General features: G+C 54.2%; 53 protein-coding genes, 3 tRNA genes and 1 rRNA gene (2 of these 57 cut by a window edge). 25 read left to right on the forward strand and 32 right to left on the reverse strand.

All coding sequences use genetic code 11. The features are described 5' to 3' along the window. From hflK to nnr, 8 genes are all read right to left on the reverse strand, one after another. Window positions 1–1198 carry the 5' portion of an FtsH protease activity modulator HflK gene (gene hflK / locus HA50_RS18480; RefSeq protein WP_084877155.1) on the reverse strand. It extends 41 nt beyond the left edge of the window, so 1198 of the gene's 1239 nt are visible here — the first part of the coding sequence; it begins with the start codon at window positions 1196–1198; its stop codon lies off the left edge, out of view. A gap of 79 nt (window positions 1199–1277) precedes the next feature. Continuing rightward, on the reverse strand, window positions 1278–2558 hold the full coding sequence (hflX, locus tag HA50_RS18485) for a ribosome rescue GTPase HflX (RefSeq protein ID WP_084877157.1): 1281 nt from the start codon (window positions 2556–2558) through the stop codon (window positions 1278–1280). Window positions 2559–2640: 82 nt separating this feature from the next. Then, complete coding sequence (gene hfq / locus HA50_RS18490) at window positions 2641–2952, reverse strand: RNA chaperone Hfq (RefSeq protein WP_084877160.1); 312 nt, start codon at window positions 2950–2952, stop codon at window positions 2641–2643. Between the two features lie 101 nt (window positions 2953–3053). Beyond that, window positions 3054–4004: a tRNA (adenosine(37)-N6)-dimethylallyltransferase MiaA gene (gene miaA, locus HA50_RS18495; protein ID WP_084877163.1), complete on the reverse strand. Its 951-nt coding sequence runs from the start codon at window positions 4002–4004 to the stop codon at window positions 3054–3056. Further along, a complete protein-coding gene (gene mutL, locus HA50_RS18500; RefSeq protein WP_084877166.1) occupies window positions 3997–5826 on the reverse strand; it encodes a DNA mismatch repair endonuclease MutL in 1830 nt (609 codons plus the stop codon). Before mutL ends, miaA begins: the two co-directional genes overlap by 8 nt. Window positions 5827–5868: 42 nt before the next feature. Continuing rightward, window positions 5869–7518: an N-acetylmuramoyl-L-alanine amidase AmiB gene (gene amiB / locus HA50_RS18505; protein ID WP_084877169.1), complete on the reverse strand. Its 1650-nt coding sequence runs from the start codon at window positions 7516–7518 to the stop codon at window positions 5869–5871. Further along, on the reverse strand, window positions 7515–7991 hold the full coding sequence (gene tsaE / locus HA50_RS18510) for a tRNA (adenosine(37)-N6)-threonylcarbamoyltransferase complex ATPase subunit type 1 TsaE (protein ID WP_084877172.1): 477 nt from the start codon (window positions 7989–7991) through the stop codon (window positions 7515–7517). Before tsaE ends, amiB begins: the two co-directional genes overlap by 4 nt. Window positions 7992–7994: 3 nt before the next feature. Further along, the gene (gene nnr / locus HA50_RS18515; RefSeq protein WP_084877176.1) at window positions 7995–9512 is read right to left on the reverse strand and encodes a bifunctional ADP-dependent NAD(P)H-hydrate dehydratase/NAD(P)H-hydrate epimerase; all 1518 of its coding nucleotides are present in this window, start codon (window positions 9510–9512) and stop codon (window positions 7995–7997) included. Here nnr and queG point away from each other — a divergent pair. Next, window positions 9511–10650, forward strand: a complete 1140-nt coding sequence (queG, locus tag HA50_RS18520; RefSeq protein ID WP_084877179.1) for a tRNA epoxyqueuosine(34) reductase QueG — start codon at window positions 9511–9513, stop codon at window positions 10648–10650. The genes nnr and queG overlap by 2 nt on opposite strands. 404 nt (window positions 10651–11054) lie before the next feature. Here the strand turns inward: queG and HA50_RS18525 are convergent. The 4 genes from HA50_RS18525 to orn all read right to left on the reverse strand — a co-directional run bounded on the left by HA50_RS18525 (window position 11055) and on the right by orn (window position 12079). Continuing rightward, window positions 11055–11130 (reverse strand) — tRNA-Gly (locus tag HA50_RS18525). 25 nt (window positions 11131–11155) lie between these two features. Then, window positions 11156–11231, reverse strand: a tRNA-Gly gene (locus HA50_RS18530). A gap of 25 nt (window positions 11232–11256) precedes the next feature. Further along, window positions 11257–11332: transfer RNA gene (locus HA50_RS18535), tRNA-Gly, on the reverse strand. 198 nt (window positions 11333–11530) lie between these two features. Beyond that, a complete protein-coding gene (gene orn, locus HA50_RS18540; RefSeq protein WP_084877182.1) occupies window positions 11531–12079 on the reverse strand; it encodes an oligoribonuclease in 549 nt (182 codons plus the stop codon). A gap of 102 nt (window positions 12080–12181) precedes the next feature. Here orn and rsgA point away from each other — a divergent pair, with 102 nt between their 5' ends. The 3 genes from rsgA to mscM all read left to right on the forward strand — a co-directional run bounded on the left by rsgA (window position 12182) and on the right by mscM (window position 17555). Next, window positions 12182–13231 (forward strand): small ribosomal subunit biogenesis GTPase RsgA, encoded by a 1050-nt coding sequence (gene rsgA / locus HA50_RS18545; RefSeq protein ID WP_084877184.1) that lies wholly within the window; start codon window positions 12182–12184, stop codon window positions 13229–13231. A gap of 80 nt (window positions 13232–13311) precedes the next feature. Beyond that, complete coding sequence (gene asd / locus HA50_RS18550; protein WP_084877187.1) at window positions 13312–14208, forward strand: archaetidylserine decarboxylase; 897 nt, start codon at window positions 13312–13314, stop codon at window positions 14206–14208. A 14-nt stretch (window positions 14209–14222) separates the two neighbouring features. Beyond that, window positions 14223–17555, forward strand: coding sequence for a miniconductance mechanosensitive channel MscM (mscM, locus tag HA50_RS18555; RefSeq protein ID WP_084877190.1), 3333 nt, complete (start codon window positions 14223–14225; stop codon window positions 17553–17555). Window positions 17556–17588: 33 nt separating this feature from the next. On the opposite strand, the gene mdh is transcribed toward mscM, so the two are convergent. Then, the gene (mdh, locus tag HA50_RS18560; RefSeq protein WP_084877192.1) at window positions 17589–18524 is read right to left on the reverse strand and encodes a malate dehydrogenase; all 936 of its coding nucleotides are present in this window, start codon (window positions 18522–18524) and stop codon (window positions 17589–17591) included. Between the two features lie 430 nt (window positions 18525–18954). Between mdh and argR the strand changes: the two genes are divergently transcribed. The 3 genes from argR (at window position 18955) to HA50_RS18575 (ending at window position 20539) form a co-directional block, all read left to right on the forward strand. Then, entirely contained in the window at window positions 18955–19425 is a 471-nt protein-coding gene (gene argR / locus HA50_RS18565; protein WP_084877198.1) for a transcriptional regulator ArgR, read from the forward strand. A 489-nt stretch (window positions 19426–19914) separates the two neighbouring features. Then, complete coding sequence (gene yhcN / locus HA50_RS18570; protein ID WP_084877200.1) at window positions 19915–20178, forward strand: peroxide/acid stress response protein YhcN; 264 nt, start codon at window positions 19915–19917, stop codon at window positions 20176–20178. Between the two features lie 88 nt (window positions 20179–20266). Next, entirely contained in the window at window positions 20267–20539 is a 273-nt protein-coding gene (locus HA50_RS18575; RefSeq protein ID WP_084877202.1) for a YdgH/BhsA/McbA-like domain containing protein, read from the forward strand. 59 nt (window positions 20540–20598) lie between these two features. Here the strand turns inward: HA50_RS18575 and HA50_RS18580 are convergent, their stop codons facing one another. From HA50_RS18580 to aaeX, 4 genes are all read right to left on the reverse strand, one after another. Continuing rightward, entirely contained in the window at window positions 20599–20868 is a 270-nt protein-coding gene (locus HA50_RS18580) for a barstar family protein (protein ID WP_084877204.1), read from the reverse strand. 174 nt (window positions 20869–21042) lie between these two features. Further along, window positions 21043–22995, reverse strand: a complete 1953-nt coding sequence (gene aaeB / locus HA50_RS18585) for a p-hydroxybenzoic acid efflux pump subunit AaeB (protein WP_084877207.1) — start codon at window positions 22993–22995, stop codon at window positions 21043–21045. Between the two features lie 9 nt (window positions 22996–23004). Then, on the reverse strand, window positions 23005–23934 hold the full coding sequence (gene aaeA / locus HA50_RS18590; protein ID WP_084877209.1) for a p-hydroxybenzoic acid efflux pump subunit AaeA: 930 nt from the start codon (window positions 23932–23934) through the stop codon (window positions 23005–23007). 8 nt (window positions 23935–23942) lie between these two features. After that, entirely contained in the window at window positions 23943–24146 is a 204-nt protein-coding gene (gene aaeX / locus HA50_RS18595; protein WP_013510717.1) for a p-hydroxybenzoic acid efflux pump operon protein AaeX, read from the reverse strand. Between the two features lie 269 nt (window positions 24147–24415). Here aaeX and aaeR point away from each other — a divergent pair, with 269 nt between their 5' ends. After that, window positions 24416–25336 carry an HTH-type transcriptional activator AaeR gene (gene aaeR / locus HA50_RS18600; RefSeq protein WP_084877212.1) on the forward strand — a complete coding sequence of 307 codons (921 nt, stop codon included), beginning with the start codon at window positions 24416–24418 and terminating at the stop codon, window positions 25334–25336. Window positions 25337–25418: 82 nt separating this feature from the next. Here the strand turns inward: aaeR and tldD are convergent, their stop codons facing one another. From tldD to csrD, 8 genes are all read right to left on the reverse strand, one after another. Next, on the reverse strand, window positions 25419–26864 hold the full coding sequence (gene tldD, locus HA50_RS18605; RefSeq protein ID WP_084877214.1) for a metalloprotease TldD: 1446 nt from the start codon (window positions 26862–26864) through the stop codon (window positions 25419–25421). A gap of 65 nt (window positions 26865–26929) precedes the next feature. Next, window positions 26930–30745 carry an AsmA2 domain-containing protein YhdP gene (yhdP, locus tag HA50_RS18610; RefSeq protein ID WP_084877217.1) on the reverse strand — a complete coding sequence of 1272 codons (3816 nt, stop codon included), beginning with the start codon at window positions 30743–30745 and terminating at the stop codon, window positions 26930–26932. Window positions 30746–30912: 167 nt separating this feature from the next. Then, window positions 30913–32382, reverse strand: coding sequence for a ribonuclease G (rng, locus tag HA50_RS18615; RefSeq protein ID WP_084877219.1), 1470 nt, complete (start codon window positions 32380–32382; stop codon window positions 30913–30915). Further along, window positions 32372–32965 carry a Maf family protein gene (locus HA50_RS18620; protein ID WP_084877222.1) on the reverse strand — a complete coding sequence of 198 codons (594 nt, stop codon included), beginning with the start codon at window positions 32963–32965 and terminating at the stop codon, window positions 32372–32374. Before HA50_RS18620 ends, rng begins: the two co-directional genes overlap by 11 nt. Window positions 32966–32973: 8 nt before the next feature. Further along, a complete protein-coding gene (gene mreD, locus HA50_RS18625) occupies window positions 32974–33462 on the reverse strand; it encodes a rod shape-determining protein MreD (protein ID WP_084877224.1) in 489 nt (162 codons plus the stop codon). Continuing rightward, on the reverse strand, window positions 33459–34484 hold the full coding sequence (mreC, locus tag HA50_RS18630; protein WP_084877227.1) for a rod shape-determining protein MreC: 1026 nt from the start codon (window positions 34482–34484) through the stop codon (window positions 33459–33461). Before mreC ends, mreD begins: the two co-directional genes overlap by 4 nt. A 148-nt stretch (window positions 34485–34632) precedes the next feature. Continuing rightward, window positions 34633–35676 (reverse strand): rod shape-determining protein MreB, encoded by a 1044-nt coding sequence (mreB, locus tag HA50_RS18635; protein ID WP_003855260.1) that lies wholly within the window; start codon window positions 35674–35676, stop codon window positions 34633–34635. 310 nt (window positions 35677–35986) lie between these two features. After that, window positions 35987–37933 (reverse strand): RNase E specificity factor CsrD, encoded by a 1947-nt coding sequence (gene csrD / locus HA50_RS18640; protein WP_084877230.1) that lies wholly within the window; start codon window positions 37931–37933, stop codon window positions 35987–35989. A gap of 294 nt (window positions 37934–38227) precedes the next feature. Between csrD and msrP the strand changes: the two genes are divergently transcribed. The 14 genes from msrP (at window position 38228) to HA50_RS18715 (ending at window position 51296) form a co-directional block, all read left to right on the forward strand. Beyond that, window positions 38228–39232, forward strand: a complete 1005-nt coding sequence (msrP, locus tag HA50_RS18645; protein WP_084877232.1) for a protein-methionine-sulfoxide reductase catalytic subunit MsrP — start codon at window positions 38228–38230, stop codon at window positions 39230–39232. Then, on the forward strand, window positions 39233–39835 hold the full coding sequence (gene msrQ, locus HA50_RS18650; RefSeq protein WP_084877235.1) for a protein-methionine-sulfoxide reductase heme-binding subunit MsrQ: 603 nt from the start codon (window positions 39233–39235) through the stop codon (window positions 39833–39835). It abuts the gene before it with no gap. A gap of 232 nt (window positions 39836–40067) precedes the next feature. Continuing rightward, entirely contained in the window at window positions 40068–40520 is a 453-nt protein-coding gene (aroQ, locus tag HA50_RS18655; RefSeq protein WP_084877238.1) for a type II 3-dehydroquinate dehydratase, read from the forward strand. Between the two features lie 21 nt (window positions 40521–40541). Next, window positions 40542–41012 carry an acetyl-CoA carboxylase biotin carboxyl carrier protein gene (gene accB / locus HA50_RS18660; protein ID WP_084877241.1) on the forward strand — a complete coding sequence of 157 codons (471 nt, stop codon included), beginning with the start codon at window positions 40542–40544 and terminating at the stop codon, window positions 41010–41012. An 11-nt stretch (window positions 41013–41023) separates the two neighbouring features. After that, window positions 41024–42370 carry an acetyl-CoA carboxylase biotin carboxylase subunit gene (accC, locus tag HA50_RS18665; protein ID WP_084877243.1) on the forward strand — a complete coding sequence of 449 codons (1347 nt, stop codon included), beginning with the start codon at window positions 41024–41026 and terminating at the stop codon, window positions 42368–42370. A gap of 74 nt (window positions 42371–42444) precedes the next feature. Further along, on the forward strand, window positions 42445–42687 hold the full coding sequence (locus HA50_RS18670) for a YhdT family protein (RefSeq protein WP_084877246.1): 243 nt from the start codon (window positions 42445–42447) through the stop codon (window positions 42685–42687). After that, entirely contained in the window at window positions 42677–44122 is a 1446-nt protein-coding gene (gene panF / locus HA50_RS18675; RefSeq protein ID WP_084877249.1) for a sodium/pantothenate symporter, read from the forward strand. Before HA50_RS18670 ends, panF begins: the two co-directional genes overlap by 11 nt. Before the next feature lie 11 nt (window positions 44123–44133). After that, on the forward strand, window positions 44134–45015 hold the full coding sequence (gene prmA / locus HA50_RS18680; RefSeq protein WP_084877252.1) for a 50S ribosomal protein L11 methyltransferase: 882 nt from the start codon (window positions 44134–44136) through the stop codon (window positions 45013–45015). 293 nt (window positions 45016–45308) lie between these two features. Next, the gene (dusB, locus tag HA50_RS18685) at window positions 45309–46274 is read left to right on the forward strand and encodes a tRNA dihydrouridine synthase DusB (RefSeq protein ID WP_084877254.1); all 966 of its coding nucleotides are present in this window, start codon (window positions 45309–45311) and stop codon (window positions 46272–46274) included. 24 nt (window positions 46275–46298) lie between these two features. Beyond that, a complete protein-coding gene (fis, locus tag HA50_RS18690; RefSeq protein ID WP_003855228.1) occupies window positions 46299–46595 on the forward strand; it encodes a DNA-binding transcriptional regulator Fis in 297 nt (98 codons plus the stop codon). A gap of 544 nt (window positions 46596–47139) precedes the next feature. Continuing rightward, a complete protein-coding gene (locus HA50_RS18700; protein WP_084877260.1) occupies window positions 47140–48165 on the forward strand; it encodes an amino acid ABC transporter substrate-binding protein in 1026 nt (341 codons plus the stop codon). 66 nt (window positions 48166–48231) lie between these two features. Then, window positions 48232–49410: an amino acid ABC transporter permease gene (locus tag HA50_RS18705; RefSeq protein ID WP_084877263.1), complete on the forward strand. Its 1179-nt coding sequence runs from the start codon at window positions 48232–48234 to the stop codon at window positions 49408–49410. Between the two features lie 15 nt (window positions 49411–49425). Continuing rightward, complete coding sequence (locus HA50_RS18710) at window positions 49426–50526, forward strand: amino acid ABC transporter permease (protein ID WP_084877266.1); 1101 nt, start codon at window positions 49426–49428, stop codon at window positions 50524–50526. Window positions 50527–50534: 8 nt separating this feature from the next. Continuing rightward, a complete protein-coding gene (locus HA50_RS18715; RefSeq protein WP_084877269.1) occupies window positions 50535–51296 on the forward strand; it encodes an amino acid ABC transporter ATP-binding protein in 762 nt (253 codons plus the stop codon). 207 nt (window positions 51297–51503) lie between these two features. On the opposite strand, the gene rrf is transcribed toward HA50_RS18715, so the two are convergent. Further along, window positions 51504–51619: ribosomal RNA gene (gene rrf, locus HA50_RS18720) — 5S ribosomal RNA — on the reverse strand. 752 nt (window positions 51620–52371) lie between these two features. Here rrf and HA50_RS18725 point away from each other — a divergent pair. Continuing rightward, the gene (locus HA50_RS18725; protein ID WP_084877274.1) at window positions 52372–52926 is read left to right on the forward strand and encodes a gamma carbonic anhydrase family protein; all 555 of its coding nucleotides are present in this window, start codon (window positions 52372–52374) and stop codon (window positions 52924–52926) included. Here the strand turns inward: HA50_RS18725 and HA50_RS18730 are convergent. The 6 genes from HA50_RS18730 to dprA are packed head-to-tail and all read right to left on the reverse strand — an operon-like array spanning window position 52902 to window position 56689. Then, entirely contained in the window at window positions 52902–53150 is a 249-nt protein-coding gene (locus HA50_RS18730; RefSeq protein WP_084877277.1) for a DUF1488 family protein, read from the reverse strand. The genes HA50_RS18725 and HA50_RS18730 overlap by 25 nt on opposite strands. Next, complete coding sequence (aroE, locus tag HA50_RS18735) at window positions 53147–53965, reverse strand: shikimate dehydrogenase (protein ID WP_084877280.1); 819 nt, start codon at window positions 53963–53965, stop codon at window positions 53147–53149. Before aroE ends, HA50_RS18730 begins: the two co-directional genes overlap by 4 nt. A 3-nt stretch (window positions 53966–53968) precedes the next feature. After that, on the reverse strand, window positions 53969–54544 hold the full coding sequence (tsaC, locus tag HA50_RS18740) for an L-threonylcarbamoyladenylate synthase type 1 TsaC (protein ID WP_084877282.1): 576 nt from the start codon (window positions 54542–54544) through the stop codon (window positions 53969–53971). Continuing rightward, window positions 54541–55095 carry a DNA topoisomerase family protein gene (locus HA50_RS18745; protein ID WP_084877285.1) on the reverse strand — a complete coding sequence of 185 codons (555 nt, stop codon included), beginning with the start codon at window positions 55093–55095 and terminating at the stop codon, window positions 54541–54543. Before HA50_RS18745 ends, tsaC begins: the two co-directional genes overlap by 4 nt. 24 nt (window positions 55096–55119) lie before the next feature. After that, window positions 55120–55593: a DUF494 family protein Smg gene (smg, locus tag HA50_RS18750; protein WP_084877288.1), complete on the reverse strand. Its 474-nt coding sequence runs from the start codon at window positions 55591–55593 to the stop codon at window positions 55120–55122. Continuing rightward, window positions 55565–56689: a DNA-protecting protein DprA gene (gene dprA, locus HA50_RS18755; RefSeq protein WP_084877290.1), complete on the reverse strand. Its 1125-nt coding sequence runs from the start codon at window positions 56687–56689 to the stop codon at window positions 55565–55567. The genes smg and dprA overlap by 29 nt, the downstream gene beginning before the upstream one ends. Window positions 56690–56805: 116 nt before the next feature. On the opposite strand from dprA, the gene def reads away from it, so the two are divergent. Beyond that, window positions 56806–57318, forward strand: coding sequence for a peptide deformylase (def, locus tag HA50_RS18760; protein ID WP_084877293.1), 513 nt, complete (start codon window positions 56806–56808; stop codon window positions 57316–57318). 21 nt (window positions 57319–57339) lie between these two features. Continuing rightward, a protein-coding gene (gene fmt, locus HA50_RS18765; protein ID WP_084877295.1) for a methionyl-tRNA formyltransferase crosses the window boundary here: on the forward strand, window positions 57340–57671 show its start. Its footprint extends 613 nt past the window's final position; 332 of the gene's 945 nt are visible here — the first part of the coding sequence; it begins with the start codon at window positions 57340–57342; its stop codon lies off the right edge, out of view.

Genomic DNA, 57671 nt, shown 5'->3' on the forward strand with positions numbered 1-57671 from the left:
TGGCGCGACGTTGATCCATGATGCTGCTCGGACTGTACGATGAAGTGTCGCTATTGCTGGCGTTGCTGTCCGAAGCCGGCGGTAACTTCATCAGATTGGCATTTTTCTGGCCGTTTTGACCCGCAGCAGATTGAGCGCCACGCATCAGTTGATCCAGCGGCAGCATCATCAGGTTATTGCTACGGTCGCTAACCAGCACTTTGCGGGTATGGCTGAGCACGCGTTCCATGCTTTCGATGTACAGACGTTCTTTAGTGATCTGCGGTGCGGCTTTGTATTCCGGCAGCATGAGGGCAAAGCGCGCCACTTCACCCTGTGCTTCCAGCACGGTGCGTTCTTTGTAAGCACGCGCCTCTTCCAGGATACGTTGTGCCTGACCATTGGCACGTGGCTGTACTTCGTTGGCGTAGGCTTCTGCTTCACGCACGTACTGCTCACGGTTTTCACGCGCGGCAATCGCATCGTCAAACGACGCTTTGACCTCTTCCGGTGGACGCGCCGCCTGGAAGTTAACATCCAGCAGCGTGATGCCCATATTGTACGGACGAATGGTTTCATCGATTTCGCGCTGAGTTTCGCTACGCACCACGGTACGACCTTCGGTCAGAATGCGGTCCATCGTCGAACGACCAATCACGCCACGCAGCGCACTGTCAGTCGCCTGACGCAAGCTGTCATCCGCGCTGGTCACAGCATAGAGGTAACGCTCAGGATCGGTCACACGGTACTGCACGTTCATTTCTACGCGCACTACGTTTTCGTCTGATGTCAGCATCACGCCAGACGCGGCGAGTTCACGCACCGCTTCCACGTTCACGGCACGGACCTGATCGATAAAAGTGGGTTTCCAGTTGAGGCCTGGTTCCACCAGATGGCTGAATTTGCCGAAGCGGGTGACGACGCCACGTTCCGCTTCTTTAATGGTGTAGAAACCGCTGGCTGCCCAGATGATGACTGCCGCTGCGGCAACAATGCCGACCAGTTTGCCACCGCTACCGCCACTGCGCTGGCCATTGTCGCTCTGTTTGCCACCGCCCAGTCCACCGAGTTTTTTACTCAGCTTACGGAAGATATCATCCAGATCAGGAGGTCCCTGATCGCGACCTCCTTTATTCCCCCCAGAGTTGCCGCCTTGATTATTGCTGCTTCCCCACGGGTCGCGGTCCTGTCCGTTATTACCGGGCTGATTCCACGCCATGTCTCTACTCCATTTATTGTATTTACGTTTTACCTTGCGGCCGATGTCCTGGCTTTGGGGTAAATGAGTTGGGCAACGGTCAAACAATATAACTGGCGAGCGACGGCTCCTGTTTACATAAACGACGCCAATCAACAATCGGCATACGCACATGTAAACCTACACAGCCATCATCTTCATTCCATTCTTTCTCAATCGCCTGTAACTGATAAAAACGACTGCGCAAACGTCCAGCTTCCGGCGGCAAACGCAGGTCGTACTGCGCAATTTCACCGGCAAGGCGTTCTGATAATGCCTGCCACAGTAAAGGCAGGCCGACCCCCGTCTGGGCTGACAGCCAGACGCGAATCGGCTTATTTTCTTCATCACGGTCGATACGCGGTACAAAATCCTCCAGCATATCGATTTTGTTCATCACCAGCAGGGCTGGAATTTCATCGGCCTCAATTTCTTCCAGCACGACGTTGACCGCCTCAATATTGTCATTGAGACGCACATCAGCCGCATCAATCACATGCAACAGTAAAGTCGCCTGGCGCGTCTCCTGCAAGGTTGCCTTAAACGCGGCAACTAAATCGTGAGGCAGGTGGCGAATAAAACCTACCGTGTCTGCCAGCACCACTTCTCCCACATCCGCGACGTTAAGGCGACGCAGGGTAGGATCCAGGGTGGCAAACAACTGATCCGCAGCATAGACATCCGCTGATGTAATAGCGTTAAACAGGGTGGATTTACCGGCGTTGGTGTAGCCCACCAGCGAAACGGTTGGTACATCCGCTTTGGCACGCGCCTGTCGGCCCTGCTCGCGCTGTTTTTCCACGCGTTCAAGACGGGACAGGATCAGGCTGATGCGATTGCGCAGCAAACGACGGTCCGTTTCCAACTGGGTTTCACCCGGACCACGCAAGCCAATGCCGCCTTTCTGACGTTCAAGGTGCGTCCATCCACGTACCAGGCGGGTTGCCAGATGGCGTAGCTGTGCCAGCTCGACCTGCAATTTACCCTCATGGGTGCGGGCGCGCTGGGCAAAAATATCAAGAATTAAGCCGGTGCGGTCGACAACGCGACATTCGCACAGCCGCTCAAGATTTCGTTCCTGGGCAGGGGATAAGGCATGATCGAATAACACGACCGATGCTCCACTCGCTTTTACCGCATCGGCAATTTCAACTGCCTTTCCTTCACCGACAAAATATTTGGGATGTGGCGCTTTACGGCTGCCAGTAATAACCTGCAGCGCTTCGACGCCCGCAGAAGAGACAAGAGTTTCAAACTCCTGCAAATCTTCCAGCTCTTTGTCTTGGGAGAACCAGATGTGTACCAGTACGGCCTGCTCACCGGCATCATAACGGTCAAACAAGCTATAACCTCGCTAAAATAAAATAACCAGGACGGGAAAACGCATTCGCTCTCCAGCCCTGGCTTCACGGCAACACAAAAAATTATTCTGCGTTATCGCCGTCTTGTTGTGGCTGCGACTGAGCGGTTTGGTTGCTTCCGCCGTGGTGGTAGTTACTGCTTCCGCCGCTCGCATTGTTGCTATGGTGCGACACCGGACGAGAAGGAACCACTGTAGAGATGGCGTGCTTGTACACCATCTGGCTAACCGTGTTTTTCAACAAAATCACGAACTGATCAAAGGATTCAATCTGCCCTTGCAGCTTAATACCATTCACCAAATAGATCGAAACCGGTACACGTTCACGACGCAGTGCGTTCAAAAACGGGTCTTGTAAAGATTGCCCCTTAGCCATTCTATCTTTTCCTTATATGCTTGTTGTTTATTACTTTTTGAACCGTGGTTCAGAAAAACTGCGTAAAAATTTGCGCACGATAACGGACCAATTGTACACAATCATCCCTGCTTAGCACTAACAACCTGAAGCACCGCATTACGCGCTAAATCTGGCTCATCACTGTCTAACCAGTGCACGTCGGGCCAGCCACGTAACCAGGTCATCTGGCGCTTCGCGAGCTGCCGGGTTGCGCAAATTCCCCGATAAACCATTTCGTTGTAATCGATTTCGCCAGTGAGGTAAGACCACATTTGACGATAACCGACACAGCGAATGGAAGGCATATCCGTATGCAAATCACCTCGTGCAAACAGAGCACGAGCCTCCGCTTCAAATCCTGACGCCAGCATCTGGTTGTAACGCAACGCAATGCGTTGATGTAACAGCTCGCGGCTCGCCGGAGCGATTGCGAATTGGTACACGTCGTAGGGTAACGCTTCACCGGATGTTTTTGTCAGTTCCGTTAAAGTTTTACCCGAAATAAAAAAAACTTCCAGTGCTCGCGAAAGTCTCTGCGGATCATTCGGATGAATACGACTGCCGGCGACCGGATCGATTTCACACAGTTGGCGGTGAAGGTCATCCCAACCCTTTTCTGCCGCCATTTGCTCTATCCGCTGACGCACGTCCGGATCGGCCGAGGGCAGCGGCGACAATCCTTCAAGCAACGCCTTGAAGTAGAGCATAGTTCCACCAACAAGCAACGGAATCTTACCCCTTTGGGTGATCTCCGCCATTTCTGCCAGCGCATCGCGACGAAACTCAGCAGCGGAATAAGCTTCCGCCGGGTCGCGAATGTCCAGCAAACGATGAGGTGCCTGCGCTAACTCCTCAGCAGACGGCTTCGCCGTGCCAATATCCATCCCGCGATAGATTAAGGCAGAGTCAACGCTAATAAGTTCCACCGGAAGATGCTGACGCAACGAAATTGCCAGTGCCGTCTTACCGGAGGCGGTAGGCCCCATCAAAAAAATTGCCTTAGGCCGGCCAGCCTGGTTCTGTTCACTCATGCTTCAATGCGTTAATCGCACTCTCAATCTCAATGGCCTGCAACAGGCCAGAAGGCGGCGACTTCAGCAATTGCGGACAGAGCCGTTCCAGCTCCGCCAGCAGCGTAATCGCCTGCGAGTGATTCCAGTGCGCTGCCTCTGCATCGTCACGACGTGCCAGCCATTGGGCCAGCGAGGATGCAGAGACCTCTTGCTGCCGGGCGAGATAGCCTAACAGGTCTGGAATCAAGATTTGTAAATTTTGTGTTCGTAACGGTAAAGGCACCGCGCGCAGCGTCACGTGCTGGCCTTCCCTTTGTAAATCAATGCCCATCGCGGTTAACAGCGCAGATTGCTGACCAATAACCGCCAACTCTTCCAGCGCAATTTTTAACCTGACGGGGATGAGTAGCGGCTGCGGTTTTAATCCCTCTTCTCCAGGTTGTAACTGGGCCTGTTTCAGCCAGCGCGCCGCCACGGGCAACGAGAGTAATAATAGCTTATCGCCGCGCTCCAGCAGGGCATAGCTCTCGCGCACCACACTTAACACCCGGCCAAAACTCTGCGCATGGGCAGCAAGCGGCGTTTCGCGTTCAGGTTTAGGCGCGGGCTGCGGCTGCGGTGCCGCGACAGTAGCTGGCGTTTTCAGGAGTTGCTGATAAGCCGCCCCTTCCCGCGCGCGATAAGTCGGCTCCTTTTGCTGCCAGCCGCCACTGGGGGTTGCGCCTGGCTGACGCGGTGCTGCCGCTGGCTGCGCAAAGTGGTTACCGCCCGCCGCCTGACGATTCTCGGGCTGCCACTGCGGCGCAGGTTCTTCCGCATGAGCGATCGGCAGTTCTGCCGCACGGCTGGCCTGCAACGCGCTCATTACGCCCTGCCAGATAAAATCGTGCACCAGGCGCGACTGATGAAAACGCACCTCATGCTTGGCTGGATGGACATTCACATCAACCTGATGCGGATCGATTTCCAGGTACAGCACATAAGCCGGTTGCTGCTCATCCCCCAGTTGGGTTTGGTACGCCTGGCGGATGGCATGATTGATCAGTTTGTCACGCATCATACGACCATTGACATAGCAATATTGCAGGTCCGTTACCTGGCGGGAACCCGCCGGATCGGCCACCCAGCCACGCAACGCCAAATCGTCATGCTGCCAGTCAATTCTCAATGCATGCTGCATAAAGGTGGTGCCGCAAATCGATCCCAGCCGCCGCTCACGCTGCGCATCCTGGCTCACGCCGCGGTACTGACGCATCAGCTTGCCATTATGGCTGAGTGAAATTGCCACATCGAAGCGTGCCAGCGCAATGCGGCGAATCACTTCATCGATATGGGTAAACTCGGTTTTTTCCGTGCGCATAAACTTGCGTCGGGCGGGGGTGTTGTAGAACAGATCGAGCACTTCCAGCGTCGTCCCTACCGGATGCGCAGCCGGTTTAACCGTCACCGCCATATCTCGCCCCTCAGCGTAGGCTTGCCAGGCTTCGCTTTGATCTTCGGTACGTGAGGTGAGCGTCAGGCGGGAAACTGAGCTGATACTGGCGAGCGCTTCCCCGCGAAATCCGAGGCTGACAATGGCTTCGAGATCATCAAGCGAGGCGATTTTACTGGTCGCGTGACGTGCCAGCGCCATCGCCAGTTCATCTTTGGCGATACCACAACCGTTATCACGGATGCGGATCAGCTTCGCGCCGCCTTTTTCAATATCGACATCAATACGTGTCGCACCGGCATCGAGGCTGTTTTCCACCAGCTCTTTCACCACCGACGCCGGACGCTCCACCACTTCGCCCGCCGCGATCTGGTTTGCCAGCTGCGGCGGTAAGATTTGTATAGGCATGGTGGTGTCCTTTTAACCGGCTGGCCCACCAGGGGCCAGCAATCAGGATTGCGGAATTTTCAGGGTCTGACCCAGCATCACATTAGAGGACTTCATATTATTGGCCTGAATGATGGCATTGGGGCTGACACCGTAGCGGGCAGCAATGGCCGTCAAAGAGTCGCCACGCACCACTTTGTGACGCACCGGGCCACGAGAGGCTGTCGAGGTGACACCTGATTTAGCCGGAACTTTCAGACGCTGACCGACCCAAACCACATCACGTTTCAGGCTGTTCATGTCACGCAATGTCGCCATGCTGACACCGTATTTTGCCGCAATGCCTGACAGGGTTTCACCGCGTGTCACCGTATGACGCTGCGTCACGCCAGTATATTGCACTGTTCCCGTCGCCGGATTGCTGGCGACGCTAACCGCTGGTGCGTTGTCCAGCGGCCGGTTTTCTTCCTTTGGGACCGATTGCAGCGGATGCGCCAGGAAGTAATTGCGCAGGCCTTTATAAATCGACTGAGCAATCTTCTCCTGATATGCGCTACTGCCAAGCAGTCGCTCCTCCGCGGCATTACTGATAAAGCCGGTTTCAACCAGCAAAGAAGGAATATCCGGTGAACGCAATACACCGAGGCTGGCGTGCTCTGGCAGGCGTTTATGCAATGGCGTGACGCTACGCAGCTGTTGCAGCACTTTCACCGCCACATCATAACCAACACGCTGTGAATGGCCGAATTGCAGATCCAGCACGGCCTGGCTCAGGTAAGGATCGGCCTGGCTGTTCGCCAGCAGATCACCCGCACCGCCCAGCAGTTCCGATTGCTTCTCTTTCTGTTCCAGCCAGTTTGCCATTTCGCTATTGGCGCGACGGTTGGATAACACCCACACCGACGCCCCCGTTGCCGAATGGCTGGGTGCAGCATCGGCGTGAATCGATACCAGCAGGTTGGCATTCTCTTTACGCGCCACGTCGGAACGGCCCATCACCGAGATAAAGTAGTCACCGGTTCGCGTCAGCACCGGTTTAAACATCGGGTCGCGATCCATCAGCGCCTTCAGCTTGCGCGCAATGGCGATGGTGACATTTTTTTCATGCAAGCCGTGCTGGCCTGAAGCCCCTGGGTCCTGGCCGCCATGTCCGGCGTCAATGGCTACGATAACCTGTTCGTTACGGCTTACCGAACCACCAGGGCGTATCGTGGTATCGCTGCTGCTGACCGCCGTCACCGGGTTGCCATTGAACGGATTCCCCTGGCTGCTGCTTTGCGTTTCCCGCACGGTATTCACTGGCGCAACGTTGCGTTTCGCGGTTTGTGTGCCACGCATGGTAAACACCACACGATATTGATTACCTTCACGCTGCGTGGTGGCACGGGTGTGTGCTGCCTGCGTCAGCTCGAACACCAGGCGGATACTTTGCTTATCCTGCGGTTTACTGTTGCGGATACGCTTAACCAGATTTTCGCCGCTGAAATTGAGCGGCAGCCCCTGAATATTGCCGCTCTGGCGGATATCCAGCACCACGCGATCGGGATTATGCAGCGGGAAGAAACCATACACCGGCTGGCCGTTGAAGCTCAGTGTCACCGTCGCCTGGCTATCACCATTGTCAACTTTAATATCTGACAACGCGGCCGACAGCGCTGAAGCCGAAAACAGACAGAGCAGGGCCGCAAGGACCATTTTCATCCGTGACATCATGCCTGATCCCTTTGCTGCTTAAAGTGTTGCAGCAGGCTTTCACCCTGCACCGAAACCGCCTGTAATTCTGCTTCACGCGCGTTATCAACGTAACGCAGCGTCAATGCCAAATCGGGGTCAGGCAACACACCCGTGCCCTGCTGCGGCCATTCGACCAGACAAATCGCCTCGCCGCTGAAATAATCACGAATCCCCATGAACTCAAGTTCTTCCGGATCGGCCAGACGATACAGGTCAAAATGATACAGGGTACGACTCCCCAGCGTATAAGGCTCGACCAGCGTATAAGTGGGGCTTTTTACATTGCCCTGATGACCCAGCGCCTGCAGAAAACCACGACTGAAGGTGGTTTTACCGGCACCCAGATCGCCATAAAGATAAATTACCGCCGCACTGCTGCATACGCGGGCCAGCTGTGCGCCAAGTTCAAGGGTTGCCGCTTCATCGGGCAAAGGGATAACACAGGTCTTCATGCTTTATTGTTGGATCATCTCAGGATTAACAAACTGCCACAGCAGTTCGAACAAATCGGTGGCCAGCATACCGCGCGTGCCGCGCAGACGGGCAACGGCATCCGCTGCTGCACCATGCGCCACACAGCCTGCACAGGCCGCATCAAACAAAGCCAGTTTCTGGCCTATCAGCGCGGCAATGATGCCGCTCAGTACGTCCCCCATACCACCAGAGGCCATACCGGCATTCCCCACATCAGCAATCACCAGCTGTCCCTTTGCACTGGCAATCACCGTACCCGCCCCTTTCAGCACTGCCACGCCTCCGTAGCGTTTGACCAGCGCCTGGGCGGCATGGATGCGGTCACTCTCAATATCACTGGTCTTCACATCCAGCAAGCGAGCTGCCTCACCGGGATGTGGCGTGATGATGCGATTCTGACGGGAATCTGCGTTGATTGCCAGCAGGTTAAGTGCATCTGCATCCCAAAGCATCGGCTTTTCACAGGCAGCCACCTTTTTCAGTGCCTGTTTCCCCCATTCGCGCTGGCCTAAGCCAGGGCCAATGGCGATCACATCCGCCCATTCCAGTGCCTGTTGCAGGCGCGCCTCGCTCAGTGCATCCACCATCAGTTCCGGCCTGGCAGTCAGGATCGGCGCAATATTATCCTCATGCGTTAATACGCGAACCAGACCCGCACCGGAGCGCAGTGCCGCTTCCGCTGTCATGCGAATGGCCCCTGCCGTACCGGTATCGCCACCCACCACCAGCAGGCGGCCATGATCACCTTTGTGGGACGTCGCCTTACGCGGCTTCAGCCAGCGGGACAGATCCTGCGCATCAACCCGCTGCATCGGTGCCTGATTGCCGGTGAGAAACGATGATAATCCCAGTTCGTCAACATGCAGCTGCCCAACATAATCACGGGCCTTGCCGGTGAGCAGACCCGGCTTCAGCACGATCATGCTAAGGGTATGAGCGGCAACGATGGTCGCACCCGGCGCAGTGCCGTTTGCCGCCATCAGTCCGGACGGGATATCAATCGCCAGCACCGGTGCAGTATGGGCATTTGCCAGCGTAATCAGATGAGCATAAGGCGCACCGGGAGCACGATTTAGCCCGGTGCCAAGCAGTGCATCGACAATCACCTCAACCTGTTGCGGCCAGGGGGCATCGGCGGCATGAATAACGCCCCCAGCGGCCAGCCAGGCCCCCCGCGCCTGTTGAGCTTCCTCCGGCAACGGTTTGCTGCCCTCACATGCCAGCAGTGTCACCTGCATCCCTGCCGCTTGCGCCAGTCGCGCTACCACATAGCCATCCCCGCCGTTGTTGCCGTGGCCGCACAGAATCAGCCAGTGGCTGGCATCAGGCCATAATCGACGCACCAGTTCATAGCTGGCCTGCCCGGCACGCAGCATCAATTCATACAGGGTCAGTCCCAGGCTGTCGGCCGCATCGCGTTCCAGTTGCCCTATCGCCTGCGCAGGCCAGACAGAGTGTGATAAACTGCACGGGTTAGCATTCAATTCCTGGTTTCTCATGTCATACCCTCTCGATCTTCATCAGCTTGCCCAACAGATTAAACAATGGGGGCGCGAACTTGGCTTCCAGCAGGTAGGTATTTGCGATACCGACCTCAGCGCAGAAGAGCCCAGGTTGCAGGCGTGGCTGGAGAAACAATATCACGGCGAGATGGAGTGGATGGCGCGTCATGGCATGATGCGCGCGCGCCCTCATGAATTATTACCCGGCACGTTGCGCGTCATCAGCGTGCGCATGAATTATCTGCCTGCCAAAGCCGCCTTCGCCAGCACGTTAAAAAACCCTCAGCTCGGTTATGTTAGCCGATATGCGCTGGGACGCGACTATCACAAAGTTCTGCGTAATCGGCTGAAAAAACTCGGGGATAAGATCCAGGAGCATTGTGGCGAACTGAATTTCCGCCCGTTTGTGGATTCAGCGCCACTGCTGGAACGCCCGTTGGCAGCCAAAGCGGGACTGGGCTGGACCGGAAAACATTCTCTGATCCTTAACCGCGAAGCGGGTTCCTGGTTTTTCCTCGGCGAGCTGCTGATCGATCTGCCGCTGCCGGTCGATACCCCACAGGAGGAGCAGTGTGGCCGTTGTGTGGCCTGCATGACCATCTGCCCCACAGCGGCGATTGTCGAGCCCTACACGGTGGATGCGCGTCGTTGCATCTCTTACCTGACCATTGAGCTGGAAGGTGCCATTCCCGAGGAGTTCCGTCCGCTGATTGGCAACCGTATTTATGGTTGTGACGATTGTCAGCTGATTTGTCCGTGGAATCGCTATGGGCAATTGACAGATGAGGACGATTTTTCGCCCCGGGCGGTGCTGCATGCCCCGCCCCTCACCACGTTATTTATGTGGGATGAAGCAAAGTTTCTGCGCGTGACGGAAGGATCGGCAATTCGCCGGATTGGTCATCTGCGCTGGTTGCGCAATGTCGCGGTAGCGCTGGGTAATGCCCCGTGGTCGGAAGAAAACATTACCGTACTGCAACAGCGTTCAGGGGAGCATCCATTGCTGGATGAACATATCGACTGGGCTTTGGATCAGCAGCGACAGAAACGTGCTGCACTGGCGATTGACGTTCAGCCCGCCCGCAAACTGCGTCTGGTACGGGCGATTGAAAAGGGACTGTCACGTGATGCGTGATTGAGCAAATTTACAGGATAAAATCCTTTTCCACATGCTGTGAATAAAATTATAAGTCCGATTGCAGGTATGCCCCGTTATATCGTCCAATCCTCACGCTAACAGCCTGAAACATGAAAATAATGATTAAAATCAGTTAATTATTGATTTATCGTTAACATTCTCACATGTTTTGAGTTGCAAGCGGCTGTCCAGAGCCTGTGGATAACTCTGTTTAAAACAGTTTTGCAGATGGGGTAAAACGCCGTCCGGGTGCACCAGACAGATTGTGGATAACCTAAAGAATTATCATGACAGCGATTGTCACTAACCTGCTTCAGCAGAATTTCAGAAAACGTCCTGGCTGACACAGTTTTAGTGCTGTTCGTAATCTACGACAAACAACTTCAATGAATATAAAAATCTGGAGCGGGAAACGAGACTCGAACTCGCGACCCCGACCTTGGCAAGGTCGTGCTCTACCAACTGAGCTATTCCCGCGTAGGAGGTACTGCTATACAAATTTTGGAGCGGGAAACGAGACTCGAACTCGCGACCCCGACCTTGGCAAGGTCGTGCTCTACCAACTGAGCTATTCCCGCGTAGAGGGTGCTGCTATACAGATTTTGGAGCGGGAAACGAGACTCGAACTCGCGACCCCGACCTTGGCAAGGTCGTGCTCTACCAACTGAGCTATTCCCGCATAACCATCGTCTTTTTGTTTGCGACTACGCAAACTAAAAACTGAATCTGTACCATACCGAAATTCTTCATCGGTACGGGGTGCGCATTATACGAGAATTCCTTTCCATCGCAAGAGCCTGAAAGCAAAATTTTGCGCTTTCCGCGCGTTTGCTGCTTAATTCAGCAACCTGCTGTTTTCCTGCACACCCCAGCCTGACTAAAGCTGCAAAAAGTGCTCGCGATAATAAGCCAGTTCCGCCACCGATTCGCGAATATCATCCAGCGCCTGATGGCTGCCGCTCTTTTTGAAACCTGGCAGGATATCGGGTTTCCAGCGACGAGCCAGCTCTTTCAGGGTGCTGACATCGAGATAACGGTAATGGAAATAGGCTTCCAGTTCCGGCATGTATTTAAACAGGAAACGGCGATCCTGGCCGATGCTGTTGCCACAAATCGGCGAGGTATTCGCGGGTACCCACTGTTTCAGAAATTCGATGGTCGCCAGTTCAGCAGCATGATCGTCGTGTGTGCTTTCTTTCACCCGCTCCACCAGGCCGCTATTGGTGTGAGTGCGCACGTTCCAGTCATCCATCAGCGCCAGCTGCGCATCGGATTGATGTACCGCCAGCACCGGCCCCTCGGCCAGAATATTCAGGTTTGCATCGGTCACCAGCGTGGCGATCTCGATAATACGATCGCGTTCCGGATCCAGCCCGGTCATTTCGAGGTCGATCCAAATCAGATTGTTTTCATTTCCAGCTGTCATGCGTTTTCCGCCCGTTGCCAAAGTCGTCATTAGACTAAATTAAGGTGTATCATAGACGTTTTGCCCAGCGGGGCGAAGCCTGGCGAAAGCCTGAGAGGATGCGTGAGCAAAAATAAACTGTCGAAGGGTCAACAACGTCGTGTGAGTGCTAACCACGAGCGTCGTCTGAAGCAACGGAACGAAAAACCGGAACCGGATGACAGCCTGTTTGGGGAAGCAACCGATGGTGTGGTGATCAGCCGCTTCGGCATGCACGCAGACGTCGAGGACAGCGCGGGCGAGGTGCATCGCTGTAATATCCGTCGCACCATCCGTTCACTGGTGACGGGCGATCGCGTCCTGTGGCGCGCTGCGAATGAGAACGGCGGCAAAGGGATCGTCGAAGCCGTGCACGATCGTACCAGCGTGCTGACACGCCCCGATTTTTACGACGGTATCAAACCGATCGCCGCCAACATCGATCAGATCATTATCGTTTCGGCGATCCTGCCGGAACTGTCACTTAACATCATCGATCGCTACCTGGTTGCCAGCGAAACCCTGGGGATCGAGCCATTGCTGGTGTTGAACAAAACCGATCTGCTGGATGACGAGGCTCGCGCCTTTGTCGATGAGCAGATGGATATCTATCGCCATATCGGTTACCGCGTGCTGATGGTTTCCAGCCGTGCCAAAAATGGCCTGGCCGAGCTGGAAGCGGCACTGACCGGCCGCGTCAGCATTTTTGCCGGACAATCTGGTGTCGGCAAATCCAGCCTGCTGAATGCCTTGCTGGGTCTGGATGTCGCCGGTGATGAAATCCTGACCAACGACATCTCGGATGCCTCGGGTCTCGGCCAGCACACCACCACCGCCGCACGCCTGTACCATTTCCCCCACGGCGGCGATGTGATTGATTCCCCTGGGGTGCGCGAATTTGGTTTGTGGCACCTGGAGCCGGAACAAATTACCCGTGGATTTGTCGAATTCCGTGAGTTTCTTGGTAGTTGCAAGTTCCGCGACTGCAAACATGACAACGATCCGGGCTGTGCCATTCGCGAAGCGGTAGAAAACGGGACCATCAACATTTCCCGTTTCGATAACTACCACCGTATTCTGGAAAGCATGGCGCAGGTAAAAACGCGTAAAAACTTTTCCGCCAGCGAAGATTAATGAGTACAACGGCACGCGGGGCGCTGCTACAATCCGCCCCCTTTTGTCTCAACGATACGTAATAAAGCCAGGAGGCTACGGTGTTTGATCGTTTTAAACTCGGCCTGAATCATATTTTGCCTAAGAAAGGACTGACCGAACTCGCGGGCTGGGGTGCCAGTCGGCGTGGTGGCTGGCTGACCAAAGCGGTCATTGATATTTTTGTCTGGTACTACAAAGTCGATATGGCTGAGGCCAGCAAACCCGATACTGCCAGTTATCGCACCTTTAATGACTTCTTTGTGCGCCCATTAAAAGAAGGGGCACGTCCGATCGATCCCGATGCAACCCTGCTGGCCCTGCCAGCCGATGGTGCGATCAGCCAGTTAGGCCGCATCGAAGGCGATCAGATCTTCCAGGCCAAAGGTCACTACTACACGTTGCAGGCGCTGCTGGCGGGTAATGACGAGCTGGCGCAGCAGTTCCAGGATGGCAACTTTGTTACCACTTACCTGGCGCCGCGTGATTATCATCGCGTGCATATGCCCTGTAACGGCATCCTGCGTGAAATGATCTATGTTCCGGGCGACCTCTACTCGGTCAACCCGTTAACCGCACGCAACATCCCGAATCTGTTTGCCCGTAACGAGCGTGTCATTTGCGTGTTCGATACTGATCACGGTCCGATGGTGCAGATTCTGGTGGGTGCCACCATTGTTGGCAGCATCGAAACCGTGTGGGCCGGGACCATTACGCCGCCGCGTGAAGGGGTGATTAAACGCTGGCATTACCCGGCAGCCGACCATGACGGAGCCGTTGTATTGTTGAAAGGACAGGAAATGGGTCGCTTCAAGCTGGGTTCAACGGTCATCAACCTGTTTGCGCCTCAGCGCGTCAAACTGGCGGAAAGCCTGGAAGCCGAAAGCAAGACCCGCCTCGGTCAGCCGCTGGCCATCGCCCTGCCACAGCCGGGTGAAACTGCCCCGCTCACCGACTAAGCGGGAATTTCCCAGTGCGAGCCTCTCTTATTCTGCTGCTGAGCCTGTGGTTCAGCAGCACTGCTTTCGCTGCCACTGTCCCGGTGGCCAGCGACCTGAAGCAGGAACTGGACGCGGCCAAATCCGCGAAAAGTTCCCCCTCTCAAACCGAACAAATTCAGACGCTGGAAACAGCCCTCAATTTTCTTGCTGAACGTGATGACTCCCTGGAACGCACGAAGCAATATCAGCAGGTGATTGATGACTTCCCGCGACTGGCGCGGGAACTGCGCCAGCAACTCGCCAGTCTGACTGATACCAGCAAAGCCGTGCGCAGTAATATGAGCAGCGCCGAGTTGGATCAGGAGATTTTGCAGGTTAGCAGTCAGTTGCTGGAAGAGGGACGCCAGGCTCAGCAGGAACAGGACCGGGCGCGTGAAATCAGCGATTCGCTGTCGCAGTTACCGCAGCAGCAAACCGAAGCACGCCGCGCAATGACCGAGAGCGATCGCCGTGTACAGGGAGCCGCAGCAGCCACAACGCCGCAAGCCCAGGCACAGATTTACGCACGTCAGGCGGAAAACGCCGCCAATAAAGCCCGTGTGGATGAACTGGAGCTGGCTCAGCTCTCCGCCAATAATCGCCAGGAACTGGCGCGGATGCGCGCCGAAATACATCAGCGCCAGGCGACCCAGTTGGATAACTATCTCCAGGCGCTGCGTAATCAGCTGAATAACCAACGTCAGCGTGAGGCTGAGCAAGCGCTGGAGCGTACCGAACAACTGGCGGAAAACAGTGGCGATTTGCCCAGCATCATCAGCGATCAATTCCGGGTAAACCGTGAATTGTCTGCCGACCTTAATCAGCAGGCACAACGGATGGATCTGGTCGCTTCGCAACAGCGACTGTCGACCAATCAGACCTTGCAGGTACGCCAGGCGCTAAGCACCCTGCGCGAGCAATCACAATGGCTGGGTGCCTCGAACCTGCTGGGCGAAGCGCTACGTGCCCAGGTTGCGCGTCTGCCGGATGTGCCGAAATCGCAGCAGATCGACAACGAGATGGGCCAGTTGCGCGTCCAACGGCTGCGGTATGAAGATTTGCTTGAGCGCCAGCAGTCGCTGCGTAAAGAGAAGCAGGATGATGGCACACCTTTTACCAGCGAACAGAGCCGCATCCTCGAAGCGCAGCTGAAAACCCAGCGTGAATTACTCAACTCATTAATTTCCGGCTGCGATACGCTGATTCTGGAAATCACCAAACTTAAAGTCTCCAATACCCAGTTGCAGGATGCGCTCGCTGAAGTGCGCGACGCCACGCATCGCTATCTGTTCTGGACGGCTGACGTCAGTACCGTTGACCTGAATTTCCCGGTGGATGTGGCGCAGTCGCTGGGACGCCTGCTGTCGCTCGATACGCTGGGCCAGTTAGGTAAAGCGCTGGCCATGATGTTTACCAGCAAAGAAACGGTGCTGCCCATCCTGGGTGCGCTGTTACTGGTGGGGTTCAGCATCAGCACACGCCGTCATTACCATGCGTTTCTGGCGCGTGCCGCCAGCAAAGTCGGCAAGGTCACACAGGATCAATTCAGCCTGACGCTGCGCACGGTGTTCTGGTCAATTCTGGTGGCCGTGCCGATACCGGTACTCTGGGCCGCACTGGGTTATGGCTTGCAGGAGGCCTGGCCCTACCCCATAGCGGTAGCGATTGGCGACGGTATTACCGCCACATTGCCGCTGCTGTGGGCATTTATGATCAGTGCCTCGTTTGCCCGCCCAAACGGCCTGTTTGTGGTGCATTTCCGCTGGCCGCATACGCGGGTGGCGCGCGCGATGCGTTATTACTCACTCAGCGTCGGCCTGATTGTGCCGCTGATCATGCTGTTGATTGCCTTCGCCAATCTGGAGGACCGTGAGTTCTCATCAACACTGGGACGGCTGTGCTTCATCCTGATTTGCGGCGCATTGAGCATCGTCACCGTCAGCCTGAAACGTGCAGGGATTCCGCTGTACCTGGATAAAGAAGGTAACGGCGATAACTTCGTCAATCGCATCCTGTGGAACCTGATGATCGCCATCCCGCTGGTCGCCGCCTTTGCCTCCTGCATCGGCTATCTGGCGACTGCGCAGGCGTTGCTGGCGCGTCTGGAAACGTCCGTTGGCATCTGGTTCTTCCTGCTGGTGATTTACCACATTATCCGCCGCTGGATGCTGATTCAGCGTCGTCGCATCGCTTTTGACCGCGCCCGTCAGCGCCGTGCCGATATGCTGGCAAACCGCGCTCGTAGCGAAGAGGAGAAGGACCAGCCCGCCGGGAGTAGCGAAGCGCCAGAAGCGGATGAACCGATTATCGATCTCGACGCCATCAGCGCCCAGTCGTTGCGTCTGGTGCGCTCCCTTCTGACATTAATTGCGCTGGTGTCGGTGATTGTGCTGTGGTCAGAAATTCACTCGGCGTTCGGTTTTCTGGAAAATATCCGCCTGTGGGATGTCAGTACCACGATTCAGGGGGTGGAGAGCATCCAGCCGATTACCCTCGGCTCAGTCCTGATCGCCATACTGGTGCTGATTATCACTACCCAGCTGGTACGTAACATGCCAGCGCTGCTGGAACTGGCGCTGTTACAGCACCTGAATCTGACGCCCGGTACTGGTTATGCCATCACCACCCTGACCAAATATGTGCTGATGCTGATCGGTGGCCTGATTGGCTTCTCCATGATTGGTATCGAATGGGCGAAGTTACAATGGCTGGTCGCCGCGCTCGGTGTGGGTCTTGGTTTTGGTTTACAGGAAATCTTTGCCAACTTTATTTCCGGCCTGATCATCCTGTTCGAGAAGCCGATTCGTATTGGCGATACCGTCACCATCCGCGATCTCACCGGCAGTATCACGCGTATTAATACCCGAGCGACCACCATTACCGACTGGGATCGCAAAGAAATCATCGTGCCGAATAAGGCCTTTATCACTGAGCAGTTCGTTAACTGGTCGCTGTCCGACTCGGTGACACGCGTCGTGCTGACTATTCCAGCCCCCGCCGGGGTGAACAGCGACGAAGTGACAAACCTGCTTAAACAGGCGGCAGAGCGCTGTACCTATGTGCTGGATATGCCCGCACCGGATGTTTTCCTTGTCGATTTACAGCAGGGGATTCAGCTGTTTGAGCTGCGCGTTTACGCTGCCGAAATGGGACATCGCATGCCGCTGCGCCATGAGCTGCATCAGTTGATTCTGCATGGTTTCGCTGCGCACGGCATTGAAATGCCCTTCCCGCCTTTCCAGGTACGTATGGAAACGCTGGGCAAGAAGACACCGGCCAGTAACGGCGCACCTGCGGCACGGAATTTTAAATCAGGTGGGTTGTAAAAGTTGCGGCGCGATAAATCGCGCCGCTGCAGGTTACTTCACAAACTCCTCGCCCTGGGCGATATCTTTTTTCAGCGTATCCAGCATACCGGTCAATGCCTGCTGCTCAAAAGCGCTGAGCGGCCCGAGCGGTCGCCGCTCAACGATGCCGTTTTTGCCCAGCAGCAGCGGCTGTGAGAAGAATCGGGCGTATTCACCATCCCCTTCCACATAAGCACATTCCACCACATTGGCTTCGCCCTGCATGGCGCGCACCAGCGACAGACCAAAGCGCGCGGCTGCTTGTCCCATCGACAGCGTCGCAGAACCGCCTCCTGCCTTGGCTTCCACCACTTCGGTACCGGCGTTTTGGATCCGTTTGGTCAAATCCGCGACTTCCTGCTCGCTGAAGCTGACGCCTTTTACCTGCGATAGCAGCGGCAGAATAGTGACGCCCGAATGGCCACCCACCACCGGCACGTCAATCTCGCCCGGTTGTTTGCCCTTCAACGCCGCAACAAAAGTATTGCCGCGAATAATATCCAGGGTGGTGACACCAAACAGGCGGTTTTTATCGTATACCCCGGCTTTCTTCAGCACTTCCGCCGCAATCGCGACCGTGGTGTTAACCGGGTTGGTGATAACGCCAATCAGGGCTTTTGGTGCAGTGCTCGCCACCTGTTCAATCAGGTTGCGGACAATGCCTGCGTTAACGTTAAAGAGGTCGGCGCGATCCATGCCGGGTTTACGTGCCACTCCGGCGGAGATCAGCACCACATCGGCTCCCTTCAGTGCGGGCGTGGCATCTTCACCACTGAAACCCTCAACTTTCACTGCGGTGGGAATATGGCTGAGATCCACAGCCACACCCGGCGTTACCGGGGCGATGTCATAGAGCGAGAGAGCTGAACCTGCGGGTAATTGGGTCTTGAGCAGCAGTGCAAGCGCCTGGCCAATACCACCAGCGGCACCGAGAACGGCAACTTTCATCCTGGACTCCTTATTAAGGTGGGGCAGAGATATGCCGGGTTTCCATCAGGTTACGAGTGTAATCAACTTCTCAGGCGATAGCGACAAGGCCTGTCGCGCTATAAACACTGACGCCGCAATTCGGCTCCCGAGACATCCACACTTCAGAAGTCGCCTGAATGATCATAGGTCGCAGCCAGAAGACAAGGGTCGGCAATGATCAGTCATTTTGTTGTTACCACATCAATAATATAACAACATTGCAACCTTCGCTTTTGCGTGTCACCCCGCGATTTTGGTGCAGCGGGAAATCTCTGTTATGATCGCCGCCCCGCGGGTTGTCCCGGCGAAATTCTCACCTGGTTTATTGCATAAAAATTCATTTAAATGCATAATAATTTATCTGCTACGGGCCTGTTGCCTGATGCATCCCTCTTTTTATTGGTAACCTATGCGAAACCCATCTAAACAGGACGACCTGATCAAGGCGTTCAAGGCCCTATTGAAAGAAGAGAAATTCAGCTCTCAGGGCGAAATTGTGCAGGCGCTGCAGGAAGACGGCTTCGAGAATATCAACCAGTCAAAAGTTTCTCGTATGCTGACTAAGTTCGGTGCGGTGCGTACCCGCAACGCGAAAATGGAGATGGTGTATTGTCTGCCAGCCGAATTGGGTGTCCCCACCACCACCAGCCCGCTGAAAAACCTGGTGCTGGATATCGACTATAACGATGCGCTGGTGGTGATTCATACCAGCCCTGGCGCTGCACAGCTGATTGCCCGCCTGCTGGATTCTCTCGGCAAGGCTGAAGGCATCCTCGGCACCATCGCCGGTGATGACACCATCTTTATTACCCCCGCGCGTAGCTTTACCGTGAAGCAATTGCACGACGCTATCCTGGTTTTATTCGAACAAGAACTATAAAACCCTGCCTGCTACCGGCAGATTACCTGCCGGTAACAATCCTGCTATCTCCCCTTCTGCCGCCGCGCTTAAGCCAAAACACCCAGCAAACAATGCATTAAGCATATTCCCACCCGTTCTCACTCCCCTGGATGATTGGTAGGACCTTTTGGCCTGCTTAACCTTTCGCGCTATTTTACACTGCTTTACATACCAACATCAGCTGTATTGCCCACTCAATGCGTATCAGCCAGCTGGATCAACCGGGATATTTCGCACAGAAAGATAAAATGACATAGCCCCTTGTTTTTACATGTAATTAACAGTGAATGGACAGAAACCAGGCGGTTTTTATAACTCTCAGTTATTAAAAGTTGTCATAAGGATAAAGAATAACAACCAAACATTATTAGCTGAATATTAATTTCATGGGTGATTAGATCTATACTTCTTTTCGTGATGCAAATCACAGTGAATAAAAAGAGAAAAACAAAAGACGAGGAAATAATCATGAAAGTTAAAACTACTATCGCAACCCTGAGCGTTCTATCCGCCCTGTCATTTGGTGCTTTCGCCGCAGATTCTATCAATGCCGATCAGGCCATGAATCTGCAACCGGCCGGCACCATCAGTGTCAGCGGCACCGCCGGTTCGCCGATGGATATCCATCAGCAGCTGAGTGAAAAAGCAGACCAGCAAGGTGCTAAAGCTTACCGCGTCATCGAAGCGCGTAATGACAACACCTATCACGCTACCGCTGAGCTTTATAAATAAGTTTGCTGAAACAAGATGAGCATGAAAGGCAGCCCATTTGAGACGCAGTTGCGCTCAGGTTGCCAGACAAAATTCAGGAGAGTGAATCATGAAAACCAAATTATCTATCGCAGTTCTGAGCCTGGCCTCCGTTCTTTCTTTCGGTGCCAGCGCTGCCAACCTGATCACTAACGAACAGGCAGACAGCATGAATCTGCAACCGCTGAACCAAACCATCAGCGTAAGTGGTCGTGATGGCGACCAGATGAATATCCGTCAGGAGCTGTCAGCCAAAGCGGATGCTCAGGGTGCCAGCCACTACCGCATCATTGAAAACAATCAGAATGACACCTACCACGTCACTGCTGAACTGTATAAGTAATTCCTCGTCAACTGCTTGACGAACCCTTTGGCCCCGCTCGCCGGGGCCCTTTTTTGTTGTTACTTCACATTAAAGCGGAGCTGGCCTTCCAGCTCCTCTTCTGCTTCATCAAACAACAGAATCAACGCGCCATAACGGCGCTTCTGTCCCTTTCCTAAGTGAATAAATTCAATCTCCAGCGGCAACGGCAGTTGATCGCCAGTCACCGCTTCCCAGAGATCGTCCAGATCAATAATCGCTAAATCCGCCAGCGCAAAACGGTCACTGAACTGACGGAAAAAATGCGCCTGATCGACGATTTCATCGAAATCAAAACGTTCGATTCTCATCATGACGATCCTCTCTGTGCCACTGCTGATTAAAGCGTTGAAATGATTGTGTCGTTGCAAAAGAAGGGGGACATCCTGCTCCGCCTGCCAGTTTGCATCCTGTCAGGAAAGTATAGATGGCATTATCCGGGGGTTTTGTGACAGCGGGCCGCGCGATAAACGCGGCGGCCCGTTTTAGATTTGAATCAATGTGTTGCGGTACTTGCTCAACATCGCGGCTAACCGTTTCACTGGCTCGGTCACGCTGCCTGGTGCCGCATATTGCTGGAGTTTTTCCTGGTAGATATCCAGCTCCTGCAATAGCCGCTCAAAATAGACGCGTCGTTTATCATCGCTACGTGTCGAAATAACCTGGTCGGCAGTGGCGCGCAGCTGACGGTGGTAAGCCGACAGATCCGCATTGATCGGGACTTCTGCGTTACGTAAGCGCTGATGACCGATAATCAACGTCAGGGCGATACGATATTTATTGATATCACCGGGGAACAGGTTGAGCAGCAGGAACAATTGCTGATACAGCGCGGGCAGATGGTTCTCCCGGCGACGTGCCTGGTTGGTGGTCATGGCCGACACAGCCGCATACATAAAGCGGTTGAGCAGCTTACGTCCGGTACGCTCTTTCGATTTATCGCGAATCAGCAGAATCACCATCATCGCCACAAAACAGCCAATGACCTGACCGAGTGCGTTATCGAGAAACACGTTGAACTCGAACTTCATCGGGTTATCGAGCACCAGCACGTTGATCGTACCGATCAGCGCCCCGAGCGTGCCGATCTGACGGCGCTGCACGAAAATCCCGCCAACAAAACCCAGCAGACCAATGGCAATACACAGCAGCAACATGCTTTGCTGAGTGGAAGGCATAATGTAGATAAAGTACAGCGCACCCAGTGGTACCGCGACGCTCATACCGTACAGGAAGTCTTTCGCCATCATCAGCGGGTTTGGCATACGCATCGCCAGCGCGGTGATTACCGCCAGCATCACCATACAACCGCTACCGGAAGTCCAGCCGGTATAGAGCCAGAACAGCGAGCCAAGCGCGGTAGCGACGAAAGTACGCACACCGTTAATCATCGCATGATGGGTTTCGGCAGAGCGCGCCTGAATCACAACTTCACGCTCAAGAATGCCCTCTTCCAGCGTGGTGATACGGCTGTTACTTTTCACGCCGTTAATCAGCAGCAGGTATTCAGTGGCGGCACCGACCCAACTGGCCAGCGTCAGTGGCGTGGTTTTACTGCTGACACCAATCACCCGACGCATAATCTTCATGCGCTTGTGGACATCATCAACGCTGCTGACGTCTTTCTCGATTAACAGGCGATATTGCGGCGGAATATAATCCGCACGTGAATTCTGGATCAGGAAAGTTTCGGCCGCCTGGGTAATCAGCGTTAACGACAGCGTGTTTAGCATCTGCAAACGACGGTTGCTGTTCTGCCAGCGCGATGATTCCATCATCAGTTGGCTGCGCATGCTGTTCAATGCTGTGGTACGGCGTACCAGCGCGCCCCAGGCTTTATCAACCTCGTCTTTATCACCGTGAGCAACACACAGTTGCAGCAGTTTGTACTGTGCCACCAGCAATGCATCCACTTCCTGGTCGATGACTTTTTTAATCGAACGTGGCGAGAAAATCATGTCCGCCAGAATGGCGCAGAGAATACCCAGTACGATTTCGCTGCAACGTTCCACCGCAAATTGCGGGGCCAGCGTCAGACCACCGCTGGCATCGGCGGTGACCACAATAATCAGCGCGGTGTAACCGGCCAAACCGAGGGCATAGGAATTTTCGACTTTGATCAGCGAAGAGAGCCAGACGCAAAGTCCGGCCCACAGGCAGCACAGCAGCAGCATCACCACCGGTGCACGCACTGTCGCAATCATAATGGTCAGGGCCGCGATACAGCCGATGAAGGTGCCGATAATACGCAGAATACCGCGGTAACGCAGCGCGCCGGAGTAGGGATCGCCCCCGGCGGCAAAGGCGGTGCCACCCGCCACAATCCCGGCAGTCATCACTGCCCAGCGCGGCGTTTCCAGATTGAAGTGAAAGCCAATCATCAGCGCTGCTACCAGCGCAAATGTCAGCTTCACCGGGAAACGCAGGAACTCAATCATATCGCCCTCTTAACCAAACTCACGCAGGCGATTGAAAAACTGGGTCATTGGCGAGACTTTCGTCTGGCGATCTTTATCACCGGTGATCACCACGGTCGCAGTGGTACCCGCCGGGAAGCGATTACCTGGCTGATCATCAAGATGAATACGTACCGGTACACGCTGCGCCAGACGCACCCATTCCAGATTGGAATCGACGGTGGCCATACCTTTGCTATCGACGCTACTGCTGCTGTTGGTGACACCCGCCGCAATGCTATCGACAGTGCCGCGCAGCACGGTATTGCTACCCAGCGGCGTGATTTCGGCACGGAAACCCGGACGCACGCCATTCAGCTTGGTCTCTTCCATATAAGCCATCACATAGAAGGAATGCTGCTGTACCAGCGCGACGGCAACGGAGCCACGCGTGATGAACTCACCTTCATACACATTGAGGTTGGTGACCCAGCCGTCAGAGGGGGCTTTGATGGTGGTGCGATCAAGATCGATCACCGCCAGATCGCGCGTCGCGATGGCTTTCGCCAGCTGATGCTCGGTGGTGGTCAGGTCGTTGTTCGCCTGATCGATGGCCTCACGCGACATCGCACTGGTGCCGAGCTGATTACGGCGTGCAGCTTCACGACGTTTTTCGTTAGCCACCGCCTGGTAATACTCAACGTCGGCCTGGGCCTGATCCAGCGCCATCTGGTAACGCGGACGGTCAACCACGAACAGCGTGTCGCCCTTTTTAACCAGTTGGTTATCATGGACCGGCACATCGGTGATCAAACCGGTGACATCCGGAGAGATCGCCACGACGTCGGCGGAGAATTTTGCATCACGCGTCCACGGGGATTCGGTGTAGAACACCCAGGCGCGGAAGATGATCACGATAGCGATGACAACCAGCAGGAGAGTAATCGCGTAGCGCGCGATTTTTCTTATTAGCGCTTTCACTTAAAACCTCAGACGAATAAACGGGATACAAGGTAAAACACACAGCAGTACAACGCTGTGTTAAAAAGTGCCGGATGCCAGACCAGATCATACAATCCACTTGGCGTCAGCACGCGTTTCACCAGCCAGAACAGCGCCAGCGAAACAATCAGTTCAATGAAGATGGGCGGGAAAGACAGCCCAAATACGACAAATACCGGAAGCACACTCATTACGGATCCTTAGTTCGACCTTGCCGGATTGCACCGATACCTGCCCGTACGCCACAAAACACGACGGGTTGATGATAGTGGGATGACGGGTAGACTGATGGCAACATTCAGGCCGTTTGAGCTAATCATAGCGTATCATCTGACAAACATGGACAGATTTGCTGCCATGTTCAGGTGCGGTGAAAAGACCCAGCGTGCGTATAGTAACGCGCTTGACTATACGTTTTCTACATATTGTGAGCTAAATCACTTTTTAGCCAGAGTAAACAATGGAACGACTTAAAGGCATGTCCATCTTCGCCAAAGTGGTTGAATTAGGTTCCTTTACCGCCGCGGCTCGTCAGCTTCATCTGAGCGTTTCGTCTATCAGCCAGATAGTCGCGAAACTGGAAGATGAGCTACAGGTTAAACTGTTGAATCGCAGCACCCGTAGCATCGGGCTGACCGAAGCGGGCAGAATCTATTATCAGGGCTGCCGCCGCATGCTGGCAGAGGCGATGCAGGTGCACGAGCAGCTGTATGCCTTCAACAACACGCCGATTGGTATTTTACGCATCGGCAGCTCCTCAACAATGGCGCAAAATGTCCTCGCCGATATGACCGGCGACATGCTACGCGAATATCCGGGGTTGAGCGTCAATTTAGTCACCGGCATCCCGGCACCGGATCTCATCGCCAATGGCGTGGACCTGGTGATACGCGTGGGGGAGTTGCAGGACTCCAGCCTGTTCTCGCGTCGGCTGGGGGCCATGCCGATGGTGGTGTGCGCGGCGAAAAGTTATCTGGCGCAGCAGGGAGTGCCGGAAAAACCGAGCGAAATCGATAATCTTTCGTGGCTGGAATACAGCGTACGGCCAGATAACACCTTTGAACTGATTGCGCCGGAAGGATTGGTCACACGTCTGACGCCGCAGGGACGCTTCGTCACCAATGATTCGCTGACGCTGATTCGCTGGCTGAAAGCCGGATGCGGCATCGCCTACGTGCCACTGATGTGGGTGATTAATGAGATCAACACCGGTGAGATCGATATTCTGTTTACGCAATATCAGTCGGCACCGCGACCGGTGTATGCGTTATATACCGAAAAGGATAAGCTGCCGCTGAAAGTGCAGGTGTGTATCGATTATCTGACTGAGTATTTCAAACGGGTGGCGCGCCAGTATCAGCAGCACCGTAAGAACGTGTAGCGGCGCGATTTATCGCGCGCCTTTTGCCGGGGCACCGCTGTAAATGGCGCGATAAATCGCGCCGCTACAGATCGGTGCTAAATCAGGCGGTTCCGCCGACGGTAAGTTTATCCAGCTTCAGCGTCGGCTGGCCCACGCCAACCGGCACGCTCTGTCCTTCTTTACCGCAGACGCCAACGCCTTTATCCAGCGCCAGATCGTTGCCCACCATCGAAATTTGCTGCATGGCTTCGATACCGGAGCCAATCAGCGTGGCACCTTTCACCGGTTTGGTCACTTTACCGTTCTCAATCAGATAGGCTTCTGAGGTTGAGAACACAAACTTACCGGAGGTGATATCCACCTGACCACCGCCAAAGTTCGGGGCGTACAGACCATATTCGACACTTTCAATGATGTCCTGCGGCGTGGATTTGCCCGCCAGCATATAGGTGTTGGTCATACGCGGCATTGGCAGGTGCGCATAAGATTCACGACGGCCATTCCCGGTAGGATTGACGCCCATCAGGCGCGCATTGAGCTTGTCCTGCATGTAGCCTTTCAGCACACCGTTTTCAATCAACACGTTGTACTGGCCCGGCACACCTTCATCATCCACTGCCAGCGAACCACGCAGCCCTTCGATGGTGCCATCATCCACGACGGTACACAGCTCAGAGGCCACCAGTTGGCCCATTTTGCCGCTGAACACCGAAGTCGCGCGACGGTTAAAGTCACCTTCCAGACCGTGGCCCACCGCTTCATGCAGCAGCACGCCAGGCCAGCCCGCACCCAGCACCACGGGCAGTGTCCCCGCCGGTGCCGCAACGGCTGACAGATTGACCAGCGCCATACGGACTGCTTCCCGCGCCCAGGCATCCGCGCGCACATCGCCGCTTTCATCGGCCAGGAAGAATTCATAACCGGTACGGGCACCGCCGCCGCTGGAGCCGCGCTCACGTTTGCCCTGATCTTCCACCTGCACGCTGATAGACAGACGCACCAGTGGGCGCACATCGGCAGCCAGTGTGCCATCGGTGGCCGCCACCAGCACCTGCTCGTAAACCCCGGTCAGGCTGGCGTTCACTTCCTGCACGCGCGGGTCAGCGGCGCGCGCCACTTTATCAACACGATGCAGCAGAGCGATTTTATCTTCACGCGTCAGGCTATCCAGCGGGTTCACCGCTGCGTACAGCGAACGGTTGATCACCGCCGATAAGGTATGGGCCTTGCCATTCCCCTGTTCACGCACGATGCTGCGCGCAGCTTCAGCCGACTGACGCAACGCATTCAGGGTGATTTGGTCCGCATAGGCAAAACCGGTTTTCTCACCGCTTACCGCGCGGACGCCAACGCCCTGATCGATATGGTATGAACCATCTTTGATGATTTTGTCTTCCAGCACCCAGGATTCGTGGAAGCTGGACTGAAAATAGAGATCGGCATAATCCAGACGACGTTCTGAAAGCTGCCCTAACAGGGAAAAAAGGTCCTGCTGATTAATGCTGTTCGCAGTTAGCAACTGCTCACTTACCAGATTCAGAGTCATCGTTTCTCACTCAGTATTTGCTCGGATACTTCATAGCCTGCGGTAATTCCCCGACGGCGTCAAATTCACTTCTTGTCGTTTTCACGCGGTTTGCGCAGCACTTCATTGATTTCCGGCTTATCCAGTGGTCCGCTGATGTGATAACGCAGCAGCGAAATTTTGTTCCACACGGGCCCCAGCACCTTACTGGCGGCAAACACCGCGGCGCCAACCACCGGGTTGATCACAAAAGCAGTGGCCACACCTACCGAAGCTGAAATTTCCGGTGCCACCACGGCTTCCATATCGATCTCGCGTTTCACCAGGTCAACTTTACCCTGCATGGCGATATCCGCTTCGAGACCATCAACTAACAGGTTATCGGTATGCATCACGCCGTTTTCAATCCACGCCGTGCCATTAATTGAATCGAAAAAGAAGCCCTGCCCGAAGGTATCGCTGAAATCGAAACGTAACTTGCGCAGCAGCGCGTCAAAGCTCATCAGACGCAACAGCTGACCGGCACGCCCGGTACTCACATCCGCGATCTGACCTTTGCCAAAATGCGATTTCAACGTACCACTTAAAGTTTGCTCGGATGGCTGCCAGGGTGCGGAGCGCCAGTGCAAATCATAATCGATTTTAAACGGTGCATCGCGCAGCGGCGTGTTCACGCCAAACCAGTTAGTGGCGTCGTTGATATTGTTACCGCTCAGCGTTCCTTTCAGCGAGGTGCGTTGCTCACCGGGTTTATTGACCCATTCCCCGTTGACACTCAGCTTCGAGCTGCCAGTATCTACCGAACCGTTAGTAAGTGCTAACGTATCGCCGTGAGGTTGCAGCAGCGCCTGCATATGGCCAAACTTCTGCCCGCGCAGCCAGCACTCCTGACAGCTAAGTTGCAGACCCGGCCAGTTGGTGAAATTGATGTTGGTATCGCTACCGAACGGTGATGCGGTGCCATCCTTGCTCTCCGCCCATTCCGGGTTGTAGTAAAGATAGCTGAGGGCAATCTGCCAGGGCGCATTCTGTGCGGTTTTCAGACTGCCACGCGCTTCACGGCTGTCGAGCTGCACATCGGTATTCCCGGTCGGCCCCTGGGTCACGGTGGCGCTGAGGTCATGCCATTGCTGGCCTGCCAGCCGCAGCGCCGGGGTATGCAACGTAACATCACCCGGCAGCAGCGCACCGCCGATGCTGGTTTCGCCCTGCGCATTGCGCGAGCCGCCCGATCCAGCCAGCAGCCCCATCCAGGCTTCGCCGTCCATTTCCGGTAAATTCAGCACCATGCCACGATTTTCAGGCAGCTTCGGCGTGGTTTTGGCATCGTTCAGCCAGATACCGCGATCGACCCGCAGCTGTGGCTCCAGCAGCCAGCGGCTGTTAAAACGATGATGCCCCAGCACGCTGCCGCTGAGATCAAATCCGCGCAGGTCACCGCTGGCAGCAATGGTAATCGGCAGCGCTGCTCCTGCGCTCTTATCCAGCGGAGCCGGTAAGCGACTGCTTACTTCTTTGCCATCGCCTTGCAAATCTATTTTGTAGCTTGCGCCACCTTTGTTCGGCAGGGTGATATCGACATTGCCCTGCCAGGGCAAACTGCCGCTCAGCTGGCTGGTGAAGGTCGACGGCAGCACCTTTAACTTCGCCAGCTGCCAGTCTCCCAGCAGCTTCACGTTAACGCCAAAGTTATCCGGGTTCTCCTGGGTGCTGAAGCTGACACCAACCGGCTGCCCGAACCAGTTGGCCTGCATCTCTTCACTTTGCAGATTGCCGTTGTTATAACGGAAACGCCCGGTGAGGTTATTCAGCGTGGTATTCAGTGGCTTGATATGCAGGCTGTTATTGTTCATCACCACGTTGCCGCTGGCATGAACCAGTTCGCCGTTCAGCGGAATATCGAGGTTGAGCTGACCACGGACATTGCCTTTGATCTGTAGCTGTTGCAGCGCCGCTCCCAGCGATGGCTTGAGAGGGGTGAGTTCGAAGTAATCCCCAATCTGCTTACCTTCACCGCTCAAGTCGCCATCAATGATCAGCTTCTCTTTCAGGTAATCCGGGATCACCGCGCTGATATTGCGTGCATCCACCTCGCCCAGCTTCGCCTGATTGGCTTTCATCCACAGACCGTCATTGACGAAATCGAGATCGATGTCGAGATTGTTAATCGCCGGCCAGCCGGGCTGGAATTGATAGGTGGCATGGCGCAGCGGCACCCAGACTTCAAACATGCCGTCGTTGTGGCGGAAGGGAAACAGCGTCGGATCACCGGCAAACAACAGCGTGGCATTATCAACCTGCCCGCCTTTAATCGCGTTGCTGAGATAGTCCGTCAGACCATGGCCCATCAGCGGCTCCGGGAAATAACGCCAGGCATCGCCCGCATCGGTTACACGGATACCCGCCAGAATATCCAGTCGTGGCGCTTTGCCGAGGTTCTGCTGATAGAGGAAATCGCCGCGCGCCCACAGCGAACGCGCCTTCACATCCAGCTGATGGCCATCCAGCGTCAGGCCATTATCATCATGCCGCCAGTTGAGCTTGCCGGTGATTTGCTGGATTTGTAGCGGTGCCTGGAACATATCCCCATAGGGAACCTCGGCCTGCCCCATCGCGACATCCAGCTGACCATTGCTGAGGCTGCCACTGGCGTTACCACTCAGTTTGCTGATGCCCGGCAACAGTTCCCAGTGCTGCCAGCTTAAATCACGCCATTGGGCCTGCAGACGGGTTTGTTCAGGTTGCTGTAAAGGGACATCCAGCGCCAGCGCATCGATGTAGCCCTGCGGTTGCAGCGCACGCCAGTTGTCGAACAACGTTGGCGAGAGTGGCGAGAACAGCGGGATCAGTGGCGCGAGACGTTGCAGATCCAGTTGGGTGGCGCGCACGCGGATTTCCGGCGCGCTGCTGGCACCCAGCAATTGTTGATCTTCGGGTTTCCATAGCAGCGAGAAATGCCCCGGTTGCCAGGCAACCCCATCGGTGCTGAGACGGGTTTGTGGCACGGACACCATCCAGCCATTCTGGAAACGGGACAGGTGGGCGGTTAAACCATCCACCTGCAATTGATGATCACCTTGTTCGCCACGCCAGCGTGCACCGCCCTGTCGCAGCAGCAAATCACCGGCATAAACATCACCATCACGCAGATTTACCCATGCGGCGAGGCTGAAACGCGCGCTTTCGAGGCTGGTGTTATCGCGCAGCCAGCGACCGATCCACGGACGCACATCCACATCATCCGCCTGCATCCAGATACGCCCGGTATCGAGCAGGCCATTGTTGTCATTCAGGTCGAGACGTACCTGCACCACGCCATGCTGGCCGGTAAAGCTCGACAGGCTCACCTCACCTTCAGCGCGATGGCGTGTTTTTTCATTTAGCCAGGTGAGACGCGGAATCGCCAGCTCGGCGTGTTGCCCGGAAGGGGTCAGAAAACGGATGCTGCTATCACGCAGGTCGAAATGATCGAACTGACGCAGGAAGAGTTCGTTAATTTGCGTGGGTTTGAAACTGTTTTTCTGTTCATCGCTGGTGAGCAACTGGCGATTGAGTTCGACGTGCATCTGCCAGAAGGTGAGATCACGAAACTGCCAGCGCCACTGAAAAAGTGACTGCCAGATATTGAGTGCCAGATTGACGCGACCAATGCTCAACTGCCCGGCATCTTGCATGGCAATATGCAGATCGCGCACCTGCAACGTGGGGCCGAAGTTTTCCCAGCTACCCTGCAGCTCACTGGCCTGCACCGGCACGCCTGTGGCGCGGGAGATGACCTGCAAAATGTCGCTGCGGTAGCTGTTGAGATGCGGCATGACGAGGCGCAACCCGCTGACCAGCAGCGCCACAATAACGATGATTGTGGCGAGTAGCAGTAACAAAATCCTCGGCAACCGCCTCACACACCTCTCCTTGTTTTCCGCCGGATTACGGATCGATACCTCTCAAGCCCTGACCGTTATCAATGCGGAACAATCGGGTCGAAAACGCATGTTACCCCAAAAAAGGGGCTATTTTTAGCCCGGATCCATGACAAAACGTCGTGCAAGGCCAGCATAAACAAGAAAAATTACATCATCACCACGTCAAACTGCTCCTGATTGTAGAGCGGTTCAACATGGACTTTCACCTGTTTGCCCACAAAGATCTCCACTTCGGCTAACGCATGGGACTCATCGCTTTTCAGCGCTTCACCCACCGCCGGAGAGACATACACCAGGAAGCGGTCAGAATCGTAGGCATGGTGCACACGCACAATCTCACGCATGATTTCGTAGCAGACGGTTTCCACCGTCTTCAGCGTGCCGCGTCCTTTACATACCGGGCAATCGGCACACAACACATGCTCGATGCTTTCACGCGTGCGTTTACGCGTCATTTCCACCAGCCCAAGCGCCGAGAAACCATTGATTCCGGTTTTCACCCGATCTTTGCTGAGCGCGCTTTCCAGCGAATGCAACACACGGCGGCGGTGGTCATCATTACTCATGTCGATAAAATCGATAATGATGATGCCACCCAGATTACGCAGCCGAAGCTGGCGGGCAATCGCCTGAGTGGCTTCGATATTGGTGTTGAAAATGGTTTCGTCCAGATTGCGATGACCAACAAACGCACCGGTATTGATATCGATGGTGGTCATTGCTTCAGTCTGATCGATGATCAGATAACCGCCAGACTTCAGTTCAACTTTGCGATCGAGCGAACGTTGGATCTCGTTTTCCACATCGTAGAGATCGAAAATTGGCTGTTTACCGCTGTATAACTCCAGCTTACTGGCCATCTCCGGGATGTATTCACCGGTAAATTCCACCAGCAGATCGCAGGTCAGGCGGGAGTCCACCCGAATGCGATCCAGCGCCGCACCGGCAAAATCACGCAACACACGCTGCGCCAGCGCCAGTTCTCCATACAGCAGGCAACGCGTCAGGTTGCGCTTCTTACGTTCACTGACTTTGGTCCACAGACGCTTGAGAAAAGCGGCATCCTGCGCCAGCTCTTCTTCGCCAATACCTTCGGCAGCAGTGCGGATAATAAAGCCGCCAAGATCGTCGCAGTAGGCGGCAACCACCGCTTTCAGACGTTCACGCTCGGCTTCACTTTCGATACGCTGGGAGACGCCAACGTGCGAGGCACCCGGCATAAACACCAGGTAACGCGACGGTAGCGTGATGTCAGTGGTGAGGCGTGCGCCTTTGGTGCCGAGGGGATCTTTCACCACCTGCACCATTAAATCCTGCCCCTGGCGTACCAGCTCGGCAATGTCGCGCACGTTGAAATTCTTTTGTTCATCACCCGCGACACATTCGGTGTGCGGCATGATGTCAGAAGCGTGCAGAAAAGCCGCTTTATCGAGGCCAATGTCAACAAATGCCGCCTGCATACCCGGCAGCACGCGGCTGACGCGTCCTTTGTAGATGTTGCCTACAATGCCGCGGCGCGCTTCGCGCTCGATGTGGATTTCCTGCAAAATGCCGCCATCAATATAGGCGACGCGTGTCTCAGAGGGTGTCACATTTACCAGCAGTTCAGCCGTCATCTTGTCCCCTTAGCGCACGCAGTGACTGAAAATTGCTGAGCAACTCACCGGTCTCAACCAGCGGTAATCCCACCACTGCGTGATAGCTTCCATTAATTTTGCGCACGAAGTTCCCGCCCATGCCCTGTATTCCGTAAGCGCCGGCTTTATCCATCGGTTCGCCACTGGCGATATAGTGCGCAATTTCTTCCGCCGTGATCTTGCGGAAAGTCACGTCTGTGACCACCAGGCAATCCAGTTGCTGCCGGTGGTCGGCCAGCGTCACTGCGGTCATCACCTGATGTGTCTGCCCGGAGAGTTTACTTAGCATGCGGGTCGCGTGCGCCGCATCGGCCGGTTTTTCCAGCACCTCACCATTGAGTACCACGATGGTATCAGCACCCAGCACCGGCAGATCCTGCGGGGCGACAGCCACCCCCGCGCGCGCTTTATCTGCTGCCAGACGACGCACATAAACCTCAGCCGCTTCTGCAGGCAGACGTTGTTCTTCCACATGGGTGATCAGACGTTCAAATTGCAGACCAAGCTGCGTCAACAGCTCACGTCGACGCGGTGAACCGGAAGCCAGGTACAGGGTTATCATAGTTTTCCTTACTGAACAGCGAACTGACGACGAATCTTTCTCATTAATAAGAATAGCCAGGGCCAGAGAATGCCGTCGACAACGCTACTCCAGAAGATTTCCGGACGAAAGGAGACATTAATCACCAAAAATTCCGCCCAGAAAACAATAACATCCACCGCCAGCGACAGCACCATAACCATTAAAGCCTGCTGCCACAACGCTAAGTTACGGAAAAGCTGGAATTTAAAGGCGACCAGGTAGGCGATGATACTCAATGCCAGCGCACGCACGCCCAGCGTTGAACCGGCCACCAGATCCATGATGGCGCCCAGCACAAAGCCGGTGCCAACATTAACCCGGTGTGGCAATGCCAGCACCCAGTAGATGAGGATCAACAAAAGCCATGATGGCCGGAACATGTAGAACTGTTCTGGCCAGGGCATGATTTGCAGGATGAGGGCAATCAGGAAGGACAGCCAGATAACCCATCGGCCCTGGCTGCGATATCGACTCAAGGCTGGCCTCCACGCGTGTTCGCCGGTGTTACCTGCGAACTGCTGCCATTGCTGACAGGCGCGGGTGGTCCCATTTGCTGACTGCCGGGCGCGGGCGGCCCCATCTCACCGGCTGGCGGTAAGACTTGCGGCATCATCTGCATTAAGCGTTCATTAGCAACACGATGCACTTCATCAGGAGCCATCGGCATATCGCCGTTACGATCCGCTCCCCATAACAGCAACAGATAACGCAGACGCTGCAAACCTGCTGTCGGGCGTGCCTGGATAACGGTGTACGCACGCTGCGTATCCACTTTCACCGACGACACCACGGCAACCGGATAGCCTTCCGGGAAACGACCACCCAGACCCGAGGTGACCAGCACATCACCCACACGAATGTCGGTATTGCCAGGCAGATGCTCAAGTTGCAGATCTTCATTACAGCCGTTACCGGCCGCAATCACGCGGATATCATTACGCAGCACCTGGATCGGCAACGCATGGGAAGCGTCACAGATCAGCAGCACACGGCTGGTCACCTGGCCTACCGCCACCACCTGCCCCACGACACCTTTATCGCTGATCACCGGCTGGCCTTCGTAAACGCCGTTTACGCTGCCTTTGTCGATAACCACCTGATCGGTGTAGGGATCGGTGCCGGTGGAGATCACCTGCGTCACCATCTTGTGCTCATCCTGACGTAACGGTGAGCCGAGCAGCTCGCGCAGACGCGCGTTCTCCTGCTTATATTGCCCCAGCATCAGCAGGTCGCTGTTCTTCAGAAAGAGTTCACGACGCAGTGCTTTGTTTTCCAGTTCCAGCTGCTGACGCGAAGCCAGCGTGGCGGAAACGCCGTCAAGAAGCTCTCTTGGCCCGTTAGCCAGGAAGTAAAATGGACTGACCGATGTGTCCAGGTAGTTGCGAATCTGGGAAAAGGAGGCCACGCGGCTATCGGCGATAATAATCGCGATGGCCACAATGACTGCCAGAAAGAGGCGCAACTGCAGGGATGGCCCCCTGCTAAAAATCGGCTTCATAAAATCTGCGTGTTCCTCGACATCAGGGAAGAAGCGCGGGTCCTAAGACCTGCGCCTCCAGGGCTGAACGCATCGTGCCGTCATGCGCAGCGTCGTCATCGGCGCTCATTCCCTGCGCAATTTGACCACGGCCTCAGCCGATGAGGATTTACTCCTCGCTGAACAAATCGCCGCCATGCATGTCGATCATTTCCAACGCCTTGCCACCGCCACGCGCGACGCAGGTCAGCGGGTCTTCGGCCACGACCACCGGAATGCCGGTTTCTTCCATCAGCAGGCGATCGAGGTTACGCAGCAGCGCGCCACCACCGGTCAGCACCATGCCACGCTCGGAGATGTCGGAAGCCAGTTCCGGCGGGCACTGCTCCAGCGCCACCATCACCGCACTCACGATACCGGTCAGCGGTTCCTGCAGCGCTTCCAGAATTTCATTGGAGTTCAGCGTAAAGCCGCGCGGCACACCTTCAGCCAGGTTACGACCACGAACTTCGATTTCACGGACTTCATCGCCCGGATACGCAGAACCGATCTCATGCTTAATACGCTCAGCGGTGGCTTCACCGATCAGCGAGCCGTAATTACGGCGTACATAATTAATGATAGCTTCATCGAAGCGGTCACCACCAATACGCACTGAAGAGGAGTAAACCACGCCGTTCAGAGAGATAACGGCCACTTCAGTGGTACCACCACCGATATCCACCACCATCGAACCGGTCGCTTCTGATACCGGCAGACCGGCACCGATCGCAGCGGCCATCGGTTCTTCAATCAGAAACACTTCACGCGCACCTGCGCCCTGCGCAGATTCACGGATAGCACGACGCTCAACCTGGGTTGCACCCACCGGCACACACACCAGCACACGCGGGCTGGGGCGCATAAAACTGTTGCTGTGCACTTGCTTAATAAAGTGCTGCAACATTTTTTCGGTGACGAAGAAGTCTGCAATGACGCCGTCTTTCATCGGACGGATAGCAGCGATATTGCCCGGCGTACGGCCAAGCATCTGTTTGGCGTCATGACCAACGGCGGCAACGCTCTTTGGGGAGCCGGCACGATCCTGACGAATGGCAACCACGGAAGGCTCGTTCAGCACGATGCCCTGTCCTTTTACATAAATCAGGGTATTCGCGGTACCCAGGTCAATGGACAAGTCATTGGAAAACATGCCACGAAATTTTTTAAACATACTAAGGGATAATCCTGCAAGCTGGGGGCGGAAAATAAAATCCGCCTACTTTACCAACCACGCGAAGCCGCTACAAGGCGCAAAAACGTTCCGCTTCGGTGAGAAAATATGCTAGCTATTTTTTACAGCAGTGTATGCTGCGGTTCGCTAAGGAAAAATGGCGCAAAGCCGCCGCTTTCAGTGCCTTTCGCCCCACGAGCCAGGGCAGTTTTCGACATAAAATCTAACATTTCCAGCATAGCTGCTGGCCGGCATAATTCAGGTTTACAGCGTAAAACAACCTTGAGCGCCGCCATCGGGCAATTAACGGCTAAATTCGATAACGTTGTGAATGTTTTTTCACATTACTGTTTACCGGCAGCGAGGGAGCAAAGAAATCACCCTGACCACCGGCGACCCCCAATCCTGCCAGCGTTTGCCACTCCGCACGCGTGCGTACACCGGCAGCAAAGACCTGAGTGGGAGTCGACTTACACACTTCCAGCAGACTTTGTACAAACAACTGATTTTCCGTGCGTCGTTCAATATTACGCACCAGACCAGGGTCCAGTTTGATTAACTCCACCGGAAATTGCTTGATATAAGCGCTGCTCACCACCGTTAATCCCGCCTGATTGACAGCGATGCGACAACCAAACGCACTGAGCATTCTGAAAATCGGCACTAAGCGGTTGATGTGTTGACAAACATCCGCTTCGGCAAGTTCAAATAAAAATCGTTTTCTTTGTGATTTGCTGCATTGCAGCAGTAATTTTTGCAGCCAGCGCTGAAAAGGTCGCTGTAATAACGAATCGATATTCACCGGCAGCGCCAGAGTTTCATCAGGCCACATCTCAGTCAATGCGGCGATACGGGTTACCATCTGGCGATCCCAGCTTTCGGCCATTCCCAATTGCTGCACCAGAGGCATAAACTCGGCAGACACCACCTCTTTGTCACCATCAAAGATACGCGCCAGCATCTCCCGATGATGAACTTTCCCATCCAGCATGACGGCGGGTTTCTGGTACAGACGGGGTCCACCACGACTCTGGGTGTTTTCCAGCAGCGTTCGCCAGCGCACGCTACCACGCCCCATATCCAGCGGGTTACCCTCGCCGATTGACCAGTTGTTTCCCCCCTGCAGGGCAGCGCGACGCGTGGCCATTTCTACGTTTTCCATCACCTGCGGCACGCTTAGCCCGCTGCGCCAGGCGCTGATACCGATATGGATCAGATCATCACGATCCACCATGCGCATCGGCGGCAGAGAATCCACGGCATTGATCAGTTGATCGGCAATATTGTTGGCTTCTTTAAGGGTTCGGTGCGGCAGCAGCACGGCAAAGTCACTGCGAAAATAACGTGCCAGCAGCGCGCCGGGATAACGCAGCACGAAGGTAGACAGCATATTAATGAGATCAAACAGGTATTCTTCAGCCAGCGCCGGACCGAGAGTTTCATACTGCGTTTCAAGATCGGGCAGGCGCACCATCATGACCACACCGTGGGTGCCAACATCTTCCTGATCTTCCAGCAGGGTGGCCAGCTGGTTATCGAAGAACAGACGATTATTCAACCCGGTACGCGAATCCTGCGCGGCAAAAGTACGAATCAGGGTATCGATGCGTAAGCGCTGCTCACCCGCCTCCAGCAAATCATGCAACAGAAGATCGATAGCGTGACTGGCCTTCGGTGGCCACTCCACTTCTTCATTGTCCCTGGCCTGCCGGTCGCCCGCCAGGATACGCTCCGAACGCGCTTCCAGCCGCTCCATATTACGCCAGTGGCTGTTCAGCCAGCGATGGGTCATCACCAGCAGTGACGCCATGATCATTACCACGGTTAAAATGACCACCAGCGTATAAGCCCCGGTGAAGGAGCGAAACCAGGTTTTAGCGGGATCAAGCACCACCACGCGCAGCATCATGCCAGATGAATGCGCCAGCGGCAGGTCGAACTGGATAAAGCGATTTGGCTCATCTTCCAGCATCGGGTTTTCATGGCGGGCCAGGCGAAACAACGTGCGCTCGCCGTCGTGTAGCTCCAGCTGTTCGGCATTAATCACCGGCATAATGCGCGACAGCCATTGCGTCAGATCCTGTGGCGATTGGGTGATTAAGGCTTTGTCCACTTCGGTTGCCAGAGTTTGTACCCGGGTTTCCACCCGCTGCTGTGACAACCAGACAAAACTAAAAGCGCAGCCCACCAGCATCAACAACATCGCCAGTAAGCTTAATAATGTAATAAACGCAGAAAACTTCGTGGTTAATCGCATCCCTGTGCCTGTATCACTGCGGTTATGAATAGAAAAGAACCGGCGGCACCAGACTCACTGGCGCAAACCTGAGCAAAATAGCATAAATCACCGCCTGAAACAGCGTTCAGCAACCATCGCTACCTATACAGAGGCGAGTATAACGATAAACAGGGAAGTCCTGACTTTCACATGATTTTTTTCGTCCTATTCTCAAGATAAGCGCAGCCAGGAAATTTCACATTTTACGGCTCTTTCTGGCGCATATAACCGGGTTTGCTCATGCTTGCCTTAAACATTCAGCCGGAGAATTCCATGAAGCCGAAGCATTTCCTTTCTGAAGCCGATGTGACGCCAGAAAGTATCTTCAATATGCAGCGTCGTCAGGTGCTGAAAGCCCTTGGCCTGGGTGCTGCCGCAGCCAGCTTCCCACGGATAGCGCAGGCCGATGTTCTCAGTTGGTTTAAAGGCAACGATCGCCCTGCCGCGCCAGCCGGGAAAGCGCTGCAATTCAGTAAGCCGCCCGCCTGGCAGGCGGATTTACCCCTCACCCCGTTTGATAAGGTCGCTGGCTACAATAACTTCTATGAATTTGGCCTTGATAAGGCCGATCCGGCAGCGAATGCCGGGACGCTGAAGACCGATCCCTGGCAACTGCGTATTGAAGGCGAAGTGGCAAAACCCATTACGCTGGATATGGATGACATCTTTAAACGTTTTGCGATGGAGCAGCGTATCTACCGCATGCGCTGTGTAGAAGCCTGGTCAATGGTGATCCCCTGGGTGGGATTTGAGCTGAACAAGCTGCTGAAACTGGCGGAACCCACCAGCAATGCGCGTTTTGTCGCGTTTCAAACGCTCTATGCCCCGGATCAAATGCCGGGCCAGAAAGATCGCTTTATTGGCGGCGGGCTGGATTATCCCTATGTCGAAGGATTACGCATGGATGAAGCGATGCATCCCCTGACCCTGCTCAGCACTGGCGTGTACGGCAAAGCATTGCCTCCACAAAATGGCGCGCCGATCCGCCTGACCGTACCGTGGAAATACGGTTTCAAAGGCATTAAATCGATCGTCAAAATTACCCTGACTCACGATCAGCCGCCGACCACCTGGAATCAAATCGCCGCCAATGAATATGGCTTTTATGCCAACGTTAACCCGCATGTCGATCATCCCCGCTGGTCGCAGGCGACAGAGCGTTTTATTGGTCCGGGGGGGATTCTGAAGGTGGAGCGCCAGCCAACGCTGCTGTTTAACGGCTATGCCAAAGAAGTCGCGTCGCTCTATCACGGGCTGGATTTACGGGAGAATTACTGAGTGCGTCTGACATTACGCCATATCACCTGGCTGAAAGTGGTGCTGCACCTGGCGGCGTTTCTGCCGCTGGTGTGGCTGTTTTTTTCCGCCAATCAGGGTTGGTTAAGCGCCGACCCGGCCAAAGATATCCAGCATTTTACCGGCAGAATGGCGCTTAAACTGTTGCTGGCGACGTTGCTGGTGAGTCCCTTAACGCGCTACGCCAAACAACCCCTGCTGATTCGCACCCGCCGCATGCTCGGTCTGTGGTGCTTCGCCTGGGCCTGTCTGCATCTGCTGAGCTATTATCTGCTGGAATTAGGGGTCAATAATCTGCGATTGCTCGGCAGTGAGTTGATATCCCGCCCCTATTTGACGCTGGGTATTATCTGCTGGCTGGTATTGTTTGCGCTGGCAATCACCTCCTTTCAGCGCGCACAGCGTAAACTGGGACGTCGCTGGCAAACTCTGCACAATGGTATCTATCTGGTGGCGATCCTCGCGCCCATTCACTATCTTTGGTCAGTTAAAGTGCTGTCACCACAGCCGCTGATTTATGCATTACTGGCTCTGCTGCTATTGGGCTGGCGTTACAATAAGTTGCGAAAACTCTTCTCCCGCTAATTCCTGCACGGTTGTCATCCTGCTGCGATTTCTGTTAAAAGGTGTGGCCTTCTGGCCGCATCTGATCATCTTCGCAGATAAGACCAGTATTTTGCTGCGAATTGCGACGAAACGGATATAATGCCCGGCTTTATTGCAAGTGAAGTCTTCTTTTTCACTCGGAAGAGTGACAAAGGAAGATTGTCGCGGTATTTTACGCGATGCCTGAATAATTGCAGGAGATAGCAGCAAGATGGCGCATAACTTTCACATACTGCTTTTGAACGGACCCAACCTGAATTTGCTGGGAACGCGTGAGCCTGAGAAGTATGGGCACACCACGCTGGCGCAAATTGTCAGCGATCTGACGCAACAGGCTGATCAGCACCATGTGAAATTGAGTCATTTGCAATCGAACGCGGAATTTCAGTTGATCGATCGTATTCACGAGGCCAGAGGCAATGTGGATTACATCATCATCAACCCTGCTGCGTTCACGCACACCAGCGTCGCGCTGCGTGATGCTCTGCTGGCGGTAAACATCCCCTTTATCGAGGTGCATCTGACCAATGTGCATGCACGCGAACCGTTCCGCCATCACTCCTATCTTTCCGATGTATCTGCCGGTGTCATCTGTGGACTTGGCGCTGACGGATACTCGTGGGCTTTACAAACGGCCGTAAAACGCCTGACACATTCCAATTAAACAGAGTACGGAACCACACTCATGGATATTCGTAAAATTAAGAAACTGATCGAACTGGTTGAAGAGTCTGGCATCGCTGAGCTGGAAATCTCTGAGGGCGAAGAGTCCGTTCGTATCAGCCGTTCACCTGCCAATGTCGGTTATCCTATGATGCAGCAGGCTTATGCTGTACCTGCACCGCAGGTAGCCCCTCTGGCTGCTGCGGTTGCCCCTGCTGTTGCTGCACCGGTTGCGGAAGCCGCTAAACCGGAAATCAGCGGCCACATCGTGCGTTCACCGATGGTAGGCACCTTCTATCGCACCCCAAGCCCGGATGCGAAAGCCTTTATCGAAGTCGGCCAGAAAGTTAACGCCGGCGACACCCTGTGCATCGTTGAAGCGATGAAAATGATGAACCAGATCGAAGCCGATAAATCCGGCGTTGTGAAAGCGATTCTGGTGGAAAGTGGCCAGCCGGTTGAATTTGACGAGCCGCTGGTTGTCATCGAATAACGAGGCGAACCATGCTGGATAAAATTGTCATTGCTAACCGCGGTGAGATCGCGTTGCGCATTCTGCGTGCCTGTAAAGAGCTGGGCATCAAGACTGTGGCAGTGCACTCCACGGCGGACCGCGACCTGAAGCACGTGCTGCTGGCTGACGAAACTGTCTGCATTGGCCCGGCGCAGTCGGTCAAAAGTTACCTCAATATCCCGGCCCTGATCTCCGCTGCCGAAATCACTGGCGCGGTCGCGATCCATCCGGGCTATGGCTTCCTGTCTGAGAACGCCGATTTCGCCGAGCAGGTTGAACGTTCCGGCTTTATCTTTATCGGCCCGAAAGCGGATACCATCCGCCTGATGGGTGACAAAGTGTCGGCAATCACCGCAATGAAAAAAGCCGGTGTACCGACCGTACCAGGCTCCGATGGCCCACTGACTGAAGACATGGATAAAAACCGTGCCTTCGCCAAACGCATCGGTTATCCGGTCATCATCAAAGCCTCTGGCGGCGGCGGTGGTCGTGGTATGCGTGTGGTGCGCAGCGACAAGGATCTTGAGCAGTCCATTAACATGACGAAAGCGGAAGCCAAAGCGGCTTTCAACAACGACATGGTTTATATGGAGAAATACCTCGAAAATCCTCGCCACATCGAAATCCAGGTCATGGCCGATGGCCAGGGCAACGCGATTTATCTGGCCGAACGCGACTGCTCCATGCAGCGCCGTCACCAGAAAGTGGTTGAAGAAGCACCCGCACCGGGCATCACGCCAGAGCTGCGCAGCTTCATCGGCGATCGCTGTGCTAAAGCCTGTGTGGATATCGGCTACCGTGGCGCAGGCACCTTTGAGTTCCTGTTCGAAAACGGTGAGTTCTACTTTATCGAGATGAACACCCGTATTCAGGTAGAGCATCCGGTCACCGAGATGATCACCGGCGTAGACCTGATCAAAGAACAGCTGCGTATTGCAGCCGGTCAGCCGCTGTCTATCCGTCAGGAAGATGTGATGATTCGCGGCCATGCGGTGGAATGCCGTATCAACGCCGAAGACCCGAACACCTTCCTGCCAAGCCCAGGTAAGATCACGCGTTTCCACGCACCGGGTGGCTTTGGTGTGCGTTGGGAATCGCATATCTATGCCGGATACACCGTACCGCCGTACTACGATTCCATGATCGGCAAACTGATCACTTACGGTGAAAACCGTGACGTGGCCATCGCCCGCATGAAAAATGCGCTGGCGGAACTGATCATTGACGGTATCAAGACCAACGTCGAACTGCAGATGAAAATCATGTCCGACGAAAACTTCCAGCAGGGTGGTACCAATATCCACTACCTGGAGAAAAAACTCGGCATGCAAGAGTAATCCCTGCAACGCAGAGTTCCTTTGAGGCCGGTTAAACCGGCCTTTTTCATTTTTGTTGCCTTTGAGGTTGCATGATGGATTGGCGTTTTGTGCAAGCGAATAAAGAGGCGCGCTGGGCGTTTTATCTGGCGCTGGCGTATCTCGCTGTGTGGGGGCTTTCCGCCTGGCTGGGGGGGAATGCGACAGGCATAACCGGCCTGCCACACTGGTTTGAGCTTTCCTGCCTGTTTGCTCCCGTGCTGTTTATTGGGTTGTGTTGGTTGATGGTACGGATGGTTTTCCGCGATATGTCACTGGAGGACAAAGATGGAAAGTGAGATCATTCTTCCCCTGCTGGCCTATCTGGTGCTGATTGCCGCGCTGTCGGTATTTGCCATGCGCAAACAGCGCCAGGGCAACTTCCTGACGGAGTATTTTCTCGGTAGCCGCTCGATGGGTGGCTTCGTGCTGGCGATGACCATCACCGCGACCTATATCAGTGCCAGCTCGTTTATTGGCGGCCCCGGTGCAGCGTATAAATATGGGCTGGGCTGGGTACTGCTCGCCATGATTCAGGTCCCTGCCGTGTGGCTGTCTCTCGGTGTATTAGGGAAAAAATTCGCCATTCTGGCGCGCCGTTACAATGCGGTGACGCTGAATGACATGCTGTATGGCCGCTACCGCAGCCCGCTGCTGATCTGGTTAGCCAGCCTGAGTCTGCTGGTGGCGTTTATTGGCGCGATGACGGTGCAGTTCATTGGTGGTGCACGTTTGCTGGAAACCGCTGCGGGCATTCCCTACGATACCGGCCTGCTGATTTTTGGCGGCACCATTGCGCTCTATACCGCGTTTGGCGGCTTCCGTGCCAGCGTGCTGAATGATGCAATGCAAGGCCTGGTGATGCTGGTGGGTACCTTCCTGCTGCTGTTTGCGGTGATTCATCAGGCGGGCGGGCTGGAAACTGCCGTGACTAAATTGCGTGCCATCGATCCACAGCTGGTCTCACCAGAAGGTGTTGGCAATGTGATCACGCCGACTTTCCTCAGCTCGTTTGCCGTACTGGTGTGTTTTGGTGTGATTGGCCTGCCACATACCGCCGTCCGCTGTATCTCGTATAAAGACAGCAAGGCAATGCATCGTGGCATCATTATTGGCACCATTGTGGTGGTGATCCTGATGCTGGGAATGCACCTGGCGGGGGCGCTGGGTCGCGCGATCCTGCCGAATCTAACCATTCCCGATCAAGTGATCCCGACGCTGATGATCACCGTATTGCCACCGATGGCTGCGGGCATTTTTCTTGCCGCACCGATGGCAGCGATCATGTCGACAATTAACGCGCAGCTGCTGCAATCCTCCGCTACCCTGATCAAAGACCTCTATTTGCGAATCGCGCCACAGCATAGCGAGAATGAAGCGCGCCTGCGCATGCTCTCTGGCACCATCACCTTTGTGCTGGGTTTATTGCTGCTGCTGGCCGCCTGGAACCCACCGGATATGATCATCTGGCTGAACCTGCTGGCTTTTGGTGGCCTCGAAGCGGTGTTCCTGTGGCCACTGGTACTCGGGTTGTACTGGGAGCGTGCAAACGCTGCTGGTGCCATCAGCGGGATGGTTGTCGGTGCCGGTTGCTACACGCTGCTCGCCAGCCTGAAACTGGAACTGTGGGGTTTCCACCCTATCGTTCCATCATTGATCCTTAGCCTGCTGGCCTTTCTGGCAGGTAACCTATTTGGCAGCACGCCTGACGCACAAGACGCTGCCCTGGAATAAAGAGAAACGCTATGCCATGGATTCAAATCAAAATTAACAGCACCGGTGAGCACGCGGAAACACTGAGCGATGCGCTGATGGAAAGCGGTGCCGTGTCTGTGACCTTCCAGGACACCCACGATAATCCGGTTTATGAGCCACTGCCGGGTGAGACGCTGCTGTGGGGCGATACCGATGTGATCGGCCTGTTTGATGCCGAAACCGAGATGGACGATGTTGTCGCGGAACTGAGCCAGCACCCTCTGCTTGGCAGCGGTTTCCGTCATAAGATCGAGCAGATCGAAGATAAAGACTGGGAGCGCGAATGGATGGATAATTTCCACCCGATGCGTTTCGGTGAGCGTTTATGGATCTGCCCGAGCTGGCGCGAAGTCCCGGATCCCAACGCTGTCAACGTGATGCTCGATCCGGGCCTCGCCTTTGGCACCGGTACCCACCCGACCACCTCGCTGTGTCTGAGCTGGCTGGATGGCCTTGATTTACAGGGTAAGACAGTCATCGATTTCGGCTGCGGCTCCGGCATTCTGGCGATTGCAGCCCTGAAACTGGGGGCCGCACAGGCGATTGGTATTGATATCGACCCGCAGGCGATTCAGGCCAGCCGTGATAACGCCGAACGTAATGGCGTGGCTGATCGTCTGGCACTCTATCTCCCCCACCAGCAGCCGGAAAACCTGCAGGCGGATGTGGTGGTCGCCAACATTCTTGCCGGCCCACTGCGCGAACTGGCACCGTTAATCAGCGTTCTGCCAAAATCCGGCGGACATCTGGGGTTATCAGGCGTGCTGGCCAGCCAGGCGGAAAGCGTTTGTGAAGCCTACACCGAACGTTTTGTGCTGGACCCGGTCGCCGAAAAAGAAGAGTGGTGCCGGATTACCGGTGTGCGCCGCTAATCCCGCATAATTAGCGCAGTTCATTGTTAACACCCCGCCACATCTCTTGCCAATCAGGCGATGTGGCGTTTTTTATGTTGTGATTTAGCTCAAATTTTCAGAAAAACTTTTGTACACAATTTCATCGCATTTTTTTAATGTACTGAATAGTATAGGTATTTCTTATAGCTAACACCGATCGGCCTCAATTCCTTGATCTTTCCCTGCGAATTGTTCAAAGTTTGGCCTTTCATCTTCGCGAAAAAATGCGTAATATACGCCGCCTTGCGAACAGTTAGGGTCACTTCTTTTTCATGCGCATTGGACATCATCAGCTTCGTAATCGACTCATCGCTGCGCCTATGGCCGGGGTTACCGACAAGCCATTTCGCACCTTGTGTTACGAGAACGGCGCTGGCATGACGGTCTCCGAGATGCTGTCATCAAACCCGGAAGTTTGGGCCAGTGACAAATCCCGTTTGCGCATGGTGCATAGTGACGAGCCTGGCATTCGTGCCGTGCAAATTGCCGGATGTGATCCCGATGAAATGGCGGCTGCCGCGCGCATTAATGTGGCGTCAGGCGCACAGGTCATTGACATCAACATGGGCTGCCCGGCGAAGAAGGTGAATCGTAAGATGGCGGGTTCTGCACTGCTGCAACATCCGCAACTGGTTGAGTCTATTCTCTCCGCGGTGGTTAATGCAGTTGATGTGCCCGTTACGCTGAAGATTCGCACTGGCTGGGATAAAGAAAATCGTAATTGTGTAGAGATTGCCCAATTGGCTGAACGCTGTGGCATTCAGGCCCTCACCATTCATGGACGCACTCGCGCCTGTTTGTTTGAAGGACAAGCTGAATACGACAGCATTCGGACAGTTAAGCAGAGCGTTACCATTCCGGTTATCGCGAATGGTGACATTACTGACCCGCATAAAGCCAGAGCAGTGCTCGATTATACAGGAGCCGATGCTCTGATGATCGGTCGCGCTGCTCAGGGAAGACCGTGGATCTTCCGGGAAATCCAGCATTATCTGGACACAGGGGAGCTGCTGGCACCGAAGCCGTTGGCTGAAGTGAAGCATATGCTGATTGGACATATACGGGAGCTGCACGACTTTTACGGTCAGCGCAAGGGATACCGTATTGCCCGAAAACACGTTTCCTGGTATTTGCAGGAAAATGCCCCTGATGACCAGTTTCGGCGCACATTCAACGCCATTGAGGATGCCAGCGAACAGCTGGAGGCGTTGGAGGCATACTTCGAAAATCTTGCGTAAACGAAATAAAGAGCTGAAAGAACTATGTTCGAACAACGCGTAAATTCTGACGTACTGACCGTTTCTACCGTTAACTCACAGGATCAGGTGACGCAAAAGCCTCTGCGTGATTCGGTTAAACAGGCACTGAAGAACTATTTTGCTCAACTGAATGGTCAGGATGTGAGTGACCTGTATGAGCTGGTACTGGCTGAAGTCGAGCAGCCACTGTTGGACATGGTGATGCAGTACACCCGTGGCAACCAGACCCGTGCAGCCCTGATGATGGGTATCAACCGTGGTACTCTGCGTAAGAAGCTGAAAAAATACGGCATGAACTGATTTCAGTTTGTTGCTGCGATAACGCCAGCCCTCGGGCTGGCGTTTTTGTTTGTGTCTTTGTCGTTAACAACGGGTGAAACAGTTGTCCCCATAATGGTAACGATAGTTGCAATTTCCCCAGTGATATTTCGCCCGTAACGCCATCCTTGCCCTGCCTCGTTTTCGCACGCATTTCCCCCTTGCTTCTTCGCCTGATTGCCGACCAGGCCGCTGCTGATGTGATCCTGAACCGTTCCAGCCGCAAATCTGCAAACCCATACATTTTGTCCTGCGTCCCCGCTCACACTGCTTCCATATAGTGAAACTTTTTGCACTGTTTGTGATCGAGACGACTCGCATTGCTTCCTTTTGGTGCGCGATAGTAGTCGGAACTTTCTGAATGCTTCAGTTTATGAAGAGATCTTTCCAATGAATTCAGGATTCTGCAAACCTGGCATTAGCTTTGCAAAGTCGTGAATGGCTGACTGCCACAGACAGGAAAAGCGCACATAAAAGTGCGCAATGCACCCACATCACAACACGATTTCGCCACACAGGATGCTTTATGAAAAAGATGATGCTCTCCACCCTGGTCGCTGCAGCTTCTCTGTTCGCCGTTGCGCAGCAAGCGCACGCCGGCACCACGTTGGATGCAATTAAAAAGAAAGGGTTTGTTCAGTGCGGTATCAGTGATGGCCTGCCCGGCTTTTCCTATGCCGATGCTAGCGGCAAATTCACCGGTATCGACGTTGACGTTTGCCGTGCCGCTGCGGCTGCCGTATTTGGCGATGCTAATAAAGTGAAATACACCCCGCTGACAGCAAAAGAGCGTTTTACTGCGCTGCAATCCGGTGAAGTGGACATTCTGTCCCGCAACACCACCTGGACTTCTTCTCGCGATGGCGGCATGGGCTTCCTGTTCGCGGGTGTGAACTATTACGACGGTATCGGCTTCCTGACCCATAAAAAAGCCGGTCTCAAAAGTGCGAAAGAGCTGGATGGTGCCACGGTATGTATCCAGGCGGGTACAGATACCGAGCTGAACGTGGCGGATTACTTCAAAGCCAACAATATGCAATACACCCCGGTGACCTTTGACCGTTCTGACGAATCCGCTAAGGCGCTGGACAGTGGTCGCTGCGATACCCTGGCTTCAGACCAGTCTCAGCTGTACGCACTGCGCATCAAGCTGGGCAAACCGGACGAATTCATCGTTCTGCCGGAAGTGATCTCTAAAGAGCCGCTGGGTCCGGTGGTACGTCGTGGCGATGATGACTGGTTCACCATTGTGAAATGGTCACTGTACGCGATGCTGAACGCAGAAGAGATGGGCATCAACTCGAAGAACGTCGATCAGCTGGCCGCCAAACCGTCCAACCCGGACATGGCTCACCTGCTGGGTGCTGAAGGCGACTTCGGTAAAGATCTGAAGCTCGACAACAAATGGGCGTTCAACATCATTAAACAGGTAGGTAACTACCAGGAAAGCTTTGACCGCAACGTCGGTAAAGACAGTGCTCTGAAAATCGCGCGTGGTCAGAATGCGCTCTGGAATCAGGGCGGTATCCAGTACGCTCCGCCGGTACGTTAATTCTGCCTTCCAGTCGGGCACCGCACCCTGCGGTGCCCAATGCGTTTTCTTCACTGAGGTTTCAACATGTCACAACGCCCAACCGTAAAAAGGGATTTTTCGTTCGGTAATCCTACGGTTCGCGCCTGGCTTTACCAGATAGTCGCGATTGTGGCCGTGTTCGCTGTTGTGGGATATCTCATCCACAATACGGTGATCAACCTGGCTAATCGTGGCATCACATCCGGTTTCGGCTTCCTGGAGCGCAGTGCCGGTTTCGGCATCGTCCAGCATCTGATTGATTACACCGAAGGTGATACTTACGCGCGCGTGTTTATGGTGGGGTTAACCAATACCCTGCTGGTTTCCGCGCTCTGTATTGTTTTCGCCTCTATCCTCGGATTCTTTATCGGCCTTGCCCGCCTGTCTGATAACTGGCTCCTGCGCAGGATCTCTACCATTTACATTGAGACGTTCCGCAACATTCCACCGTTGTTGCAGATCTTCTTCTGGTATTTCGCGGTGCTGCGTAATTTACCCGGCCCACGCCAGGCGTTGAACGCATTTGATCTGGCATTTGTCAGTAACCGTGGGCTTTATATTCCCTGGCCCACCTATGCACCTGGTACCTGGCCGTTTGTTATCGCGTTGCTTCTGGCGATAGTCGTTAGCGTCGGATTATTTCGTTTTAACCGTAAACACCAGCTGAAGACTGGCCAGTTGCGCCGTACCTGGCCGATCGCCACTGCGATGATCATTGCTTTCCCCCTGATCGCCCACGCGCTGTTCGGTGCCGCCACACACTGGGATGTGCCGGAATTGCGTGGATTTAACTTCCGTGGCGGATTCGTGATGATCCCTGAGCTGGCTTCACTGACGCTGGCCCTGTCGATCTACACCTCTTCATTTATCGCTGAAGTGATTCGCTCGGGTATCCAGTCGGTGCCACACGGTCAGAATGAAGCAGCCCGTTCGCTCGGCCTGCCGAATCCTGTGACCATGCGCCAGGTGATCATCCCGCAAGCCATGCGTGTGATCATTCCGCCTCTGACCAGCCAGTATCTCAACATCGTGAAAAACTCTTCACTGGCAGCCGCTATCGGCTATCCGGATATGGTTTCACTGTTTGCCGGTACGGTGCTGAATCAGACAGGCCAGGCTATCGAGACCATCGCGATCACCATGGCGGTCTACCTGATCATCAGTTTGGTCATTTCGCTGCTGATGAACCTCTACAACCGCAAAATTGCGCTGGTTGAGCGTTAAGAGAACGGGATTATTATGTCTGTTACCACACACGAAACACCGCCAGTGCCAACCAACCCGGTTAGCAAAGCCTGGGGTTGGGCGCGCAAAAACCTGTTCTCCAGTTGGTTCAATACCCTGTTGACACTGCTCTGCTTCTGGATTATCTGGAGCGTGATCCCACCTGCGCTTAACTGGCTGGTTTTCCAGGCTAACTGGATCGGATCAACCCGCGCCGACTGTACCAAAGAAGGTGCCTGCTGGGTGTTTATCCATGCGCGCTTTGGCCAGTTTATGTATGGGCTGTATCCACATGAACTGCGCTGGCGCATCAATCTGGCACTGGTGATTGGCCTGCTGTCCATCATCCCGATGTTTATCAAATCGATCCCACATCGTGGCCGTTATATCGCCTGCTGGGCAGTGGCCTACCCCATCATCGTCTGGTTCCTGATGTATGGCGGCTATTTGGGTCTGGATCGTGTCGAAACCCGCCAGTGGGGCGGTTTGACGCTGACGCTGATTATCGCGTCGGTCGGCATCGCCGGTGCCCTGCCATTGGGGATTTTGCTGGCATTGGGACGCCGTTCAAAGATGCCAGTGGTACGAACCCTGTCAGTGATTTTTATTGAGTTCTGGCGTGGTGTACCGCTGATTACCGTGTTGTTTATGTCATCGGTGATGCTGCCGCTGTTTATGTCTGAAGGGACGACCATCGATAAGCTGGTGCGTGCGCTGGTCGGTGTGATTCTGTTCCAGTCAGCTTATGTCGCGGAAGTGGTGCGCGGTGGCTTACAGGCTCTGCCAAAGGGACAGTATGAAGCCGCTGAGTCGCTGGCGCTGGGTTACTGGAAAACACAGATTCTGGTGATTTTGCCTCAGGCACTCAAACTCACCATTCCCGGCCTGGTTAACACCATCATTGCTTTGTTTAAAGATACCAGCCTGGTGATCATCATCGGCCTGTTCGATCTTTTCAGTAGCGTGCAGCAGGCCACCGTTGACCCCACATGGCTTGGGATGTCGACGGAAGGCTATGTTTTTGCTGCCCTCGTCTATTGGATTTTCTGTTTTAGCATGTCGCGCTATAGCCAGTATCTGGAGAAGCGCTTTCACACCGGGCGTAAATCGCACTGAGGTTTTACATGACACAATCTATGACTAATTCTGCTGACCAAATGATGATTACGCTCGAAAATGTGAATAAATGGTACGGTCAGTTCCATGTATTAAAGGACATAAACCTGCAGGTGAAACCGCGTGAACGTATCGTTCTTTGCGGACCATCAGGCTCGGGCAAATCCACCACTATCCGTTGCATCAACCACCTTGAAGAACATCAGCAGGGGCGAATCGTCGTTGATGGCATTCATTTGAATGATGATGTACGTAATATTGAACGTGTGCGAACTGAAGTTGGCATGGTGTTCCAGCACTTCAACCTTTTCCCGCATTTGACTGTGTTGCAAAACTGCACGCTGGCACCTATCTGGGTGCGTAAGATGCCAAAGAAAGAGGCGGAAGAACTGGCGATGCATTATCTGCAACGCGTCCGTATTGCCGAGCATGCGCATAAATTTCCCGGACAGCTGTCCGGTGGTCAGCAACAGCGCGTGGCAATTGCACGTTCGCTGTGTATGAAACCCAAAATCATGCTGTTTGATGAGCCGACTTCAGCTCTTGACCCTGAGATGGTTAAAGAAGTGCTCGATACCATGATTGGTCTGGCGGAGGATGGTATGACGATGTTGTGTGTAACCCATGAGATGGGCTTTGCACGCACAGTCGCTGATCGGGTTATCTTTATGGACCGTGGTGAGATCGTGGAACAAGCCCCACCGCAGGAGTTCTTTGCCAATCCGAAGTCAGAACGTACCCGTGCCTTTCTGTCGCAGGTTATTCACTAAGACAGTTCCCAGGCCGATCCACTGCAATCAACCCTCTGCCCTGGCAGGGGGTTTTTTATGTTTCTGCATTATTTATCGTGAATGTTTCAGGCCTGGTACGATAGAAACTGCGCGATAAATCGCGCCGCTACGGCACCGTGCTTTTTTCTGATTTTCAGACGTAAAAAAGCCCTGAACTTTCGTTCAGGGCTTCTTCACTTGATTGATGCCTGGCAGTTCCCTACTCTCGCATGGGGAGACCCCACACTACCATCGGCGCTACGGCGTTTCACTTCTGAGTTCGGCATGGGGTCAGGTGGGACCACCGCGCTACAGCCGCCAGGCAAATTCTTTGTGCCAGAAACGAATATTTTTCACTGATGCTGCGTTGGCCGCTCTTGTAAACTCAGTCACATACTTATGTATGCTCCTTCATTTACTGCGCTTGCCGCCTTGCCTCAGCGTAAAATCTTTCGTTTCCGCTAATTCTTTATCCGGTAAACAATGCTGAAAATTCTTCTCTGGTCTCTCAACCAAAACGCCTCTGGCGCTAGCTAGCTAGGTTCGACTTGCATGTGTTAGGCCTGCCGCCAGCGTTCAATCTGAGCCATGATCAAACTCTTCAATTTAAGTTTGATGCTCAAAGAATTAAACTTCGTAATGAATTACGTGTTCACTCTTGAGACTTGATATTTTTTAAGTCCGTAGACTTTTGATATCAATCCTGCGAGTGCCCACACAGATTGTCTGATAAATTGTTAAAGAGCAGTGCGAGCAGCGGGTTAACCGTCTGTCGCGAGGTGGCGTATATTACGCTTTCCTCCTTCAGAGTCAATCACTTTTTTTCAGCGACTTTCTCCGGCGGGATGAATCACTTCGTCCCTCGCTGACCGTCTGCGTTGCCGCTTTGCCGTGTCAGTGGAGGCGCATTATAGGGATCCGATTTTTTTGCACAACCCCTTTTTTCGATCTTTTGATTCAACTGGTGAGTTTTCATCCTTTCTGCTGGGATCACGAACGATCCGCTCAATAATTAGCTTGTCTGACGCACCGATCGCGCTCAGGCTAGGCATAAATGAGCAAAAGGAGAAAGATCATGTCCACAGCCTTACGTCCCTATAAAAGCAGCTACCCGCAAACTGGCGATCGCGTAATGATCGATAAAAGCAGTGTTGTGGTTGGCGATGTTGTATTAGGAGACGATGTCAGTATCTGGCCGCTGGTCGCCATACGTGGTGACGTGAATCAGGTGATGATTGGCGCACGAACCAATATCCAGGATGGCAGCGTCCTCCATGTGACGCATAAGTCAGCCAGCAATCCGGCGGGCTACCCTCTGGTGATTGGCGAAGACGTAACGGTGGGCCACAAAGCCATGCTGCATGGCTGCACCATTGGCGATCGCGTCCTGGTTGGCATGGGGTCGATTCTGCTGGATGGTGTAATAGTAGAAGAGGATGTGATGATTGGTGCAGGTAGCCTGGTCCCACCCGGCAAGCGTCTGGAAAGTGGCTACCTGTATTTAGGCAGCCCGGTAAAACAAATTCGCCCGCTTAATGAAGCCGAGATAGAAGGCCTTCGTTACTCAGCAAACAACTATGTTGGCTGGAAAAATGATTATCTCGCTCAGGAAAGCCAGACCCAGCCCTGATGATCAACTTCATCATTACGGATAAGTTGCTCGGCCTCATCTTCCAGATCCCAGCGATGAGCGCTAAACAGCGCCATCGCTTCTCCCTCACCGAATCTGTCATACAATGCCTGAAGAGAGATCGCGCACATCAGCCCCATGCCATTCACCATCGCCGGAAAACACACCGCTTGCCGGTTTTGATCCCAATCTTCCCGATCAGGAAACTGAATCGCCTGATTCACGGCTGCATCGCCTGCTTTAATTGCGCAATGACGGGCGTGATCTCAGGCATCACACCATGCCATAACTGAAAAGCATGCGCTGCCTGCCCCACCAGCATGCCCAATCCATCGGCGAGTTGTTGCGCCCCCTGTTGCTGGCACCAAAACAAGAATGGCGTCAGACCCGGCTGGTAAAACATGTCATAACAGCGCGTATGTTGAGAAATCAATGAAACGGGCAGTGGCGGCACATCGCCTTTCACACCGCTGGAAGTGGCATTGATAATCAGATCAAACGACTGGCCGGCCAGAGAAGTAAAACTGCAGGCATGAATGGCCCCACTATGCTGGAAAATATCCGCAAGCAACTCCGCCTTTTCAACTGTACGATTCGTCACTGTCAGCGCACACCCTAATGAGAGCAGTGGCAAAATCACGCCGCGTGCGGCTCCCCCTGCCCCCATCAGCAATACCCGATCGCCGGGGCGGATCATTTTAAGCCGCTCAAGATCGCTCAGTAAGCCGATACCATCCGTGTTGTCGCCCAGGATCTGCCCCTGCGCATCCTTCTTTAACGTATTGACCGCCCCAGAGAGCGCAGCACGCTCGCTGAGTTCATCAGCAAACTCCCACGCCTGCTCTTTGAAGGGCAACGTCACATTGGCCCCTTTCCCACCCGCCGAAAAGAACTCGCTGATCGCCTGCGGAAAACCATCCAGTGGCGCGCATACGCGGCCATAGTGGTGTTCAATTCCCGTTTGCTCTGCGAATAAACGATGGATAAAAGGTGACTTACTATGTTCAATCGGGTTACCAAAAACGGCAAAGTTTTCCATAAATTAGCCCTGACGGATAAGTTCGCCGCTGATAACGTCGCGGATTTCAGAAGGATTAAGACGTCCACCCGTTTCACCCGCTAATACCGGAAACTCAGCACCAAATTGCAGAGCGACTTCCGCAACGGTGCGACATGGAGGCTCGCCTGAAAGATTGGCACTGGTTGAAACCAGCGGTTTACCGAAGCGCTGGCACAGCGCCTGCACATCAGGATGATCGCTAACGCGAATCGCCAGCGAGTCAAAACGTCCGGTTAGCCACCGTGGCGTATGTGGGGATGCCGGTACGACAAACGTGACCGGCCCCGGCCAGCAGGCAAACATACGTTCACGCTGCACCACGGAAAGCTCCTGATCGGCAACGTAGGGTTCCAGCTGAGCATAGTCGGCCGCAATCAGGATCAATCCTTTTTCGACAGGCCGCTGTTTCAGCGCCAGTAATGACATCACAGCACTTTCGCTGTCCGGGTCACATCCCAGACCAAAGACCGCTTCTGTGGGATAAGCGATCACCGCATGTTGCTGCAACTGGTTAATACAGAATTCCAGGTTTTCCGCTGAAGAGTGATTTTGCGTCATGGTAATTCATTGTCCTGCACAACGGGTTTGCCGCAGCGCTTACTGGCGCAGAAACGTTTCTTGCCCTGCGCGGTTTTCTTTTCAATTAATAGAGGGAACTGGCAGTGCGGGCAGACACCCTCAATCGGGGTCGCATTCAGCGCAAACTGGCAGTCTGGATAACGATCGCAGGAGTGGAACGTCTTACCATAGCGCGAACGGCGCTGAACCAGCTTCCCACTTTGGCACTGTGGACAGGCAATAGCCGTCTCGTCAGGCTTATCAATCGTTTCAGTATAATCACATTCAGGATAGTGGCTGCAGCCAACAAACATGCCAAAGCGTCCCTGACGCAGCACTTTATCAGCGCCACATTGCGGACAGGCATGGCCTTCCAGGACTTTAACGATATGGCCATCGCCCTGGTTTTTCAGCGGGCGGATATACTCGCAGGCAGGAAAGTTGGCACAGCCAAGAAATGGACCATGTTTGCCGGCACGTATCACTAAATCTGCCCCGCAAGCGGGGCAGGGATCATGTTTACGCACGGTAAATAGTGCTGATTTACTCATATAACCCGATGCATCAAGCGCAAATTAATGCAGCATACCTTCATTGACGTCGAATAACAGTTCTTCCATTTGCTGATAGGCATTTTCGCATCCTGGGATGTTAAACAACACCATCAGCACCACCCATTTGAGATCTTCCAGATCGAATTCGAGGGTATCGAGGGCCATCACACGTTCGATAACCATTTCGCGGGTTTCCATATTCAGCACCTGGATTTGTTCCAGGAACAGAATAAAACCACGACATTCGGCATCCAGACGCAGGCTCTCTTCCTCCGTGTAGATTCGCATCGAGAGCGGATCGTTCGCCAGCAACACTGGCGCAACTAAACCTTCCTGGTAATCCGCCAGTCTCTCAAGCCAATTCAACGCATTGTAGATATCTTCACGATGAAAACCGGCATCAGTTAAATCATCGGTCAATTTATCCTGATCAACGCGCATTTCGGCTTCGTTGTGGATATAGGTCTCAAACAAGTACATAAGTACGTCGAACATGGCATGCCCTCCTCAATCGGACATAGCCGCCGGGTACAGCTGCGATCCATCCTGCTAACTCCAGCTCCAGCAACTGGGCTGAGATAACTGGCACAGGTTGGCCGGCACGTTCAGCGACGACGTCAACAGGTGTAACCTCATCACCTACGTTAGCCAACACGTCTGCAAATGGCAATGGAACATCGTCACTGTCTTGTGAATATATTGTTTCTGAGGTTGTGGCAGGTAGCCAGTGCAGCGTGGAATGGAGGTCTTCAAGAATATTATCAGGATGCACAACCAGCAATGCGCCCTGCTGGATTAACCAGTGTGTCCCTTCACTACCAGCGTTACCCAATGCACCAGGCAAAGCATAAACATTACGGTTTTGTTCCAGTGCATAACGCGCCGTCACCAGTGAACCGCTTTTAAATGAGGCTTCGACTACCAGCACTCCAAGACTCAACCCGCTGATAATACGATTGCGGCGTGGAAAATTTACCGCATATGGGGCCATCTCCAGAGGAAACTCCGAAATCAGCGCGCCGCCATTGTTAACGATATCCTGTGCCAACTGTTGGTGACTTTTCGGATAGATATGTTTCAGCCCGCTGCCCAGCACTGCAATGGTTTTACCGGACGCATTCAGCGCCGCCCTATGAGCAATGCCATCAATCCCCCGCGCCAGGCCACTGGTGATGGTCAATCCATTCGCCGCCAGTTGCTGTGCGAAATAACTTCCCCACTCGCTTCCATAATGAGAACAGTGGCGGCTCCCAACCACCGCGAGTTGTGGCGTATGTAACGCTGCGATATTACCCATTACATACAATAATGAAGGAAAACGACTGATCTCAGCCAGCGCAGAGGGAAAATCACTATCCAGCACCGAAAGCAGCCGATGCTGTGGATCCTCCAGCCACTGACGGGTGCGTAAAAGCTGCCGTGGGCATAGCGTATGAAATTGTTTTCGCTGCGTTTCGCTCAGCCGCTGCGACGTCATCAAATCATCATCCATATGCCCGGTAGTTTGCAGCCTTTCCGCCAGATGGCGGATCTGCTGTCCACTGAGTCCTTTCACATTTGCCAGCCTGAGCATCCACTCAATTTTGTCCACGCCTCACTCCCTGTTCAGCCGGTGCCATCATGCGGTCAATGCTGTCAATCAGGCCCCAAAAAGTCTACAATATGAGGTAGTAATCTTTTCTTTAACGCATACAGATCTGGAAATTTATGTCAGTTTTGCAGGTATTACATTACCCTGATGACCGTCTTCGCAAAATCGCAGCACCGGTGAAAACCGTTGATGCTGGCGTGCAACGCATCGTCGATGACATGTTTGAAACGATGTACGCTGAAGAAGGCATTGGCCTTGCAGCGACTCAGGTTGATATTCATCAGCGCATTATCGTGATTGATGTGTCGGAAAGCCGCGAAGAGCGCCTGGTGTTGATTAACCCAGAGTTGCTGGAAAAAGGTGGCGAAACCGGCATCGAAGAAGGCTGTCTCTCCATCCCGGAACAACGTGCTTTTGTGCCGCGCGCTGAGTGGGTAAAAGTGCGTGCGCAAGATCGTGACGGTAACACTTTCGAGCTGGAAACTGATGGCTTGCTGGCTATCTGCATTCAGCACGAAATCGACCATCTCGATGGCAAACTCTTTATTGATTATCTGTCCCCGCTGAAACGTCAGCGCATTAAACAGAAACTGGAAAAACTGGCACGCCAGAATGCACGCGCATCCTGAGTGCAAATAGAAGGTTAAACTGTGTCTGCACCGCTAAAAATCATTTTTGCCGGTACCCCTGACTTTGCAGCGCGTCATCTTGACGCGTTGCTTGCTTCTGAGCATCAGGTGGTTGGCGTCTTCACGCAGCCCGATCGCCCGGCTGGCCGTGGCAACAAACTCACACCCAGCCCGGTAAAAGTTCTGGCACAGGCTCATGACGTTCCGGTTTTTCAGCCAAAATCATTAAAACCTGCCGAAAACCAGCATCTGGTCGCTGACCTGCAAGCTGATGTAATGGTAGTGGTGGCTTATGGTCTGATCCTGCCAAAAGCCGTGCTGGATATGCCGCGTCTCGGTTGTATCAATGTTCA

The organism is Pantoea cypripedii (assembly GCF_002095535.1).
GTDB classification, from domain to species: domain Bacteria; phylum Pseudomonadota; class Gammaproteobacteria; order Enterobacterales; family Enterobacteriaceae; genus Pantoea; species Pantoea cypripedii.

What these genes read in the sequence shown, in the direction of transcription:
- HA50_RS18710 (WP_084877266.1), top strand. Translation starts at nt 49,426, where the DNA reads ATGTCTGTTACCACACACGAAACACCGCCAGTGCCAACCAACCCGGTT.
- tsaC (WP_084877282.1), bottom strand. Translation starts at nt 54,544, where the DNA reads ATGACGCAAAATCACTCTTCAGCGGAAAACCTGGAATTCTGTATTAAC.
- prmA (WP_084877252.1), top strand. Translation starts at nt 44,134, where the DNA reads ATGCCATGGATTCAAATCAAAATTAACAGCACCGGTGAGCACGCGGAA.
- aroE (WP_084877280.1), bottom strand. Translation starts at nt 53,965, where the DNA reads ATGGAAAACTTTGCCGTTTTTGGTAACCCGATTGAACATAGTAAGTCA.
- HA50_RS18700 (WP_084877260.1), top strand. Translation starts at nt 47,140, where the DNA reads ATGAAAAAGATGATGCTCTCCACCCTGGTCGCTGCAGCTTCTCTGTTC.
- HA50_RS18620 (WP_084877222.1), bottom strand. Translation starts at nt 32,965, where the DNA reads ATGATAACCCTGTACCTGGCTTCCGGTTCACCGCGTCGACGTGAGCTG.
- csrD (WP_084877230.1), bottom strand. Translation starts at nt 37,933, where the DNA reads ATGCGATTAACCACGAAGTTTTCTGCGTTTATTACATTATTAAGCTTA.
- argR (WP_084877198.1), top strand. Translation starts at nt 18,955, where the DNA reads ATGCGAAACCCATCTAAACAGGACGACCTGATCAAGGCGTTCAAGGCC.
- mutL (WP_084877166.1), bottom strand. Translation starts at nt 5,826, where the DNA reads ATGCCTATACAAATCTTACCGCCGCAGCTGGCAAACCAGATCGCGGCG.
- aaeB (WP_084877207.1), bottom strand. Translation starts at nt 22,995, where the DNA reads ATGATTGAGTTCCTGCGTTTCCCGGTGAAGCTGACATTTGCGCTGGTA.
- mreB (WP_003855260.1), bottom strand. Translation starts at nt 35,676, where the DNA reads ATGTTTAAAAAATTTCGTGGCATGTTTTCCAATGACTTGTCCATTGAC.
- mreC (WP_084877227.1), bottom strand. Translation starts at nt 34,484, where the DNA reads ATGAAGCCGATTTTTAGCAGGGGGCCATCCCTGCAGTTGCGCCTCTTT.
- orn (WP_084877182.1), bottom strand. Translation starts at nt 12,079, where the DNA reads ATGACAGCTGGAAATGAAAACAATCTGATTTGGATCGACCTCGAAATG.
- aaeX (WP_013510717.1), bottom strand. Translation starts at nt 24,146, where the DNA reads ATGAGTGTGCTTCCGGTATTTGTCGTATTTGGGCTGTCTTTCCCGCCC.
- HA50_RS18670 (WP_084877246.1), top strand. Translation starts at nt 42,445, where the DNA reads ATGGATTGGCGTTTTGTGCAAGCGAATAAAGAGGCGCGCTGGGCGTTT.
- queG (WP_084877179.1), top strand. Translation starts at nt 9,511, where the DNA reads ATGTCATACCCTCTCGATCTTCATCAGCTTGCCCAACAGATTAAACAA.
- msrP (WP_084877232.1), top strand. Translation starts at nt 38,228, where the DNA reads ATGAAGCCGAAGCATTTCCTTTCTGAAGCCGATGTGACGCCAGAAAGT.
- tldD (WP_084877214.1), bottom strand. Translation starts at nt 26,864, where the DNA reads ATGACTCTGAATCTGGTAAGTGAGCAGTTGCTAACTGCGAACAGCATT.
- aaeR (WP_084877212.1), top strand. Translation starts at nt 24,416, where the DNA reads ATGGAACGACTTAAAGGCATGTCCATCTTCGCCAAAGTGGTTGAATTA.
- miaA (WP_084877163.1), bottom strand. Translation starts at nt 4,004, where the DNA reads ATGAGTGAACAGAACCAGGCTGGCCGGCCTAAGGCAATTTTTTTGATG.
- yhcN (WP_084877200.1), top strand. Translation starts at nt 19,915, where the DNA reads ATGAAAGTTAAAACTACTATCGCAACCCTGAGCGTTCTATCCGCCCTG.
- HA50_RS18580 (WP_084877204.1), bottom strand. Translation starts at nt 20,868, where the DNA reads ATGAGAATCGAACGTTTTGATTTCGATGAAATCGTCGATCAGGCGCAT.
- HA50_RS18745 (WP_084877285.1), bottom strand. Translation starts at nt 55,095, where the DNA reads ATGAGTAAATCAGCACTATTTACCGTGCGTAAACATGATCCCTGCCCC.
- nnr (WP_084877176.1), bottom strand. Translation starts at nt 9,512, where the DNA reads ATGAGAAACCAGGAATTGAATGCTAACCCGTGCAGTTTATCACACTCT.
- tsaE (WP_084877172.1), bottom strand. Translation starts at nt 7,991, where the DNA reads ATGAAGACCTGTGTTATCCCTTTGCCCGATGAAGCGGCAACCCTTGAA.
- HA50_RS18575 (WP_084877202.1), top strand. Translation starts at nt 20,267, where the DNA reads ATGAAAACCAAATTATCTATCGCAGTTCTGAGCCTGGCCTCCGTTCTT.
- panF (WP_084877249.1), top strand. Translation starts at nt 42,677, where the DNA reads ATGGAAAGTGAGATCATTCTTCCCCTGCTGGCCTATCTGGTGCTGATT.
- fis (WP_003855228.1), top strand. Translation starts at nt 46,299, where the DNA reads ATGTTCGAACAACGCGTAAATTCTGACGTACTGACCGTTTCTACCGTT.
- HA50_RS18705 (WP_084877263.1), top strand. Translation starts at nt 48,232, where the DNA reads ATGTCACAACGCCCAACCGTAAAAAGGGATTTTTCGTTCGGTAATCCT.
- HA50_RS18715 (WP_084877269.1), top strand. Translation starts at nt 50,535, where the DNA reads ATGACACAATCTATGACTAATTCTGCTGACCAAATGATGATTACGCTC.
- mdh (WP_084877192.1), bottom strand. Translation starts at nt 18,524, where the DNA reads ATGAAAGTTGCCGTTCTCGGTGCCGCTGGTGGTATTGGCCAGGCGCTT.
- accC (WP_084877243.1), top strand. Translation starts at nt 41,024, where the DNA reads ATGCTGGATAAAATTGTCATTGCTAACCGCGGTGAGATCGCGTTGCGC.
- aroQ (WP_084877238.1), top strand. Translation starts at nt 40,068, where the DNA reads ATGGCGCATAACTTTCACATACTGCTTTTGAACGGACCCAACCTGAAT.
- dusB (WP_084877254.1), top strand. Translation starts at nt 45,309, where the DNA reads ATGCGCATTGGACATCATCAGCTTCGTAATCGACTCATCGCTGCGCCT.
- amiB (WP_084877169.1), bottom strand. Translation starts at nt 7,518, where the DNA reads ATGATGTCACGGATGAAAATGGTCCTTGCGGCCCTGCTCTGTCTGTTT.
- rng (WP_084877219.1), bottom strand. Translation starts at nt 32,382, where the DNA reads ATGACGGCTGAACTGCTGGTAAATGTGACACCCTCTGAGACACGCGTC.
- hfq (WP_084877160.1), bottom strand. Translation starts at nt 2,952, where the DNA reads ATGGCTAAGGGGCAATCTTTACAAGACCCGTTTTTGAACGCACTGCGT.
- HA50_RS18725 (WP_084877274.1), top strand. Translation starts at nt 52,372, where the DNA reads ATGTCCACAGCCTTACGTCCCTATAAAAGCAGCTACCCGCAAACTGGC.
- accB (WP_084877241.1), top strand. Translation starts at nt 40,542, where the DNA reads ATGGATATTCGTAAAATTAAGAAACTGATCGAACTGGTTGAAGAGTCT.
- def (WP_084877293.1), top strand. Translation starts at nt 56,806, where the DNA reads ATGTCAGTTTTGCAGGTATTACATTACCCTGATGACCGTCTTCGCAAA.
- smg (WP_084877288.1), bottom strand. Translation starts at nt 55,593, where the DNA reads ATGTTCGACGTACTTATGTACTTGTTTGAGACCTATATCCACAACGAA.